Origin of the sequence: Bradyrhizobium valentinum, assembly GCF_001440405.1 — a bacterium.
In the GTDB taxonomy this organism is placed as follows: Bacteria; Pseudomonadota; Alphaproteobacteria; order Rhizobiales; family Xanthobacteraceae; genus Bradyrhizobium; species Bradyrhizobium valentinum.
The window spans coordinates 91904-148377 of record NZ_LLXX01000090.1 but is presented as its reverse complement, the minus strand read 5'-3'; the positions used below and the strand labels follow the sequence as shown (position 1 = coordinate 148377).

Annotated in this window: 53 protein-coding genes, 2 tRNA genes and 2 pseudogenes (1 of these 57 cut by a window edge); 14 read left to right on the top strand and 43 right to left on the bottom strand. The window is 63.2% G+C overall.

Annotated features, from left to right (window positions below; all coding sequences use genetic code 11):
• Window positions 1–365, top strand: partial view of an antibiotic biosynthesis monooxygenase family protein gene (locus tag CP49_RS14190; RefSeq protein ID WP_057850848.1) — the 3' portion only. It extends 268 nt beyond the left edge of the window; the window shows 365 of its 633 coding nt (coding positions 269–633); its start codon lies beyond the left edge, outside the window; the stop codon is at window positions 363–365.
• Between the two features lie 3 nt (window positions 366–368).
• Here the strand turns inward: CP49_RS14190 and CP49_RS14185 are convergent, their stop codons facing one another.
• From CP49_RS14185 to gvpJ, 10 genes are all read right to left on the bottom strand, one after another.
• Complete coding sequence (locus tag CP49_RS14185; RefSeq protein ID WP_057850847.1) at window positions 369–2018, bottom strand: acyl-CoA synthetase; 1650 nt, start codon at window positions 2016–2018, stop codon at window positions 369–371.
• A 28-nt stretch (window positions 2019–2046) separates the two neighbouring features.
• On the bottom strand, window positions 2047–3945 hold the full coding sequence (locus tag CP49_RS14180) for a TRAP transporter large permease (protein ID WP_057850846.1): 1899 nt from the start codon (window positions 3943–3945) through the stop codon (window positions 2047–2049).
• Between the two features lie 16 nt (window positions 3946–3961).
• Window positions 3962–4981 carry a TRAP transporter substrate-binding protein gene (locus CP49_RS14175; protein WP_057850845.1) on the bottom strand — a complete coding sequence of 340 codons (1020 nt, stop codon included), beginning with the start codon at window positions 4979–4981 and terminating at the stop codon, window positions 3962–3964.
• Window positions 4982–5330: 349 nt separating this feature from the next.
• A complete protein-coding gene (locus tag CP49_RS14170; protein ID WP_245310682.1) occupies window positions 5331–5636 on the bottom strand; it encodes a gas vesicle protein K in 306 nt (101 codons plus the stop codon).
• On the bottom strand, window positions 5633–5830 hold the full coding sequence (locus tag CP49_RS14165) for a gas vesicle protein (protein WP_156438400.1): 198 nt from the start codon (window positions 5828–5830) through the stop codon (window positions 5633–5635). Before CP49_RS14165 ends, CP49_RS14170 begins: the two co-directional genes overlap by 4 nt.
• On the bottom strand, window positions 5827–6609 hold the full coding sequence (locus CP49_RS14160; protein WP_057850844.1) for a GvpL/GvpF family gas vesicle protein: 783 nt from the start codon (window positions 6607–6609) through the stop codon (window positions 5827–5829). The genes CP49_RS14165 and CP49_RS14160 overlap by 4 nt, the downstream gene beginning before the upstream one ends.
• A complete protein-coding gene (locus CP49_RS14155; RefSeq protein WP_057850843.1) occupies window positions 6606–6929 on the bottom strand; it encodes a gas vesicle protein in 324 nt (107 codons plus the stop codon). Before CP49_RS14155 ends, CP49_RS14160 begins: the two co-directional genes overlap by 4 nt.
• Window positions 6926–7171 (bottom strand): gas vesicle protein GvpG, encoded by a 246-nt coding sequence (locus tag CP49_RS14150; RefSeq protein WP_028346090.1) that lies wholly within the window; start codon window positions 7169–7171, stop codon window positions 6926–6928. Before CP49_RS14150 ends, CP49_RS14155 begins: the two co-directional genes overlap by 4 nt.
• A gap of 12 nt (window positions 7172–7183) precedes the next feature.
• Window positions 7184–7918 carry a GvpL/GvpF family gas vesicle protein gene (locus CP49_RS14145; RefSeq protein ID WP_057850842.1) on the bottom strand — a complete coding sequence of 245 codons (735 nt, stop codon included), beginning with the start codon at window positions 7916–7918 and terminating at the stop codon, window positions 7184–7186.
• Window positions 7919–7938: 20 nt separating this feature from the next.
• On the bottom strand, window positions 7939–8205 hold the full coding sequence (gvpJ, locus tag CP49_RS49230) for a gas vesicle protein GvpJ (protein WP_420807611.1): 267 nt from the start codon (window positions 8203–8205) through the stop codon (window positions 7939–7941).
• A 439-nt stretch (window positions 8206–8644) separates the two neighbouring features.
• Here gvpJ and CP49_RS14135 point away from each other — a divergent pair, with 439 nt between their 5' ends.
• On the top strand, window positions 8645–9847 hold the full coding sequence (locus CP49_RS14135) for a M24 family metallopeptidase (protein ID WP_057850841.1): 1203 nt from the start codon (window positions 8645–8647) through the stop codon (window positions 9845–9847).
• Window positions 9848–9856: 9 nt separating this feature from the next.
• Here the strand turns inward: CP49_RS14135 and CP49_RS14130 are convergent, their stop codons facing one another.
• Complete coding sequence (locus CP49_RS14130; protein WP_057850840.1) at window positions 9857–10663, bottom strand: enoyl-CoA hydratase/isomerase family protein; 807 nt, start codon at window positions 10661–10663, stop codon at window positions 9857–9859.
• Between the two features lie 133 nt (window positions 10664–10796).
• Between CP49_RS14130 and nthA the strand changes: the two genes are divergently transcribed.
• The 3 genes from nthA to CP49_RS14115 are packed head-to-tail and all read left to right on the top strand — an operon-like array spanning window position 10797 to window position 12480.
• A complete protein-coding gene (gene nthA / locus CP49_RS14125) occupies window positions 10797–11438 on the top strand; it encodes a nitrile hydratase subunit alpha (RefSeq protein WP_057850839.1) in 642 nt (213 codons plus the stop codon).
• Window positions 11438–12100, top strand: a complete 663-nt coding sequence (gene nthB, locus CP49_RS14120; RefSeq protein WP_057850838.1) for a nitrile hydratase subunit beta — start codon at window positions 11438–11440, stop codon at window positions 12098–12100. The genes nthA and nthB overlap by 1 nt, the downstream gene beginning before the upstream one ends.
• Window positions 12097–12480, top strand: coding sequence for a nitrile hydratase accessory protein (locus CP49_RS14115; protein ID WP_057850837.1), 384 nt, complete (start codon window positions 12097–12099; stop codon window positions 12478–12480). Before nthB ends, CP49_RS14115 begins: the two co-directional genes overlap by 4 nt.
• Before the next feature lie 150 nt (window positions 12481–12630).
• Here the strand turns inward: CP49_RS14115 and queC are convergent, their stop codons facing one another.
• A complete protein-coding gene (gene queC / locus CP49_RS14110) occupies window positions 12631–13344 on the bottom strand; it encodes a 7-cyano-7-deazaguanine synthase QueC (RefSeq protein WP_057850836.1) in 714 nt (237 codons plus the stop codon).
• A gap of 129 nt (window positions 13345–13473) precedes the next feature.
• On the opposite strand from queC, the gene mazG reads away from it, so the two are divergent.
• On the top strand, window positions 13474–14355 hold the full coding sequence (gene mazG, locus CP49_RS14105; RefSeq protein WP_057850835.1) for a nucleoside triphosphate pyrophosphohydrolase: 882 nt from the start codon (window positions 13474–13476) through the stop codon (window positions 14353–14355).
• A 74-nt stretch (window positions 14356–14429) separates the two neighbouring features.
• Here mazG and hflX read toward each other — a convergent pair.
• The 7 genes and pseudogenes from hflX to dusB all read right to left on the bottom strand — a co-directional run bounded on the left by hflX (window position 14430) and on the right by dusB (window position 23907).
• Window positions 14430–15808, bottom strand: a pseudogene (gene hflX / locus CP49_RS14100) (GTPase HflX).
• An 11-nt stretch (window positions 15809–15819) separates the two neighbouring features.
• A complete protein-coding gene (gene hfq / locus CP49_RS14095; protein WP_006020546.1) occupies window positions 15820–16068 on the bottom strand; it encodes an RNA chaperone Hfq in 249 nt (82 codons plus the stop codon).
• Window positions 16069–16377: 309 nt separating this feature from the next.
• Window positions 16378–17748, bottom strand: a complete 1371-nt coding sequence (gene ntrX / locus CP49_RS14090) for a nitrogen assimilation response regulator NtrX (protein ID WP_057850833.1) — start codon at window positions 17746–17748, stop codon at window positions 16378–16380.
• The gene (locus tag CP49_RS14085; protein ID WP_057850832.1) at window positions 17738–20113 is read right to left on the bottom strand and encodes a sensor histidine kinase NtrY-like; all 2376 of its coding nucleotides are present in this window, start codon (window positions 20111–20113) and stop codon (window positions 17738–17740) included. Before CP49_RS14085 ends, ntrX begins: the two co-directional genes overlap by 11 nt.
• 168 nt (window positions 20114–20281) lie before the next feature.
• Window positions 20282–21724 carry a nitrogen regulation protein NR(I) gene (gene ntrC / locus CP49_RS14080; protein WP_057850831.1) on the bottom strand — a complete coding sequence of 481 codons (1443 nt, stop codon included), beginning with the start codon at window positions 21722–21724 and terminating at the stop codon, window positions 20282–20284.
• Window positions 21725–21733: 9 nt separating this feature from the next.
• Complete coding sequence (locus CP49_RS14075; protein ID WP_057850830.1) at window positions 21734–22909, bottom strand: two-component system sensor histidine kinase NtrB; 1176 nt, start codon at window positions 22907–22909, stop codon at window positions 21734–21736.
• Window positions 22906–23907 (bottom strand): tRNA dihydrouridine synthase DusB, encoded by a 1002-nt coding sequence (dusB, locus tag CP49_RS14070; protein WP_082646015.1) that lies wholly within the window; start codon window positions 23905–23907, stop codon window positions 22906–22908. Before dusB ends, CP49_RS14075 begins: the two co-directional genes overlap by 4 nt.
• A gap of 282 nt (window positions 23908–24189) precedes the next feature.
• Between dusB and CP49_RS14065 the strand changes: the two genes are divergently transcribed.
• Together CP49_RS14065 and CP49_RS14060 are read left to right on the top strand one after the other, a co-directional pair.
• Window positions 24190–25386 carry a bifunctional 2-C-methyl-D-erythritol 4-phosphate cytidylyltransferase/2-C-methyl-D-erythritol 2,4-cyclodiphosphate synthase gene (locus CP49_RS14065; RefSeq protein ID WP_057850828.1) on the top strand — a complete coding sequence of 399 codons (1197 nt, stop codon included), beginning with the start codon at window positions 24190–24192 and terminating at the stop codon, window positions 25384–25386.
• Window position 25387: 1 nt separating this feature from the next.
• Window positions 25388–25990, top strand: coding sequence for a CinA family protein (locus CP49_RS14060; RefSeq protein ID WP_057850827.1), 603 nt, complete (start codon window positions 25388–25390; stop codon window positions 25988–25990).
• Window positions 25991–25998: 8 nt separating this feature from the next.
• Here CP49_RS14060 and CP49_RS14055 read toward each other — a convergent pair whose 3' ends face one another.
• The 5 genes from CP49_RS14055 to lipA all read right to left on the bottom strand — a co-directional run bounded on the left by CP49_RS14055 (window position 25999) and on the right by lipA (window position 30348).
• Entirely contained in the window at window positions 25999–27672 is a 1674-nt protein-coding gene (locus CP49_RS14055) for a thiamine pyrophosphate-binding protein (RefSeq protein ID WP_057850826.1), read from the bottom strand.
• A 101-nt stretch (window positions 27673–27773) separates the two neighbouring features.
• The gene (locus tag CP49_RS14050; protein ID WP_057850825.1) at window positions 27774–28694 is read right to left on the bottom strand and encodes an NAD(P)-dependent oxidoreductase; all 921 of its coding nucleotides are present in this window, start codon (window positions 28692–28694) and stop codon (window positions 27774–27776) included.
• Between the two features lie 65 nt (window positions 28695–28759).
• Window positions 28760–29239 carry a type II toxin-antitoxin system RatA family toxin gene (locus tag CP49_RS14045; RefSeq protein ID WP_057850824.1) on the bottom strand — a complete coding sequence of 160 codons (480 nt, stop codon included), beginning with the start codon at window positions 29237–29239 and terminating at the stop codon, window positions 28760–28762.
• Window positions 29239–29373: an AAA family ATPase gene (locus CP49_RS48625; RefSeq protein ID WP_276326510.1), complete on the bottom strand. Its 135-nt coding sequence runs from the start codon at window positions 29371–29373 to the stop codon at window positions 29239–29241. Before CP49_RS48625 ends, CP49_RS14045 begins: the two co-directional genes overlap by 1 nt.
• A 15-nt stretch (window positions 29374–29388) precedes the next feature.
• A complete protein-coding gene (gene lipA, locus CP49_RS14040) occupies window positions 29389–30348 on the bottom strand; it encodes a lipoyl synthase (protein WP_057850823.1) in 960 nt (319 codons plus the stop codon).
• A gap of 197 nt (window positions 30349–30545) precedes the next feature.
• Here lipA and CP49_RS14035 point away from each other — a divergent pair, with 197 nt between their 5' ends.
• On the top strand, window positions 30546–31151 hold the full coding sequence (locus CP49_RS14035; RefSeq protein WP_057850822.1) for a DNA-3-methyladenine glycosylase: 606 nt from the start codon (window positions 30546–30548) through the stop codon (window positions 31149–31151).
• Window positions 31152–31482: 331 nt separating this feature from the next.
• On the opposite strand, the gene CP49_RS14030 is transcribed toward CP49_RS14035, so the two are convergent.
• The gene (locus tag CP49_RS14030; RefSeq protein WP_057850821.1) at window positions 31483–31968 is read right to left on the bottom strand and encodes an SRPBCC family protein; all 486 of its coding nucleotides are present in this window, start codon (window positions 31966–31968) and stop codon (window positions 31483–31485) included.
• Entirely contained in the window at window positions 31965–32282 is a 318-nt protein-coding gene (locus CP49_RS14025) for an ArsR/SmtB family transcription factor (protein WP_057850820.1), read from the bottom strand. Before CP49_RS14025 ends, CP49_RS14030 begins: the two co-directional genes overlap by 4 nt.
• A 599-nt stretch (window positions 32283–32881) precedes the next feature.
• Between CP49_RS14025 and CP49_RS14020 the strand changes: the two genes are divergently transcribed.
• Window positions 32882–35188, top strand: coding sequence for a glycoside hydrolase family 113 (locus CP49_RS14020; RefSeq protein ID WP_057850819.1), 2307 nt, complete (start codon window positions 32882–32884; stop codon window positions 35186–35188).
• Between the two features lie 42 nt (window positions 35189–35230).
• On the opposite strand, the gene CP49_RS14015 is transcribed toward CP49_RS14020, so the two are convergent.
• From CP49_RS14015 to CP49_RS13990, 6 genes are all read right to left on the bottom strand, one after another.
• Complete coding sequence (locus CP49_RS14015) at window positions 35231–35617, bottom strand: VOC family protein (RefSeq protein ID WP_057850818.1); 387 nt, start codon at window positions 35615–35617, stop codon at window positions 35231–35233.
• A 144-nt stretch (window positions 35618–35761) separates the two neighbouring features.
• Window positions 35762–38629 carry a valine--tRNA ligase gene (locus tag CP49_RS14010; protein WP_057850817.1) on the bottom strand — a complete coding sequence of 956 codons (2868 nt, stop codon included), beginning with the start codon at window positions 38627–38629 and terminating at the stop codon, window positions 35762–35764.
• 284 nt (window positions 38630–38913) lie between these two features.
• A complete protein-coding gene (locus tag CP49_RS14005; protein ID WP_057850816.1) occupies window positions 38914–39624 on the bottom strand; it encodes a PopZ family protein in 711 nt (236 codons plus the stop codon).
• Between the two features lie 315 nt (window positions 39625–39939).
• Complete coding sequence (locus CP49_RS14000) at window positions 39940–41346, bottom strand: TolC family outer membrane protein (RefSeq protein WP_057850869.1); 1407 nt, start codon at window positions 41344–41346, stop codon at window positions 39940–39942.
• A 250-nt stretch (window positions 41347–41596) separates the two neighbouring features.
• Window positions 41597–42262, bottom strand: a complete 666-nt coding sequence (locus CP49_RS13995) for a protein-L-isoaspartate O-methyltransferase family protein (protein WP_057850815.1) — start codon at window positions 42260–42262, stop codon at window positions 41597–41599.
• Between the two features lie 136 nt (window positions 42263–42398).
• The gene (locus CP49_RS13990) at window positions 42399–42578 is read right to left on the bottom strand and encodes a hypothetical protein (protein WP_057850868.1); all 180 of its coding nucleotides are present in this window, start codon (window positions 42576–42578) and stop codon (window positions 42399–42401) included.
• A 271-nt stretch (window positions 42579–42849) separates the two neighbouring features.
• Between CP49_RS13990 and CP49_RS13985 the strand changes: the two genes are divergently transcribed.
• A tRNA-Asn gene (locus tag CP49_RS13985) sits at window positions 42850–42924 on the top strand.
• Between the two features lie 330 nt (window positions 42925–43254).
• Window positions 43255–43833, top strand: a complete 579-nt coding sequence (locus CP49_RS13975) for a hypothetical protein (RefSeq protein ID WP_057850813.1) — start codon at window positions 43255–43257, stop codon at window positions 43831–43833.
• A 178-nt stretch (window positions 43834–44011) separates the two neighbouring features.
• On the opposite strand, the gene CP49_RS13970 is transcribed toward CP49_RS13975, so the two are convergent.
• From CP49_RS13970 to CP49_RS13960, 3 genes are all read right to left on the bottom strand, one after another.
• Window positions 44012–44206 (bottom strand): hypothetical protein, encoded by a 195-nt coding sequence (locus CP49_RS13970; RefSeq protein WP_082646019.1) that lies wholly within the window; start codon window positions 44204–44206, stop codon window positions 44012–44014.
• A gap of 310 nt (window positions 44207–44516) precedes the next feature.
• Window positions 44517–45002, bottom strand: a complete 486-nt coding sequence (locus CP49_RS13965; RefSeq protein WP_057850867.1) for an anthrone oxygenase family protein — start codon at window positions 45000–45002, stop codon at window positions 44517–44519.
• 2 nt (window positions 45003–45004) lie between these two features.
• Window positions 45005–45826, bottom strand: a complete 822-nt coding sequence (locus tag CP49_RS13960; protein WP_057850811.1) for an NmrA family NAD(P)-binding protein — start codon at window positions 45824–45826, stop codon at window positions 45005–45007.
• A gap of 102 nt (window positions 45827–45928) precedes the next feature.
• Here CP49_RS13960 and CP49_RS13955 point away from each other — a divergent pair, with 102 nt between their 5' ends.
• Window positions 45929–46582: a TetR/AcrR family transcriptional regulator gene (locus tag CP49_RS13955; protein WP_057850810.1), complete on the top strand. Its 654-nt coding sequence runs from the start codon at window positions 45929–45931 to the stop codon at window positions 46580–46582.
• A gap of 28 nt (window positions 46583–46610) precedes the next feature.
• Here the strand turns inward: CP49_RS13955 and CP49_RS13950 are convergent, their stop codons facing one another.
• A complete protein-coding gene (locus CP49_RS13950; protein WP_057850809.1) occupies window positions 46611–46868 on the bottom strand; it encodes a hypothetical protein in 258 nt (85 codons plus the stop codon).
• Between the two features lie 71 nt (window positions 46869–46939).
• On the opposite strand from CP49_RS13950, the gene CP49_RS48940 reads away from it, so the two are divergent.
• On the top strand, window positions 46940–47302 hold the full coding sequence (locus CP49_RS48940; RefSeq protein ID WP_338060352.1) for a hypothetical protein: 363 nt from the start codon (window positions 46940–46942) through the stop codon (window positions 47300–47302).
• 58 nt (window positions 47303–47360) lie between these two features.
• On the opposite strand, the gene CP49_RS13940 is transcribed toward CP49_RS48940, so the two are convergent.
• The 7 genes and pseudogenes from CP49_RS13940 to CP49_RS47260 all read right to left on the bottom strand — a co-directional run.
• Window positions 47361–47434, bottom strand: a tRNA-Cys gene (locus tag CP49_RS13940).
• Between the two features lie 115 nt (window positions 47435–47549).
• Window positions 47550–48191 carry a hypothetical protein gene (locus CP49_RS13935; protein WP_156438392.1) on the bottom strand — a complete coding sequence of 214 codons (642 nt, stop codon included), beginning with the start codon at window positions 48189–48191 and terminating at the stop codon, window positions 47550–47552.
• A 382-nt stretch (window positions 48192–48573) separates the two neighbouring features.
• The gene (locus CP49_RS13930) at window positions 48574–49053 is read right to left on the bottom strand and encodes a hypothetical protein (RefSeq protein WP_197423107.1); all 480 of its coding nucleotides are present in this window, start codon (window positions 49051–49053) and stop codon (window positions 48574–48576) included.
• Between the two features lie 205 nt (window positions 49054–49258).
• Complete coding sequence (locus tag CP49_RS13925; RefSeq protein WP_057850806.1) at window positions 49259–49987, bottom strand: tRNA-uridine aminocarboxypropyltransferase; 729 nt, start codon at window positions 49985–49987, stop codon at window positions 49259–49261.
• Window positions 49988–50021: 34 nt separating this feature from the next.
• A complete protein-coding gene (locus CP49_RS13920) occupies window positions 50022–53126 on the bottom strand; it encodes an efflux RND transporter permease subunit (RefSeq protein WP_057850805.1) in 3105 nt (1034 codons plus the stop codon).
• The gene (locus CP49_RS13915; protein WP_057850804.1) at window positions 53127–56276 is read right to left on the bottom strand and encodes an efflux RND transporter permease subunit; all 3150 of its coding nucleotides are present in this window, start codon (window positions 56274–56276) and stop codon (window positions 53127–53129) included.
• Window positions 56277–56324: 48 nt separating this feature from the next.
• A pseudogene (locus CP49_RS47260) lies at window positions 56325–56474 on the bottom strand (efflux RND transporter periplasmic adaptor subunit); the annotation flags it as partial.

The following is a 56474-nucleotide window of genomic DNA, read 5'->3' as shown; positions in this document are numbered from 1 at the left end:
TCGCCCAGGTGATTCACGAAGCAAGGCGGGGGCAACCGATCTGGCAACCCGAGCGGCGCACGCCCTATAACGATCCGGCAAGGCGCGAGCCAACGTACGTTCTCGCCTCGGAATCGAATAATGCCACGCTACCGGCAGAAACCGCATGGCGCCGTGACGCTTTCACAAGCGTCTATCGTGGTGGGCATTTTGCACACCTGATCGATTTACCGGACGATCGAGCCGGCGTCGAATTCGGCTCGCACCTGTTTGCCGATCCGACAACCCAGTACTTTCGCATCTTCGAGGTCATGCGCGACTACGGAATGTACGAGCGGACCGAAGCACCGCAGTACTATCCGCCGGTCACGCTTCGCCCGCAATAACGGTCAGGCCGAAATCGCCTTTGCCGATTCCACCTGGTTGCGCAGCATGAATTTCTGGATCTTGCCGGTGGAGGTCTTCGGGATGGTGCCGAACACCACCGCCTTTGGCGTCTTGAAGCCGGACATGTGGCTGCGGCAGAAGGCGATGATCTCGGCCTCCGTCGCCTTGGCGCCTTCCTTCAACTCGACGAAGGCGCAGGGCACTTCGCCCCATTTGGAATCAGGCTTTGCCACCACAGCCGCGAACAGCACGGCCGGGTGCTTGTAGAGGACGTCCTCGACCTCGACGGAGGAGATGTTCTCGCCGCCTGATATGATGATGTCCTTGGAGCGGTCCTTGATGATGACGTAGCCGTGCTCGTCGAGCACGCCGAGATCGCCGGTGTGAAACCAGCCGCCGGCGAAGGCTTCCTGCGTCGCCTTCTCGTTCTTCAAATAGCCCTTCATCACGATATTGCCGCGGAACATCACCTCGCCGATGGTTTCTCCATCGCGCGGCACCTCCTGCATGGTCTCGGGATCGAGCACCGTGACGGCTTCCTCCAGCGGGTAGGGCACGCCCTGCCGGCGCTTGAGCTGTGCGCGCTGGTCGGCGGGCAGGTCGTCCCAACCCGGCTGCTCGGCGCAGACGGAGGCGGGGCCATAGACCTCAGTCAGGCCGTAGACATGCGTCAGCTTGATGCCGATGCTTTCGGCGCCCTCGAGCACGGCGACCGGCGGTGCGGCGCCTGCGATCAATCCGACGACAGGGCGCGCGGCTTTGCCTTTCGGCGCGCCGGGCGCGTTGATCAGCGTGTTGTAGACGATTGGCGCGCCGCACATGTGGGTGACGCCGTGTTTCGGGATCAGTTCGAAGATCTTGGCTGGATCGACCTTGCGCAGGCAGACATTGACGCCGGCGGAGGCTGCGACCGTCCACGGAAAGCACCAGCCGTTGCAGTGAAACATCGGCAGCGTCCACAGATAGACCGGATGCTGGCCGAGATTGCCGGCCAGAATATTGCTGACGGCATTGAGATAGGCGCCGCGGTGATGGGTCACGACGCCCTTGGGGTTGCCCGTGGTGCCCGAGGTATAGCTCAGCGCGATCGCGTCCCATTCATCGCCGGGCAATCGTGCCACGAAGCCGGGATCGCCCACTGCGACCGCCGCCTCATACTCGATTTCGCCGATCCGCTTGCCGCCCGCGAATGCAGCGTCGTCGACGTCGACGACAAAGGGCTTCGGCTCCTTCATCAGCGTCAGTGCTTCCGCGATTACACCAGAGAATTCGGGATCGACCAGGATGATTTTCGCGCGGCCATGGTCGAGCTGAAAGGCAATCGATGGCGCGTCGAGCCGGATATTCAGCGCGTTCAGGACCGCGCCCGCCATCGGCACGGCAAAATGCACCTCGTTCATGGCTGGGACATTCGGCAGCATCGCCGCGACCGTATCACCGTGACCAATGCCGCGGCCGGCGAGCCAGGACGCAAAGCGTCGGCACCGCGCATAGGTCTCGGCCCAGGTGAAGCTGCGGCCTTCATAGACCGTGCTGACATGATCGGGATAGACGGCGGCGCTGCGCGCGAGAAAGCTCAGGGGCGTCAGCGGCACGTAATTCGCCGGCGTCTTGTCCAATCCGATGGAATACTGGTTCTGGGCTGCGCTCATCGGCTTTGTCCCATTTGAAAAGTTTGACTTACAAGAACCCGATGGAAATCCACGGGAAGATCGCCACGATAATCAGGCCGACCATCAGCGCCAACAGGTAACCCCAGATCGGCCGGATACCCTCGGCCGGATCGACGCGCCCGATGGCGCAGGCCGCATAATAGCCCACTCCGAAGGGCGGCGCGAATAGCCCGATACCCATAGCGAGAATAACGATCATCGCGTAATGGACCTCGTGGACGCCGACCGCACGGGCGATCGGAAACAGAAGCGGCCCGAAAAGGACGATCGCCGGAATGCCCTCGAGCACGCTGCCCAGGATCACGAAGGCCACGATCGACACCGCGATGAACGTGGCCGAGCCACCGGGTAGGCCGGTCATGGCGGCCGCCAGCGTCCGCGAAAAGCCGGATTGCGTGAGTCCCCAGGCCATGCCGGTGGCGCAGCCGATGATCAGCAAGATCGCGCCCGATAGGCACGCGGTCTCGACCAACATGGGCATGATCCGCCGCCAGTCGAAATTGCGGTAGATCAAGAGGCCGTAAATCAGGTAGCCGACGATGAAGGCATAGACGATGCCGATGGTGGAAACCTCAGTGGCGGTCGCGATGCCCTCGACGACGGCGTAGCGGATCACGAACGGCAGCGCGATGGCGGGCAGGGCGATGGCGAACGCGCGGACGATCTCGCCGGCGCCTGCGCGCGTGACGTGCCGCAGATCCTCGTTGCGGTAGCGCCACCACACCAGCACTGAGAGCGTGAGCGCCAGCACCAGGCCCGGCAACAGGCCACCGGTGAACAGCGCCGCGATCGAGACGCCGGTGACCGAACCTATGGTGATGAGGACGAGGCTCGGCGGAATGGTTTCGGTCTGCGCGCCGGTCGCGGAGAGGAGGGCGACCAGATCGCCCGGCTTGGCGCCCCGCGCCTTCATCTCGGGAAACAGCACCGGCGCCACGGCAGCCATATCGGCGGCCTTCGAGCCGGAGATACCCGATACCAGATACATCGCGCCGACCAGCACGTAATGCAGCCCGCCGCGGACATGACCCAGCAGGCTCGCCAAAAACGCCACCATGGCGCGCGCCATGCCGGTCATCTCGATCAAGAGGCCGAGGAAGACGAACAGCGGCACCGACAGCAGGATGAGGTGGCTCATGCCCTCGTCCATGCGGCCGACCAGCACCATCAGCGGTGTGCCCGTGGTCAGCGCCAGATAGCCGTAGGTCGCAAGCCCGAAACCGAACGCGATCGGCACGCCGGCAAACACGCAGAAGCCGGCCACGCCGACAAAAAAGATGATCAGATTGAGATTGCCGAGCGGCTTGAGCGATCCGCTGAGCAGCCAGAATACCGCGATGACAAGCGCGACCGACAGGAGCGCGCCCAGCATGGTCCGTACATTGCCTGATCGGGCCAGCCGCAGGAACGCAAACAGCGCCATCAGGGCGATGCCGACCGGCAGCGCCGCGGCACGCCAGACATTGGTGATCTGCAGCGCCGGCGTGGTGATGTAGCTTTCCTCGTAGGCGTATTCGTAGGCTGGCCAGGCGATCAGGATGAGAAACGCCAGCGCGGCTGCCGTCGCCACCAGATCGAGGTAGGCACGCATGGCGGGCTTCGCGTTGGCGACCACCGCCGTCATCCGCATATGTTCGGCGCGGCGGAACGCGACCGCAGCGCCGAGCATGGCGAGCCACAGGAACAGGATCGACGCCAGCTCGTCCGACCAGATCAGCGGCCTGTGCAGCGCATAGCGCGCTACCACGCCGGCAAACAGGATGACGATTTCGGCGATGACTAGAAGCGCGGCCGGAATCTCGACCAGCATTCCCAGCGCATGTTCGATCGACGCCAGCAGCGGATAGCGGTGAGGGGACTGAGCCACCTCGCCGCCAGCGCCCTCACTCAATTCGGCATGAGCCATAACGGCCGCTCAGACGTTACGACAGCTTGCCGACGGACTTTTCGAGCAGCTCCCAGGGCTGGTCGCCGTATTTGCCTTTCCATTCCGCGTAGAAACCGGCGGAGCGCAGCTTGTCGCGGAATGGCGTCACATTGGGCTGGTTGAAGGTCAGGCCCTTGCCGGCCAGTTCCTGCTGCAGCCCGGCATTCAGCTTGGCCACGTCCTCGCGCTCCTTGACAGCCGCTGCGTTGATGTTCTTGGCGACAATGGTCCTGATATCCTCGGGCAGCTTTTCCCAGGCACGGCGGTTCGCCAGGAACCAGAAGCCGTCCCACATATGGTTGGTCAGCGAACAGAACTTCTGGACTTCGTACAGCTTCGCCGTCGAGATGATCGCCAGCGGATTTTCCTGGCCCTCGACGATCTTGGTCTGCAGCGCGGAGTAAACTTCGCTGAAATTGATCGAGGCGGGCGCGGCATCGAACGCCTTGAACATCGAGGTCCAGAGCGGCGAGACCGGTACGCGGATCTTGAAGCCCTTGAGGTCATCAGGACCGTTGATCGGCTTGGTCGACGACGTGGTCTGCCGGAAGCCGTTGTCCCAGATCTTGTCCATCACCACGAGGTTCGCCTTGGTGATCTCGCCCCGGATATGGGCACCCAGGCCCCCGTCCATGGCCTTCCAGACCGTGTCGTAATCCGGGAACGCAAAGCCGATGCCGCTGATCGATGCCGCCGGCACCAGCGTCGCCAAAATCAGGCCCGACAGCGTGAAAAATTCGACGCCACCCGAGCGAATTTGGCTCAACATGTCGGTATCGGAACCGAGCTGGTTGTTCGGAAAAATCTGCAGGTCGAACCGGCCGTTGGTCTCGGTCTTGATCGCCGCCGCCATTTCCTTGGCGCGGGCGTTCATGGGATGTCCGTCAGGAAGATTATTGGCGTACTTGTAGGTAAATTCCGCGGTCTGGGCCCGCGCCACCAACGGCGCGCCGATGCCGCCCAAAACCGCTGACGCAGCGGATGCCTTGAGAAGCGTGCGTCGTGAAAAACTCATTGGGTTCTCCCTTGAGGGTTGTTGTTCTTGCAATGCCCCGATGTCGCGAGTCATCAGCGTGCCGCGCTTATTGCAGCGTCCGCACGCGGCGGCAACACAGGCTTTGGCGGATCAGGATTGCTTGGGCCAAACGAACGCTCGTACAGCCGCGAAGCTGGCTTGCTAGAAGATCCGCCTAAATATCTGATTTAATTGTAGATATAGATATTCCATAATATACCTTATGCGAATCCCGAATACATCCGGCACTGGCGCCCCCGGCGTCGTTTCGGGTTCGATCTGAGTCATTCGTGCTCTATTTGAGTCTGCCTGGGCAACCAGAATGTGCTCGACGTTAGACTGAGGGAACTCAACGCGGAAGCAGCGGACCGAGAGGTCCCAGGTCGATATTCAGGTCCTCGGCGGCGAGCCCGAAGTGCTCCCGCAGGCACGATATGCGGTTGTCTAGAAGCATCAGCGTCATGCCGACGCGCTCCTCCTCCGCTTCGGTCAAGCCGCCCTCGTCGACACGACGAAGCGCCTGTCGCTCGACGAGCTGACGCAGCAACTCCACGATGGTGAGCACCAGGCGGGCCAGATCTCGTTCGACCGTGTCAGGCGCCATCGAAATGCGCTGGCGCGGCCCCGGCTCATGTCCAGCGACGCCGGCGCTCACTGGTCTCGCTCCGCTGCGCCAGATCGCGTGGTCCGGTCGAGCGACGTGATCAGAGCGCGAAGCGAGATCTGCACCATGTCGATGTCGGCGATCGCCAGCGTGATGTCTCCGGCCAGCACGATGCCACCCGCCAGGAGCCGGTCGAGCAGGTCGACTAGTGCGACCTCTTGGGCCGGGAACGCGGCGGGGCTCACGTGCCCTCCTCGCTGTCGGCGAACGAATAGGGCGGCCAGGGGCCCGTGATCTCGATCGTCACGTGCGGGTTTTCGGCGCCCAGCCGCTGTGCACGGGCGGCGAGTTCTTCGGCGCGCCCCGCATCCACCAGGTAGGCTGCGTTGAATACATTTTCGCCTGGAGCAGCGGACAGCTCGGCGCTCTGCGTTCGGTGTTGGCGGCGATCGACGGCAAGCCCGGCGAGAACGGCATCCATCTGCTCGGCCGCAGTGGTTGCGCGCCGCCACGCGTGCTGGCGCCGATCGCGCTGCTCGCGGCGGTTGCGCAGGTAGTCCCTGCCCGCGCGCGCCGATCCGGACCCGTCGGTTTTCTCAGCCACGGACATGCCGGCAGATGCGCCCGCGTGCTGCACGTAGATCTTCACCCCCACCTCCACGCGGCCCGCGAATCGATCCAGCGTCTCGCGGAAGCGCCGGTACTCCCGGCGTAGCAACTGCGCAACGCGGTCGTCGGTGCGGTGAACGGTCGCAAGTCGGAACGGCAGCGTTGGTGTGCACGCGGCAACCGCCGCCACGACCCTGTGGTGCGCGCGTGCGATTACCTCTAGCTCCGACAGCGTCTCCAGCCTGGCTCGCAGCGCGGTCTCATCGGCTTCGGCAGGTGCAAGCGGACTGACCACGGCGACCAGGTCTTGGTGGCGGACCAGGTGGATCGCGGCGCCGTCGACGCCGACGATACCGGCCGCCTGGGTTGGATTGAACGGGCGCGCGACCGCGTATGTATAGCTCGCCGTGCTCATCGCCGTGCCCCCAGAGTGGCGGTTTGCAGCGCCCTGATCTGCTTACGCAACCGCGCGTTCTCGGCCGCGAGCTGCCGCGGCCGAGGCTGGGAAAGCGCCGGATCGCGCTCCCACCAGTCGATCCCCATCGCCTTGGCCTTGTCCACCGACGCGACCAACAGCCGGAGCTTGATGGTTAGAAGCTCGATGTCGAGCAGGTTGATCTTGATGTCGCCGGCGATGATCAGTCCCTTGTCCAGAACCCGCTCCAGAATGTCAGCCAGGTTCGTCGAAGCACCCTGGCGTCCGTGCCACTCCATCATGCGATCAGATTCAATCATGCGATCATTCCTCGCTTTCGTCCCTCGTCCAGCCGGTCGAGGATCTCGTCCTCGCGTCGATCGAATTCCTCGGCATCGATCAACCCTTCATCCAGTTGCCGCGAAAGCTCGGCCAGCTCGCGCCGGATGGCTGCCGGGCCGCAATGCTGTTCGGCAGCGGCGTCGACGACCCGGTCGATGGTCCACAGCGCGAAGCGGGCCGGCGCGAGCGGCAGCAACAAGACATGCGACAGGAGTCCCACCGCCACGGCCCCTCACACGTCCGCTTCGTTGCCGACGAAGCTGTAAGGCGGCAAGGGCCCGTACAACTCGACGCTTGCGTAGCCGGGCAGCTCGCGGCGCAGCGGCGACAGGGCACCGTCGAAGTCCGCCCGGGCGCCGGACGCCACCAGGAACGATACGTTGACGAAGCAACCGTCGACCGGCGGGCCCCGACGTATCTGCGCGGCATGTGGTTGCAGGCGGGCGATGACCTGGCCTGCGTCACGCGCGCGCCGCTCCGCAACGGCGGCGGCCACGTGCTCGCCGAACGCCACCTTATCCTGGTGGCGGCCGCCGTCTGCGGCGCGAAGTGCGTGATTCCGCGCACGTAACTCGTCGTTCTGAAGCAAGAGGTCGCGGAGAAGGGCTTCCTCCGCATGAATGCCTTTGACGTTGAGCTCGACATGGCCATCGATCCGGGACAGCAATTCGCTATAGCGACGCGCCCCCGATCGAAGCTCCGTCTGCACGGCCTCGTCGTCGGGCGCGACCATCCCGAACCGCATCGGCAGCACGGTGCCGGCTGCGTAGATCCGTCCGATGACCGCATCGTGCTTCACCAGATCGCGCCGCTTCGCGCGCAAGTTCTCCGGCGCGTCGCTAACCACCGCGACGAGATCCTGCTCGCGCACGAGCCGGAGGGCGGGAGCGTGCTCCCCTATCCCCACCGCCCCTTCGAGCGGTAGTGGGTGGGAGGCACGCGTGAGACAGTAGACGTAGCTGCTCATCAGTCATCCTTTCCGTTGCGTCAGCCGATTTCCGTGCGCGCCCGGCCGGGTAGCTCGAGCGGCAGCGCGTCGCCGGGTAGCGAGCGGCCGATCCGGGGGCTGCTGCCGGTGAGTTCGAGGCGGCCACACATCTCGGCGAAGCGCAGGTAAGCATCGACGCCGGCCACGACGACCCGCGCATCGATGGTGACCACCTCGAGGCCGATCACCGACACACGCACGAACACGTCGATGACCAACCCGCGGTCCAGGATCAATTCAACGACTTTGTACAGCTCGCCCGACAATCTGCCCCCGTTTGCTTGAGGCGTTTGAGTCATTGCTATTCCAGTCATACGGTTTGCTCCTTCCGGAAAACACGATTTGTCCTTCCGGAAGCTGATACGCGCATAGCTTCGCATCAGTTTCAAAGCGAGGACGTAAGCCGCGCTGCCGCATGCGCTCGCCGCCAATTTTCACTGTCAGCGCAAAGGGTTTCCGTGGAAAATCGGCGGTTTGACTCGAATGGAACCAGAGTGGACTCGAATGCAGCGGTGAAACAGCCGGTGAACATCTCCGTTTTTTGCTGCCGAGACTCAGATCCAATCAGAAACGACAATCTGCATTGGAGCTCGCCAATTTCATCGCTGGTAGGAACCCCGCTTCCCACTCACAATGCGGCTCCAGACGAAACACAAAGCCCCGAGGCCGGTTGGTTTAAGCCGGCCGCAACGGGAGTTCCTCGTCATGCAAGAACGCGTCAGTCGCCCGACCGAATCTCGCGCCATTCCATTTGACACCGCCAAGCTCGATTCTCTTATGGAAGCGGCTGGTCTCGATATCCTGGTCGCGACGTCCAAGCACAATGTCCAATACCTGCTCGACGCGGAGCGCGCGATCTTCTTCGACTACATGGACGCGCTCGGCGTCAGCCGGTACTTGCCGGTCGTGATCTATCCGAAAGGCGCGCCTGACAAGGCGGCCTATATCGGGCACCGGCTGGAGACGCACCAGCGGGCCGTTGCACCGCTGTGGGTGCCGCAGGTCCGCACCGAGGGCAACGGCTCGGTGGATGCCGTTTCGCTGGCGGCAGGCCTGATCAAGAGCGCGGGCGTACCGATGAAGCGCATCGGCGTCGAAATGCCGTTTCTGCCGATGGATGCCGGCAGGGCCCTTTCGGACGCCCTGCCCGATAGCGAGATCAAGGATGCGCTGCTGGTGCTTGAGCGCCTGCGCGCCGTGAAATCGCCGGCGGAGCTGGCCAAGCTGAAAAAGGCCTCGGAATTGGTGATCGAATCCATGAACGAGGTGATCGCAAATCACGGCCCGGGCACCACCAAGCAGCAGCTTTTCGACGCACTGAGGATCGCAGAGGTCAAGCGCGGATTGACTTTCGAGTATTGCCTGCTGGCCTGCGGCGCCAGCCACAACCGGGCGCCTTCCGCCGACCGCTGGGAGACTGGCGACGTGCTGTCGCTGGATTCCGGGGGCAACTATCACGGCTATATCGGCGATCTGGCGCGGATGGCAGTGCTGGGCGAACCGGACAGCGAGCTCAAGAACCTGCTGGCGGAAATCGAAGCCATCCAGCGGGCCGCATTCGCTGCAGTTCGGCCAGGCGCGATGGGCGGCGAAATCTACGCCGCGGCCGAAAAGCTGCTGGCACAGTCCAGCCAGCGCGACTGCACCGAATTTCTGGCGCACGGCATGGGGCTGGTCAGCCATGAGGCCCCTCGCCTGACTGCCAAGGGTCCGATTCCCTACGACGACCCGGACGCGCGCCGACCATTGGAGCCCGGCATGGTGGTGTCAATCGAAACGACAATGAAACATCCCGCGCGCGGCTTCATCAAGCTGGAGGACACGGTTGCCGTGACACCAGCAGGCTACGAGATCTTCGGCGAAGGCAGCCGCGGTTGGAACATCGGCGGGATTGCACGGGTACGGTGAAGCCGGAAGCTACCGCCCCTTAAACCGCGGTTTTCGCCTCTCCAGAAACGCTGCGACGCCTTCCTTGTGATCCTCGGTCATGCTCGCCAGCGCGAACTGATCGACGTCCATGTGACTGGCGAGATCGTCGAGCGCGTGAGCCAGGCGGTTAACCGTCAGCTTGGTCATGGCAACCGACAGCGGCGGCTGCGCAGCGACCTTGGTGGCGAGCGCCATCGCGGCGTCGAAGGCCTTGCCGGGATCGGCCAGCTCTTCCACCAGACGCCATTCGTAGGCCTCGGAGGCCGAGATGCGCTGGTCGGCCAGGATCACGGCCTGCTTGGTGCGGGCCGGTCCCATCAAATGCAGCATCCGCGGCACGCTTTGCCAGCTCATGTTCATGCCAAGCCCGATCTCGGGCACGCGCATGTGGGCGTCTCTGGCCATCACCCGGAAATCCAGCGCGACCGCCAGCGCCACGCCGCCGCCGACGCAAAAGCCCTCGATGGCGCCGATCGTGATCTGTTCCATGTCCTGCCAGGCGCGCGTCAGGCGTGGTCCGAGCTTCAAATGCCGGCGCAGCGCGCCAAGGTCCATCGACTTGCGAGAGCGGCCTTCGGGATCCTTGAGGTCGAAGCCGGCGCTGAACGATTTGGCGCCGCCGGTCAGCACTACGACCGACGTCGCGGCGTCATCCTCGAAACTGCGGGCTGCGTCAGTAAGCTGACGCATTGCCTCCGGCGACAACGCATTGATGCCGTCGCCGCGGTCGAAGCGCACGACCGCGATGCGACCATCCGGACCTAGCCCTTTCTCGATCTTCACAAACTCGGCCAATGCTGTGCCTCCCTACCCGTCATTTTTCCGAACTCTAGCCGAGAAACGTGCACCCCTGCCCTGATCCCATCGGCAAAATGCTAGCAGAGTCCCTGCCTCGACATAGCCAGGATTTTGGGCCTATCCTGACGCCATGAGCGACCATGACCACCACGGCCATCATCACCACCACGATCACGACCATTCCGAGCTGTCGGAGACCGAGCTGCGCGTGCGCGCGCTGGAGTCGATCCTGACCGAGAAGGGCTACGTCGATCCAGCCGCCCTCGACGTGCTGATCGATCTCTATGAGAAGAAAATAGGCCCGCGCAACGGCGTTCGCGTTGTCGCGAAGGCATGGAGCGATCCGGCCTACCACGCCCGCCTTATGAAGGACGCCACTGCGGCGATCGCCGAGCTCGACTATTCCGGCCGCCAGGGCGAGCACATGGTGGTGGTCGAGAACACGCCCGACCAGCACAATATGGTCGTGTGCACGCTGTGCTCCTGCTACCCGCATCCCGTGCTGGGGTTGCCGCCGGTCTGGTACAAATCCGCGCCCTATCGCTCGCGCGCCGTCTCCGACCCGCGCGGCGTCCTGAAAGACTTCGGCGTGACGCTGCCGGACACCACCAAGATCCGCGTCTGGGATTCCACGGCCGAAATCCGCTACCTCGTGCTGCCGATGCGCCCTGCGGGTACCGAGGGCTGGAGCGAAGAACAGCTCGCCGAACTCGTCACCCGCGACAGCATGATCGGCACGGGCCTGCCGAAACAGCCGGACGAGATCGACTGATGGACGGCGCGCATGACATGGGCGGCGCCAAGGGCTTTGGCCCCGTTGTAGCAGAGCCGAACGAACCGGTGTTTCACGAAGACTGGGAGCGCCGCGCCTTTGCGCTGACGGTCGCGATGGCGCGCCCGGGCGGCTGGAACATCGATATGTCGCGGTTTGCGCGCGAGAACCGACCGCCCGAGGATTACCTCAGCAAGAGCTATTTCCAGATTTGGCTGGCCGGGCTGGAAACCTTGATGATTGAGCGCGGACTGGTGACGCGCGAGGAAATCGAGAGCGGCAAGGTGCTGTCCCCACCCAAGCCTGGCATCAAGGCGATTGCCCCGACTGAAGTCACGCCGGCGATCCGGCGCGGCGGCCCGACCGAGCGCGAGGCAAAAGCGCCCGCGATGTTTGCGATCGGCGAAGCCGTGCGGATGAAGGACATCCACCCGGTAACGCATACACGGCTACCGCAATATGTCCGTGGCCATCTCGGCACCATCGAGCACAATCACGGCTGCCACGTCTTTCCCGACACCAACTCGCTCGGCAAAGGCGAAGACCCGCAATGGCTCTATACGGTGCGGTTCGACGGGCCGGAATTATGGGGCAAGGACGCCGACCCGACGCTCAGCGTCTCCGTCGACGCCTGGGAATCCTATCTGGAGCGCGCGTCATGAGTTTGACTCCACAGCAGGCCGTGCAAGCAGCGGTCGCCGTCCCCGGCGTGCCCCGCGACGAGGACGGCCCGGTGTTTCGCGAGCCATGGGAGGCGCGCGTGTTCGCCATGGCGCTGGCGCTGCACGAGGCCGGCATCTTTACGTGGAAGGAATGGGCGGAGACGCTGGGCGCGCAAATCAAGCGCGCGCAGGCCGAAGGCGACCCCGACACCGGCGAGACCTATTATCGGCACTGGCTCGCCACGCTGGAAACACTCGTCGCCGCCAAGGGCGTCGCGACGTCGGATCTCCTGCATCGCTACCGCGATGCCTGGGACCATGCCGCCGACCGCACGCCGCACGGCGCGCCGATCGAGTTGAGGTCGGAAGATTTCGGCTAGGATGGTTCGTCGTCCCTGCGGACGCAGGGACCCATAACCACCGGCGTCGATTGATTGAAGCAAAGCCGGCTACGAATTTTTCGAACAACTTGGGCCGCGGCGTATGGGTCCCTGCGTTCGCAGGGACGACGTGAAGAGAGCTTTTTTGATTCAGGCTCGCTCCGCATATTCCCGCCAACCCTTCGCCCGCAATGCGCAGGCCGGGCATTCGCCGCAGCCATAGCCCCAATCGTGCTGCGCGCCGCGCTCGCCGAGATAACAGGTGTGGGAATGCTCGCGGATCAGATCGACCAGCCCTGCCCCGCCGAGCTCATGGGCGAGCTTCCAGGTCGATGCCTTGTCGAGCCACATCAGCGGCGTATGCAGCTCAAAGTTCTTCGCCATACCGAGATTGAGCGCGGACTGCAGGGCCTTGATGGTCTCGTTGCGGCAATCCGGATAGCCGGAATAGTCCGTCTCGCACATACCGCCGATGATGTGGCGGATGCCGCGCCGGTACGCCAGCGCCGCCGCGAAGGTGAGAAACACCAGGTTGCGGCCGGGCACGAAGGTATTGGGCAGACCGTCCTCGCCCATGGCAATGGCGACATCGCGCGTCAGCGCGGTGTCGGAAATCTCTGACAGCGTCGGAATCTCCAGCGTATGGCTTTCGCCGAGCTTTGCCGCCCAATCGGGCCGCAGCGATTTGATGCCCGAGAGCAGCCGGTCGCGGCATTCAAGCTCGATGGCGTGGCGCTGGCCGTAGCTGAAGCCGAGCATTTCCACGCGCGCAAAGCGCCGCAAGGCCCAGGCCAGGCAGGTGGTGGAATCCTGTCCGCCGGAGAACAGCACCAGCGCGGTTTCGGACGATGATTGGTCGCTCATAGGGGGCCAATAGCATTCCCGGGCCTCAAGGCCAATCGGTGGAAATTATCGCGATTTCGGCGCGTTCCGCTGGGATCGGCCCGCCGCTTCCGGCATAAAGCTCTCGTCCTCCCTGGCGACGGAACTCCCATGACACCTTCCCGCGATATCTCACGGCTGCTCGAAATCATGGCGGCGCTGCGCACTCCTGTCACGGGTTGCCCGTGGGACCTCGAACAGAACTTTGCGACAATCGCGCCCTACACCATCGAGGAGGCCTATGAGGTAGCCGACGCAATCACACGCGGCGATTTCGATGACCTCCGCGAGGAACTGGGCGATCTCCTGCTGCAGGTCGTCTATCACGCCCGCATGGCGGAGGAGCAGAACGCGTTTGCCTTCGGTGACGTGGTCGAGGCGATCACAAGGAAGTTGATACGCCGTCATCCGCATGTGTTCGCCGACAAGGACGGCAATATCGCCGCCGCCGGCGTCAAGAGCGCCTGGGAGCGCATCAAGGCCGAGGAAAAGGCCGAGCGCGCGGCGCGGCGGCCACCGGAAGAGACGACCCACAAATCCCTGCTTGCAACCGTCAAGGCCGGCCAGCCCGCCTTGACGCGCGCGATGGAACTGCAGCGCAAGGCGTCAACCGTCGGCTTCGACTGGAACGACCCGCGTGCGGTGCTGAGCAAGATCCGCGAAGAGGCCGATGAAATCGAAGCGGCACTCGACGGCAACAATGCCGACGAACTCGCTGAAGAAACCGGCGACCTCCTGTTCGCGCTGGTTAACCTGGCCCGCCACGTCGGCGCCGATCCGGAAGCCGCCTTGCGCGGCACCAACGCCAAGTTCGAGCGGCGCTTCGCCTATATCGAGCGGGCGCTCTCGGCAAAAGGACGTTCACTCGAGGACGCGACACTGGAAGAGATGGACGCACTATGGAATGAGGCCAAGGGTGCAGGGCAACCCCAGTCGTCGTCCCGACCAAGCGAAGCGCGAGCCGGGACCCATACCGCGGAATCTCGCGATTAGGCACGCGGCCAATACCGCTCGCAAAATCACTGCCGGCGGCTCTGGGTCCCCGCTTTCGCGGGGGGCGGCACCTGCTATGGGGCGGAATGCGGCACGGCATCGAACCTGGACACCACGATGTCGCGCTTGGTCTCGTCGACACGCACGGTCATGTCGAAGCGCCCGTCATGCAACTCCTTGTTGAGCACCTCGGCATTGCGATGCAGCCAACTGATGCCGGCGCCATCGGAAGCATCGACCGACAGATCGAGCGTGGTACGCGTTGCCGCCAGCCGATCTTCGATGGCGGTCAGTAGCTCGTTGACCCCCTCCCCGGTTTCGGCCGAGACCAGGAAGCACGGCCGATCCGCCGGACGGCGAGACGCGATGTTGCGCAGGTTCTCCCGCTCCTCGAGATCGAAGCGATCGATCTTGTTCCAGACTTCGAGGATGCGCGCCCCAGAGTCGGGATCGATGCCGAGCTGACGCAGCACGGCATCGACGTCACGCTCCTGCGCCTCCGCGTCCTCATGCGAGATGTCGCGGACGTGGAGAATGATATCGGCCTCCAGCACTTCTTCCAGCGTCGCGCGAAACGCAGCGACGAGTTGCGTCGGCAGGTTGGAAATGAATCCGACGGTGTCCGACAGCATCGCCTTGCCGCCATGCGGCAGGCTCAGCGCACGCAGGGTCGGGTCGAGCGTCGCGAACAGCATGTCGGCCGCCTGCACGTCGGCGCGCGTGAGCCGGTTGAACAGCGTCGACTTGCCGGCGTTGGTGTAGCCGACCAGCGCGACCACGCGATACGGCACCCGCTGCCGGCCGGCGCGATGCAGTCGCCGCGTTGCCTGCACCTTCTTCAGTTCGTTTTCCAGCCGCGTGATGCGATCGCCGATCAGGCGACGGTCGGCTTCGATCTGGGTCTCGCCGGGGCCGCCCATGAATCCGAAACCGCCGCGCTGGCGCTCCAGATGGGTCCACGACCGAACCAGCCGGCTGCGTTGATAGTTCAGATGTGCGAGCTCGACCTGCAGCGCGCCTTCCTTGGTCTTGGCGCGGCGGCCGAAGATTTCCAGGATCAGCCCGGTGCGGTCGAGCACCTTGGTGTTCCAGGCCTTCTCGAGATTGCGTTGCTGGATCGGCGACAGCGCACAATCCATCACCACCAGTTCGATATCATGACCTGCAATGAGCCCCGTGATCTCCTCGACCTTGCCCTTGCCGAGATAGGTAGCGGGCCTGATCTGGCTGATGGGCGCAATCAACGCGTCTGATATCGTGAGGTCGATGGCCCGCGCCAAGCCTGTTGCTTCCTCGAGCCGGGCCTCGGAATCGCGCACGACATCATTCGCCTGCGCATCGGCATCGCCGCGGCGCATTCGCAAATTGGGCCGATGACGATCACCCGCCCGGTTTGTTTAGCCCCCGCCGACCGCGGACGGTCGGCGCTCCCTTCACGGTCGCGGGGTTCCAATCAGTTCACTCTCAAGCCGGAGCATCCTCGCCGCCTTCGAACAACTGAATGGGGGCTCCCGGCATGATGGTCGAGATCGCATGCTTGTAAACAAGCTGTGAATGACCGTCGCGCCGGAGCAACAAGCAGAAGTTGTCAAACCAGGTGACAATTCCCTGCAGCTTTACTCCGTTGACCAGAAAGATCGTTAGTGGCGTTTTTGTTTTACGAACGTGATTTAGGAAGGTGTCTTGTAGGTTTTGTGCGCGGTCTGCCGCCATTGTTTTTGTCCCGCCGTCTCGTGCTTCTTTTTGTTAAGCCGGTTGTTGCTCTCTCACGGAGCCTGCCCCGACTCGCCGGCTTCCCCTGAGATCCCCCTCCGGTCGGCTCGGCCGTACGATTTACGATTAGAGGGTACGCGCGGTTTTTAGGCAAGCCGGTTCGGGCCTGGCCTAGCCGGAACCCAGTGGCCATTCTCCGTAAAAGCGCCGAAAGAGATAAATATTCCAAAGCAAGTGCATGGATCGGCTCAAAGGAAGCGAGTGACCAGCGGATTTCGGCAAGTATCGAACAATCGATTCACGTAGGCGTCAGCCAACCCCGAGCGCCTTGAGCTTGCGGTGTAGCGCCGAACGCTCCATGCCGACGAATTCGGCGGTGCGCGAAATGTTGCCCGAGAACCGGCTGATCTGTGCGATCAGGTAGTCACGCTCGAACACTTCCCGCGCCTCGCGCAGCGGCAGCCCCATGATATGCTCGCCATTGTTGCTGGTCGGCATCGCCGGCACCATCGAGCCCACGTCCTGCGGCAGCATGTCGGCGGTGATGATCGCTTCAGGACCGCCGCCGGCGAGAATCATGACGCGCTCGACATTGTTGCGGAGCTGGCGGACGTTGCCGGGCCAGACATGCGACTGCAACACGGCCATCGCATCCTGGCCGATCTGCCGCTTCGGCAAGCCCGTCGCCGCCGATATCTGATCCATGAAATAGTCGATCAGTTCGGGGATGTCCTCGCGGCGTTCCGACAACGGCGGTACCCGGATCGGTACCACCGACAGCCGGTGGTAGAGATCCTCACGGAACCGCCCTTCCGAAATCTCTTCCTCCAGGTTGCGCGCGGTCGAGGAGATGATGCGGACATCGACGTGAATCTTGGCGGTGCCGCCCGAACGCTGAAAGGTCTGATCGACCAGCACACGCAGGATCTTGTTCTGGGTCTCGCGCGGCATGTCGGCGATTTCATCGATAAACAGCGTGCCGCCGTGCGCCTCTTCCAGCGCGCCCGGCTTGCGCGGCTGTTCGCCGTTGGTCTGTTCGATACCGAACAATTCGACTTCCATCCGCTCCGGCGTGATCGCCGCGGCGTTGATGACGACGAACGGGCCTTCTGCACGGCTCGATGCATTGTGCAGCATACGCGCGGCCAGTTCCTTGCCTGAACCGGAGGGGCCGACGATCAGGATGCGGCTGTTGGCCTTGGCCGCGCGGTCGATGGTCTGGCGCAACTGGTTCATGCAGGCGGAACGCCCGGTGAGAATGCTGGCGGTAGGAGCCAGTTGCTTGAGTTCCTTCACCTCGCGCTTGAGCCGCGAGGTCTCGAGCGCCCGCGTCGCCACCAGGATCAGCCGGTCGGACTTGAACGGCTTTTCGATGAAGTCATAGGCGCCGCGCTTGATCGCAGCCACCGCGGTTTCGATGTTGCCGTGGCCGGATATCATCACCACGGGAACGTCGGCGTGATCCTTCTTGATCTGCTCCAGTAATTGCAGGCCGTCGAGCTTGGAGCCCTGCAACCAGATGTCGAGAAACACCAGATGTGGGCGGCGGTTGGAGATCTCGGCCAGCGCCGAATCGCTGTCGCGCGCGGTACGGGTATTGAAACCTTCGTCCTCCAGGATGCCCGCAACGAGGTCGCGAATATCGGCTTCGTCGTCGACAATCAGAATGTCACTGGCCATGGGTTACACCTGTCTTGTCTGTTGCCCGTTGCGGCTTCGGTTCTTGTTTCATCTTGGTCGCGGGTGCCGCCTCATTGGTTTCGCCTGACGACGCTTTTGTTTCGTCAACCTGTGGTTTTGCGTCCGAATTCGGCTGTTTCACTTCCACCTTCGGCGCGTGACCTGATACGGCGAACCGCAGCCGCATCCAGGCGCCGCGCTGCCCGGGCCGAAAATCGGAAGCATCCTTGAGTTCGATGCGGCCGCCATGGTCTTCCAGCACGCGGCCGACGATGGCGAGCCCGAGCCCGGTGCCCTTCTGGCGCGTCGTCACGTAGGGCTCCAGCAACCGCGAACGGCTCACCTTCGGCAGGCCGATACCGTTGTCGATCACGTCGATCACGATGTCGTCGTTTTCGCGCGCGGCAATGACGTCGATGCGTCCCTTGCCGAGTTCTTCCGGCGGCACCTGCTCGATCGCCTCCGTCGCGTTCTTGATGATGTTGGTCAGCGCCTGCGAAATTAGCCGGCGGTCGAACTGGGCGCGCATCGGATCCTGCTTGATATCGGCCTCGATATCGAGATCGGGATGCCCGACCTTCATCAGGAAGACCGCCTGCCGCACAGTGTCGGCGACGTCCTCGCCTTCCATGACGGGCTTGGGCATCCGCGCAAAGCGTGAAAACTCGTCAACCATCCGCCTGATGTCGTCGACCTGTCGCACGATGGTGTCGGTACATTGTTCGAAGATGTTCTTGTCTTCGGTGATGACCTTGCCGAATTTGCGGCGGATACGTTCGGCCGAAAGCTGAATCGGCGTCAGCGGGTTCTTGATTTCGTGGGCGATGCGGCGCGCAACGTCGCCCCACGCCGAGGTGCGCTGCGCGGAGACGAGCTCCGTAATGTCGTCGAGCGTGATGATGTAGCTGTCGCGTGACTGGCTGGTCTGCTCGGCGCTGACGCGGACCGACAGATTGCGCTCATGGCCGTCGCGCGTAATCGTGATCTGGCCCTGCACCAGGCGCTGCGTGCCCTCACGCGCGGTCTTCATCATGTCGTCGAGTTCGGGCAGCACGTCCGAAAGAGGATGGTCCAGCGTCTCGGATTCGGCATGGCCGATGAGTTTCTCGGCCGAGCGGTTCAGGATGCCGACGCTACCCGACGCGTCGACGCCGATGATGCCGGCGCTGGCCGAAGACAACACCGCCTCGATGAAACGGCGGCGGCTGTCGATCAGGTCCGACGCGCTGACCAGCTCGTCGCGCTGGGTGCGCAATTCGGCCGTCATCTTGTTGAAGGTCTCGCCGAGATGCGCGAGGTCGCCTTCGGATTTGTGGACCGGCACCTGGACATGCAAATCGCCGGTCGAAACGATATTGGCCGCGCTCATCAAATTTCGGATCGGCGCCACCAGCCAGTTGGCGAAATTCAACCCGATCAGCACGGACGCCATCAGAATAGTGAGCGCGATCACTGCAAACATCAGCGCGAAGGCGACCTGAATGCCGAGCCGGCGGGCTTCGATCTGCGCGTATTCAGCGACGCTGGCCTGGGTCTGCTTGAGCTGGCTGACCACCCGCGGGTCGAGCAGCCGGGCAACGTAAAGAAAAGTGTCAGCGAAGCCGCGCAGGCGAATCACCGCTGCGACGTAGTTTTCTTCCGGGAATACCGCGATCTCCGGTTTGGTTTCGCCGACATTGCTGAGGAACTCCTGCGGCGGCGTCGCGAATTGCTGCTGGATGCCGGTTTGCGCCGTCACCAGAACCTTGCGATCCTTGTCGATCAACATCGCGCCCGGCAAATTGCGCAAGGCCGCGTTGTTCGTCAGCAACTCGAAAAACGACTGCCGGTCCTGGTCGAAAAGTGGCCGCGCATTGGAAAGATCGTTGGCCATCCCCAGAATGTCGCCATTGATGAGATAGGCGTGCTCATTGACATAGGCATGGGCAATGTTCAGCGAGTTCTCGATCGCCGCTCGCGTCGGCCCGGAAAACAGCCTGTCGAGGCCACGATCAAGGGTGACATTGGCGACAATGGCAACCACAACCGCCGGCAACACCGCAATGACGGAGAACAGGCTGACGATCTGGACGTGCAGCCGTGCCGCGGCCCGGCCACGCCGCCGCGCCTGAATCACCTGCCAGACTTCGCGGATGATGATCGCGACCAGCAGCAGGATGGTCGCCGCATTGATCAGCAGGAACGAATAGACCACGTGGCGGGTCGGCTCGATCGGCGTCAGACCGCTCAGGACCACGAAGGTCAGAAACGCCGACAGCAGCGCGATCGCGACGGCAACCGGCGCCACCCACTTCCGCAGGATCCCCCCTCCGGATTCGGCATGCGATGGATCGAACGATGGTGCCGAGGTCTCTGCGGTGGTCATTCCGGCAATCGGTGAATTGAAAGGGCTTTGTGCCCGCCTGTCGCGGACTGATGCATTCATATCACAATGTTGCCGAATTGCGACAATTCCGCGGCCATCCGACCGCTAAAGCGATCGATCCCCAGCCGCATCACCCGTTTTCATTGCGGAAGGAGGCAGGTGCAATCCCTAGCCGCCGCTCCGGTAAACCTGAATGTCGAGATCCCTGATCTTCTTTCGCAGCGTATTGCGGTTAAGGCCGAGCAGGTCGGCCGCGCGGATCTGGTTGCCCCGTGTGGCCGCCAGCGCCGCGGTGAGCAGCGGCACCTCGATCTCCTTGAGGATGCGGTGGTAGAGGCCCGGCGGCGGTACGCCGTTCGGGAAGCCGGAGAAGTGCGAGGACAGGTAGGCTTCGACCGCGCCCCCGAGATTCTCCACGCCAATCGGGACGTTGCCGCCCGAGGTGACCGCCGGCGGCGCCAGCTCGCCATCGATGACTGAAGCCGTAATGACGTCCTGCGGATAAAGCGCGGCCAGCCGGCGCGCAAGGTTTTCAAGCTCACGCACGTTGCCGGGCCAGCGGTGCTGTTTGAGGCGTTCCAGCGCCAGCGCGTCGAGTTTCTTCGGCGGCAGGCCGTCTTTTTCGGCGAGCGAAAAGAAATGCCTGATGAGATCGGGCAGATCCTCGATCCGCTCCCGCAACGGCGGCAGGCGCAGCGGAACCACGTTCAGGCGGAAGAACAAATCCTCCCGGAACAGGCCCTGCTGGATCAGGATGCGCAAATCCTTGTTGCTTGCCGCCACGATCCGAACGTCGGTCTTGATCGGGGTGCGCCCGCCGACCGTGGTGTATTCGCCCTGCTGCAGCACGCGCAGCAACCGCGTCTGCGCCTCCATCGGCATGTCGCCGATTTCGTCGAGAAACAGCGTGCCGCCTTCGGCCTGTTCGAACCGGCCGGAAGCGCGGGTATTGGCGCCGGTGAACGCGCCGCGCTCATGGCCGAACAATTCGGACTCGATGAGGTCACGCGGAATCGCCGCCATGTTGACGGCGACGAACGGTCCGTTTCGGCGCTTGCCGTAGTCATGAAGCGCGCGGGCAACCAGTTCTTTGCCGGTGCCGGACTCGCCGGAGATCATCACCGTGAGGTCGGTCTGCATCAGCCGCGCCAGCACCCGGTAGATCTCCTGCATCGCCGGCGAGCGGCCAACCAGGGGGATCGAATCGAATTCGGAGTCATCGGCCGCGCTCGTCACCCGCTCTTTCGGCTCGGCAAGTGCGCGGCCGACGATGGTGATGAGCTCCTTCAGGTCGAACGGTTTCGGCAGATATTCATAGGCGCCGCGTTCCGACGCCCGGATCGCCGTCATGAAGGTGTTCTGTGCGCTCATGACGATGACGGGAAGGCTCGGTCGCATCTTCTTGATGCGCGGCAAGAGGTCGAACGCGTTCTCGTCGGGCATCACCACGTCGGTGATAACGAGATCGCCCTCGCCCTGGCTGACCCAGCGCCACAGCGTCGCGGCGTTCCCGGTCAGGCGAACTTCATATCCGGCGCGCGAAAGCGCCTGGTTCAGAACCGTGCGGATGGCGGTGTCGTCATCGGCAACGAGTATGCTACCTGCGGGCATCGTTACTCCTCATCTTGCGTCCTGTGAGGCAGGCGGCAGCGTACCCGGAACGCCGTCGCGGTTGCTTTGGTCGAACTGTTTGGTGGGATTGAACATCGGCATCAGCACGCGGAAGGTGGTCTTCCGCGGCTGCGATTCGCATTCGATGATGCCGCCGTGATCGCCGACGATTTTTGCCACCAGCGCCAGCCCTAGCCCGCTGCCGGTTTGCTTGGTCGTCACGAAGGGATCGAACAGGTTCGGCAGCAGGTCTTCCGGAACACCGGATCCGTTGTCCTTGACGCAGAATTCGAGCGGCAGCGACACCCGCGACTTCTTGCCCGGCACCGACAGGCGAACGCCCGGGCGGAAAGCGGTGGTGAGCTGGATTTCTGCGTCGCTACCGAGATCGGCGACCGCTTCGGCAGCGTTCTTCACGAGGTTGAGGAAAACCTGAATGAGCTGGTCCTGATTGGCCAGCACCGGCGGCAGGGACGGATCGTAGTCCTCGATGAAGCGGATGTTGCGGGCGAAGCCGGATTGCGCCAGCCGCTTCACGTGATCGAGTACGGAATGGATGTTGACCGCCCCGCGGGCCACCGGGCGGTCGTCGCCGAACACTTCCATGCGGTCGACCAGGGTGACGATGCGATCGGCCTCGTCGCAGATCAGCCGCGTCAGCATGCGGTCTTCGGACGAGGCCGCCTGCTCCAGCAATTGCGCCGCGCCGCGGATGCCGGACAAAGGGTTCTTGATCTCATGCGCCAGCATCGCGGCCAGCGCGATCACCGAGCGTGCCGCGCTCCGGTGCGTCAATTGCCGGTCCATCTTGTCGGCGATGGTGCGCTCCTGCAGCATCACGACGATATGGCCGGGCCGCTCAGTGAGCGGCGCGACGTGCAGGTCGACCTGGCGGTCGCCGCCGATGCGCGGCGTGCCGAGATCGACCTTGTATTCGTTGACCGGCGACGCGCTGGCTCGCACCTGGTCGATCAGCGCCAGCAGCGGACTGCCGAACGGCACCAGCTCTTTCAGGGACTGCCGGCGCAGGAATTGCGTCGAAATCTCAAAGAAGGATTCGGCGGCGATGTTGGCGTCGACGATGCGGCCGTCGGGCGCCACCAGCAGCACCGGGTTGGGCAGCGCATTAAGGATGGCCTCGCTCTCGGAGGGCACGGCGCGGCGTTGTTCTGCGGCTGAACTCATGCAGCAGCACTCCATGCGAAATCGTCGAACGCGTCCTGGAGCGATCGATGCACGCGATGCGGATCCTCCGACGTTAGAATCTTTTGCCGCCAGCCCCTCAGCGTCTCCGCCGGCGCGCGGCTGCACTGCGCTGCAATCTCCAGGGCCCAGCCGAGATGCTTGCGAGCGTGTTTGAGTCCGATGCGCAGCCCGTAATGGCTGCAAACCTCGTCGTAGAGCGCGCGCACATGCGCGAGTTGTTCGGCGAGCGACGGAGTGGTCTCCGCCTGTCCGGTTTCAAGCCGGCGGCCGATCTGTCCCGGCAACCAGGGCTGGCCCTGCGCGCCGCGCCCGATCATCACGGCGTCCGCCCCCGATACTTCCAGTGCGCGGACCGCCTTCTCGAATGAGGTGATGTCGCCATTGACGACGAGCGGCACGGAGACCGCGTCCCGGACCGCGCGCACGGCGGCCCAATCGGCAATGCCCTTGTAGAACTGGCAACGCGTACGCCCGTGCACGGTGATCATCTGCACGCCGGCCTGTTCTGCGCGGCGCGCCAGTTCGGGCGCGTTGAGCGAGCGATCGTCCCAGCCGAGCCGCATCTTCAGCGTCACCGGCACTTTCACTGCCGCGATCGTGGCTTCGATCAGCCTGAGCGCATGATCGAGATCGCGCATCAGTGCTGAGCCGGACTGGCCGCCAGTGACGTGACGCGCCGGACAGCCCATATTGATATCAATGATGTCGGCGCCGGCCGCTTCCGCAACCCTTGCGCCCTCTGCCATCCAGTGCGCCTCGCAGCCCGCGAGTTGAACGACGTGCGGCCCGACACCGGCTGTCTCGCAGCGCAGAAGCGACATCGGCCTGCCATGCACGAGTTCGTCGCTAGCGGTCATCTCTGAAACGACCAGTCCGGCGCCGAGGGTGGCGGCAAGACGTCGAAAGGGGGCATCAGTGACGCCGGACATCGGCGCCAGAAGAACCCGGTTAGCGACGGCAATCTCGCCTATTTTCAACGGCTTAGAGCGTGAACTTTCCGGGCCGGTCACGGCGTTCTCATGGTTGGGGCGGCGGCTTCATTGCCGTCGACGCCTATTGTGAGCACAAATCTTGGGCAGTCAAGCTTCTTGCCTACACTTTAGACAGATCTATCATTTGTGCAAGTGCACTGCAACAAAAACCGCTTTTCCCACAGCGCATGGGAAACGCTCTGTTTTTCCGCATACGGCATGGTAAGGGCTGTGCGCCAGCGCGCCGATGCTCCTCCTCAACCCCGATTCGTTCGTATTTGAGTCCAGATGCCCAGACCTGAGCGTACCGCAGCCATCCTTGTCGCAGCCGGACGCGGGCTTCGCGCCGGTGCCGGGGGGCCCAAGCAATATCGCGAGATCGGCGGGCAGACCGTGATCTTCCGCGCCATGGAGGCGTTCTGCCGGCATCCGGACGTGTTTGCCGTGCAACCGGTGGTCAATCCCGACGACGCCGCCATCTTCAATGAGGCTGTCGCGGGACTGCGCCACCAGCCGCCCACCAATGGCGGCGTGACGCGTCAGGCTTCGGTGCATGCCGGGCTCGAGGCGCTGGCCGCGGAGAAGCCCGATATCGTTCTGATCCACGACGCCGCACGGCCCTTCGTGACGTCTGCGGTGATTTCGCGCGCGATCGATGCTGCCGGGCGCACCGGCGCGGCGGTCCCTGCGATCCCGGTCACAGACACAATCAAGCAGGTCGGCGATACCGGCAACGTCGAGGCAACACCCGAACGCGCACGGCTGCGAATCGCGCAGACGCCGCAAGCGTTCCGCTTCGATGTCATTCTCGATGCCCATCGCCGCGCCGCGCGCGACGGGCGCAGCGATTTCACCGACGATGCGGCGCTCGCTGAATGGGCGGGATTGACGGTTGCAACCTTTGAAGGCGATCCTGCAAACATGAAACTGACCACGCCGGAAGATTTTGCCCGCGAGGAAGCCCGTCTTGCCGCTCAGCTCGGCGACATCAGGACCGGCACCGGCTACGACGTGCACGCCTTCGGCGATGGCGATCATCTGATGCTCTGCGGCGTCCGGGTGCCGCACGTCAGAGGCTTTCTCGCCCATTCCGACGGCGACGTCGGCCTGCATGCCCTGGTCGACGCCATCCTCGGCGCGCTGGCGGACGGCGATATCGGTTCGCATTTTCCGCCAAGCGATCCGCAGTGGAAGGGCGCCGCGTCAGACAAGTTCCTCAAATATGCCGTCGATCGCGTTGCTGCGCGCGGCGGCCGGATCGCCAACCTCGAAGTCACGATGATCTGCGAGCGTCCGAAGATCGGCCCGCTGCGCGATACCATGCGCGCACGTATCGCCGAGATTACCGGCCTCAACATCTCGCGCGTGGCCGTCAAGGCGACGACCAGCGAACGGCTCGGCTTTACCGGCCGCGAGGAAGGCATCGCGGCAACTGCGAGTGCCACCATCCGTCTCCCCTGGAACGATAAAGGTTGGGGCGAGTAACATGAGCGGCAGCGACGCCCGCGCCCTCTCCCGCTCGCTGCTCGATTTGTGCCGGATGCGTAAGCTGACGATTGCAACGGCGGAGTCCTGCACGGGCGGCCTGGTCGCCGGCGCCCTCACCGACATTCCCGGCTCGTCGGATGTGATCGACCGTGGCTTCGTCTCCTATTCCAACGAAGCCAAGCGCGCGATGCTCGGCGTCAAGGCCTCAACACTCCAGACCTTTGGTGCGGTCAGTAAGGAAACCGCGACTGCGATGGCAATCGGCGCCCTGGAAAAAGCCGGCGTCGATCTCGCAGTATCCATTACCGGAATTGCAGGTCCGGGCGGTGCCACGCCGGGCAAGCCGGTCGGCCTCGTCCATTTCGCGGTCGCCTCGCGCGACGGAAAGATCGTGCACCGCGAATTCCGGTTTGGAGCCATTGGCCGCACCACCGTGCGCCAGCGCTCCGTCGTGGAGGCGCTGCGGATGCTGCTCGAGTTGGCGCGCGGTCCACAGCCGCCGGTCAAACCGCCCCGCCAGACCATGAGCCGGCTTCGTCCGCGGGTGGCTCGAACGCCGCGGCGTAGCGCCGTCAAACGACGCCGGCCGGCGCGGACTTAAGGTCGGGATCAGGCTTGCGCGGCCAGAGCCTTGGCGCGGGTTTCGCTCAGCGAAGATACCGGCGTCAGCGCTTCCGGGCTGATCGAAAGCTCGATGATAGCGGGAAGGCCGCTTGCCACGGCTTCATCGAAGGCGCGCGCGAAGTCTTCCGTCCGCTCCACATGGGCGCCGAAACCACCGCAGGCGCGGGCCAGTGCGGCAAAGTCCGGGTTGGCGAGATCGGTACCGGAGACGCGGCCCGGATAAGTCCGCTCCTGGTGCATGCGGATCGTTCCGTACATGCCGTTGTTGCAGACGATAACAATCAGCGGCAGCCGGTTTTCGACCGCCGTCATGAACTCCAGTCCGGTCATCTGGAAGCAGCCGTCGCCAGCGAACGCGATCACGGTGCGTTCGGGATGCTGCAGCTTGGCGGCGACGGCCGCCGGCAAGCCATATCCCATCGAGCCCGACGTTGGCGCGAGCTCCGTACGAAATTGCCGATAGCGCCAGAAACGGTGCACCCAGACGGCATAATTGCCGGCGCCGTTGCAGATGAGGGTGTCAGGCGGCAGGCGATCGCTCAAACCGCGCACGATCTGCGAGAGCTGCACGTCGCCGGGCGAGCGCGTCGGCTCGGCAAAGGCGAGATAGTCGGCATGTGCCGCCTTGACATAGTCGGCACGCGATCGATGCTTCGGCTCCAGCCGCTTGATCGCGGCCGCGAACGCGGCGCTGCTCGCGACCACGCCCAGCGTCGGGGAATAGACGCGGCCGATCTCTTCGGGATCTGGATAGACGTGAACCAGCGGCTGCCTTGGCTTCGGAATATCGAACAGCGTGTAGCCGGATGTGGTGGCCTCCCCCAGCCGCGCGCCAAGCGCGATCACTAGATCGCTGCTGCGGATCCGGTCGGCGATTTTTGCGTCGAGGCCGATGCCGACATGGCCGCCATAGCAGGGATGCAGATTATCGAAATAGTCCTGGCAGCGGAACGAAACGCCGACAGGCACTTCATGCGCTGACGCAAACGCCTCGAGATCGCGGCGCGCCTGATCGCTCCATCCGCCGCCCCCGACGATCAGGAACGGCTTCTTCGCCTCCGAAAGCAGCGCATGGAATTGCCGTAAAGCGCCGTCATCGGGCGCGATAGGAAGCGGGTTGTAGGGCGGCGCATCCGGCACTTCGGTGGTGTCGGTGAGCATGTCCTCAGGCAGCGCCAGCACGACCGGACCGGGACGCCCCGAGGTCGCGGTGAAGAAGGCGCGCGAGATGAACTCCGGAATTCGCCGCGCATCATCGATCTGGGCGACCCATTTCGCCATCGGTCCGAACATCAGCCGATAGTCGATTTCCTGAAACGCTTCGCGTTCCATCATGTCGCGCCCGACCTGGCCCAGCAAAAGGATCATGGGCGTCGAGTCCTGGAAGGCGACATGAACGCCGGCGGACGCATTGGTGGCGCCGGGCCCTCGCGTGGCGAACGCGATTCCCGGGCGGCCCGTCAGCTTGCCATAGGCATCCGCCATCATGGCGGCCCCGCCTTCATGCCGGGCATTGATGAACCGCACGCGCTGGCTCTGGTATATGCCGTCGAGCGCCGCGAGAAAGCTCTCGCCGGGCACGCCGAACACGGTATCGGCGCCGTGCAAGGCGAGTTGCTCGATCAGAATATGTCCACCAGTTCGAAGATTTGCGTCCATCGTCTCGTCCCTCTGTTGCGGGATCACGGATTTGGACCCGGCTTAATGAATGGCGTCAGCACCAGCAACCGGCTTTCGTGCGAGATCAGATATGCGGCCGGTCATGTTCCTTGTTGTTGGTCTTTCTGCCCTACTCGCGCCTCAACGCCGGTCACGGCCTCATAGGCCTTGATGACGGCGGTGCAGGATTCACCATCGTGCCCCAGCAGCGCCGCCTGCCGGTAGGTTTGATGCACCGCTTCCGCCATGAAACCCGGCAGGCCGGCCTCCTCCAGCCAGCGCGCGTAATAGCGGACGTCCTTGCGGGCGTTCGCCAGTGACATCAGCGGGGTGAAGTCGCCATCGAGCGTGGCCTGGCCATAGAGATCGAGCATGCCGCTCTTTCCGCCCGCCGCCGAAATGATGCGGATCAGTTGGGACAGATCGAGCCCATCCTTTGCGGCGAGCGCAAAGCCCTCGCACCACGCCGCCACATTGGCGAAAGCGATGTAGTTGTGAATGAGCTTGAGGCGGATGGCGTGTCCCAGCGGGCCGATATGGAAGATGTTTTCGGCATAGAGCTCGAAATAGGGCCTGAGGTCCTCGAGCAGGTCGCGCTCGCCGCCGAACAGCACGTTGACCTTGCCGATATCAGCGTGTTTCGGGGTCCGCGTCATCGGCGCCTCGGCGTAGCGCCCGCCGGCCGCACGCACCATGCGGTCGAGCTTTGCGACCATCTGCGGACTGCCCGTGGTGTGGTCCACGATGACAAACCCCGGCGCCGCACCGGCGAGCAGCCCATTGGTACCAGTGAGCAGCGCCTCGACGTCCTCGGCCTCATTCACGCAAATCATGACAATACGGCAATCGCGAATTTGCTGCAGATTGCCCGCGGCCGTCGCTCCAAACGATTGGGCAATCGCGACCGCAGCGGGGTTGAGATCAAAGGCGGTCACGGCCACGCCCTTCGCGACGAGGTTCTTGACCAAACCGCGTCCCATTCCTCCGAGCCCGATGAAGCCAACGCGTTCGAATGTCGTCATCTCAACTTCCGTGATTGTTCGAGAATTTCCTGGATTGGTCCAATGCCTTGCCGATCACACTGGCGTCAGCGGGTCCCGAGCGGCCCCGCTCCCGCCTTGCCATAGACCGCGTCCGCCCGCTTTTCAAAGGCGGCAGCAAAACGCTGGAACGCGGCATCGAACATCGTTCCCATCAGCATCGCCAGCATCCGGCTCTTGAATTCATAGGACAGGAAGAACCCGACGTCGCAGTCGGTTTCGGCCTTCGGCTCGAACGTCCAGCGGTTTTCGAGGTTGCTGAACGGGCCCTTCAGATATTCGACCGCGATCTTCAGGTTCGGCCGATCCAGCGTCACCCGGCTGGTGAAGGATTCCCGCACCAGCTTGAACGACACGGTCATGTCGGCGACGATGATTTCGGTGCCGTCGCCCCTCGACGTGCGCTGACGTATCCTTAACGATTGGCACAGCGGCACGAATTCCGGATATCGCTCGACGTCGGCGACCAGATCGAACATTTGCACCGCGGTGTGATGAACCCGGCGCTTGCTGGAAAAGCGCGGCATCAGCGGTTACTCCAGCCGGGTTTCCAGTACAGCGCATCCAGCGAAACGAAGGGAATGCCCGTAACCTCCGACAGCCGCCGCGCAAATGTCGACTTGCCGGACCCGGAGGATCCCATGACGAGGACGCGTTGCATTGGTTCAATCCGAGGCTAGCGGGCCCGCGCTGTGCGCGCCGCTTGCAGCTTGGCAAAATCCTCGCCCGCATGGTGCGACGAGCGGGTCAGCGGGCTTGCCGACACCATCAGAAAACCCTTGGTGTAGGCGACCTTCTCGTAGCCTGCGAATTCGTCCGGGGTCACGTAGCGCATGACGGCGTGATGCTTGCGGGTCGGCTGCAGATATTGCCCGATGGTCAGGAAGTCCACCTCGGCCGAGCGCAGATCGTCCATCACCTGCAACACCTCATGCCGCTCCTCGCCGAGGCCTACCATGATGCCTGACTTGGTGAAGATGGTCGGATCGATTTCCTTGACCCGCTGCAGCAGCCGGATCGAATGGAAATAACGCGCACCAGGGCGAACGCTGAGATAGCGCGCCGGCACGGTCTCCAGATTGTGGTTGAACACATCGGGTTTCGCAGCCACGACCACTTCCAGGGCGCCTTCCTTGCGCAGGAAGTCCGGGGTGAGGATTTCGATGGTCGTGGTTGGGCAACGCTCGCGGATCGCGCGAATTGTCCGCGCAAAATGCTCCGCACCGCCGTCGGCGAGATCGTCGCGGTCGACCGAGGTCACCACGACATGGGTGAGCCCGAGCTTGAAGGTCGCCTCTGCGACATGTTCCGGCTCAGCGGCTTCGAGCGCGCCGGGCATGCCGGTCTTGACGTTGCAGAACGCGCAGGCGCGCGTGCAGGTGTCTCCCATGATCATGAAGGTGGCGTGCTTCTTGTCCCAGCACTCGCCGATGTTCGGGCAGCCGGCCTCCTCGCACACCGTGACGAGGCCGTTCTCCTTGACGATCTTTCTGGTGTCCGCATAGCCGCGGGTGTTCGGCGCGCGCACCCTGATCCAGTCCGGCTTCGGCGGCGACAGCGCATCCGGCCGGTTCACCTTTTCGGGGTGACGCGGGCGCACCTGGTTGACGGAAACGGTATCGACGAGCACGACCATGTTAAGTCCGAATATTGCGAGAATACCTAGCTAGTCTGTGTTGCTTGTGGCTGCAACCCGATTGCGGGAGACTGCAATCCGATTGCGGAAGGTCCGCAATCCAGTTGCGGGAGGCCGCAACTTAGCTCGCTGAGCGTAGCAGAAACGTGCAAGATATTGGCAGTTTTCACCTGTTCCGCCGTGATTCCCACCTGAAAATGGCTCAAAATTCCAAGCCGGCCGATGCCGTCACCCCTCGCCTCGGCAAGCCGCTGAAGCGCTCGTTTTTTAACCGCAGCGTGCACGAGGTCGCGCCCGACCTGATCGGGGCGACGCTCTTGGTCGATGGCGTCGGCGGTATCATCACCGAGGTCGAGGCGTATCACCATCTGGACCCGGCCGCGCATTCGTTCCGCGGGCCGACGCCGCGCAACCGCGTGATGTTCGGCCCGCCGGGATTCGCCTATGTCTATCGCTCCTACGGCATCCACTGGTGCGTGAATTTCGTTTCCGAGGCAGAAGGGTCGGCCAGCGCAGTATTGATCCGCGCGTTGCAGCCGACCCACGGTCTGCCCGCGATGCGCCGCCGCCGCGGCCTGCAGGACGAGCGCGCGCTGTGCTCCGGCCCGGGTAAGCTCACGGAAGCGCTCGGCATCACGATCAAACACAACGAGCTGCCGCTCGACGTCCCTCCGTTCGCGTTGCATGCGCGGCTCGGCAATGCCGACATCGCTGCGGGCGTGCGGATTGGCATCACGAAAGCGGTCGATCTGCCCTGGCGCTACGGGTTGAAGGGGTCGAGGTTTTTGAGCAAGCCGTTTTGACAATTGGAGCACGAGATCGTCGTTGCGAGCGAAGTCCGTAGGATGGGTGGAGCGAAGCGATACCCATCGCCCCACGTATCGGCATTGATGGGTATCGCTTCGCTCCACCCATCCTACGATAGATGCGCCGTCGCGATCTCGCGGCACAGCGCGCCCGAGGTTTGCATCTAGTCTTACCCTCATGGAGATCAGAGGGCGCAGGGAATGCCGGGTGGCGAAGCAATCCACCTCTCGGCAAGCGGAGAAATGGATTGCTTGCTTCGCTCGCAATGACAATTACGGGTGACAGTGCAGTCCAGCACTGTCATCGTAAAATTGCGCGGGATGACCGTCAGGATGGGCGGCTTAACAGATCAGCGAAGCGCTGCAGGTACAGCGGCCAACCCTGATCACCCGCAACCCCATCGCGCACGCTTTGCCAACCCTCGCCGTGGCGTTCCAGGTGTCGGTGCTCGATCTCAACGCGTGTCCGGTGCGCCGTCTCGGCGGTAAATCGCACTTCCCACTCGCTGGTCTTATTCGGATCGGTCTCGATCTGCCATTGCGGGCTAATGTTCCAGCTCAGGAGCAGTCGATTGGGCGGCTCGTAAGCTAGCACTCGCGCCCATCGGCACTCGCTGCCGTCAATGCCGCGGTCGTACAGATGGCCACCAACTCGAGGCTCGAATACCGTCTCGGCGATCGGCACGCTCAGCAGGTTGTGCTCGGCGGGTTTGAAGCGGCCAAAGTCCTCGGTGAAGACCTTGAACGCGTGCCCGATGGGCGCCTCCACCACGATACAGTGCTTGACAGATGCGATTGCTGCTTGAGTGCTCATTTCGGCTCCTCCGGTGGTTGCTCGATGGCTGTCTTGTAGGCTGCCATCGTCTTGCTCCAGAACACGTCGAGTTCCGCACGGAGGGCTGCCAACCCGGCGGGATCGACGCGGTAGATCCGCTGTTTGCCGGCCGGCGCGTCGACCACGAGCCCAGCGTCCTTCAAGACCCTCAGGTGCTGCGAGACTGCGGGGCGGCTGACCGGCAGGGCACGCGCCAGTCCACTGACCGAGCTCGGATGATCGACCAGCCGCTCGAATATCGTGCGCCTGGTCGCGTCAGCGAGCGCCGTCCACCCACTCTTCGCGTAAGCCATCGCTAACGCGTAAGGCCAGACTTACGCGTTGTCAAATCACATTTCAACGCGAGCCAACCCATTCACGCGCGCCGCAAGCACCGGCTATTTCCGGCCGGGCGCTTCGGATGCGTGGCTATTGATGAAGAGCATCTCGCCGGGGTTGGGCTCCGTATTGCTCGATGCGTGCGGCTTCGATCCGCTCGCAATGACGGAACTGGCGACTGACGCCCATCTTCAGCAAGTAGCCCATACGAACACAGCAGTATGCGGGATTAACCGGACTCGGATCTCGCTTCGCTCATCGAGCCTACGCATGCTTGCCGTCGCGTTACGCGCGTGAAGAGCTCGAAGTTCCCTGTGCAAGCCTTTCGGTTTGAGTCGAACTAGTAACGATGCAGTAACGACGAGCATCGCTCCTTCAACAATCGCAACATCGACTCAATCCCGTCACCACACGCCCACGTTGAACGCGTAAGTGTGGCCTGCTGTTTCGCTTTGCGAAAAGTGAAGTGCTCATAGGTTGTATTGCGTCGAACACGTGGAACACGCCGAGTAATGCGCAAACCACGGAGTCACCAAGCAGCAACAGAAACTTCAAGTGAAAAAGGAGCTGTACGATGGCGGGCGTGTTTCCTGTTCAGGGATTTGGCTTCCTCTCCAACTACAATGGCGCATTCGTCGCCAGTTCCGCGTTTGCCGCCATGCAGGCGATCGCGAGCACCAATGCAAACTCGATCGAGCTCGCTCCGCGGCTCTTTATGCAGACCAGGACATCCAATGATGTCGTCGCCGATCCCAACAAGACCGAGAGCGACGCCAACATTCTGCAGGCCATGGCAAATGCCGGGGCGCTCGGCCTTTCGGTCACGCTGAAGCCCATGGTCTCGGCCCTCGATGGCTCGCTTGCATACGTCCTCAATCCGAACGATCCCGCCGCTTTCTTTGCTTCCTACAAGAACCAAATGGTTCATATGGCTGATATCGCCGAACAAGCAGGCGTCAGCATGCTTGTGATCGGAAATGAGCTGGGCAAGCTCTCCGGCCCTGAATACCGAAGTTATTGGGTCGACCTCATCGATTCCATACGCGCCGTGTTCCAAGGCGAGATCACCTATGCGGCCGCAACCGACGAAGCCATCAATGTCAGCTTCTGGGACAAGGTTGATGTCATCGGAATCAACGCCTATCCGCCGCTGACGACGAAAACGGACCCGACCGTCGAGGAGATGGTCAATGCATGGAACAGCATGTCAACCGACGACTACTGGGCGAAGGTGATGAACCACATGTCGCCGGTCGATTTCTTCCATTCACTTGCCTTGCAGTACGACAAGCAGGTGTTCTTCACAGAGACCGGCTACCGCAGTGTCGACGGAACCAATATCAGCCCGGGCGGCTGGGCCGACAGCACGACGCAAGATGTCCAGGAGCAACACGATGCCTTCAACGCCTTCTTTCAGGTGTGGGGATCGGAAGGCGGAAGCTGGTTCAGGGGCGCGTCGATCTGGAATTGGGATACGAACAACAAGTATTCGCCGATCGGCTATTCGCCCGAAGGCAAGCCTGCGCAGGGGTTGATTACTGAGTGGTACGGAGGTCAGCACCAGCCGCCCGGTCAGACGCTGACGGGTTCTCCGTCTGCCGATTTGATGGATGTCGGCGGCGGCAATGACGTGCTGTCGGGCGGGCTGGGCAACGACACGATCAAGGCAGGCCGTGGCGACGACACCATTACCGGCGGCCCCGATACAATTCCGAAACTCACGGAGACGTCAGTGACGGTGACAGGCTACAGCCCCGTCGTCGACGGAGTTGGCGCCCAGATGCAGCTTCTGATCAACGGGCAGCAGGTCGGCAGCACGGTCGAATTCCACAATGCCACCGACGCATCGGGATTCCAGACCTTCACCTTCACATTCCCCAATCCAGGCAGCATATCGAGTCTCGATCTCGCCTTTATCAACGACTTCACCAGCACCAATGGCGACCGCAACCTCTACATCAAGGACATCACGGTCAACGGCGAGCATCTGTCGGTTTCCGATGCGGTCAACACGAGCTCGCCGGGCACTTGGAACCTCTATCACAACAGGTCCATCCACTATGACATGACCGGTCATCAGGACCTGTTCTTCGGATCGTCGACCGACAACGACAATCTTGAAGGAGGCGCCGGCACGGACCTGATTAACGGCGGCGCCGGCGCGGACGTGATCAACGGCGGAGCGGACAACGATACCCTCAACGGCGGCGCCGGCGCGGATGTGATCCATGGCGGTGCGAACGACGACACGCTCAATAGCGGCGCCGGCATCGCGACCGCGACCGATCAGCTTTATGGCGACGACGGCAACGACATCATCAAGGCCAGCACCGGCGACACCGGCGCCCTGCTCGATGGCGCCGCCGGCAGGGATCAGCTTTATGGCTCCTGGGTAGCAAATGTCATGAACGGCGGCGACGGCAATGATAATCTCTCCGGCAGCGGCGGGCTGGACGTCATACACGGCGACGCCGGCGATGACCAGCTCAAGGGCGGCCCCGCGGCGACCAGGATGTATGGCGACGATGGCAACGACAGCCTGCAGGGCGGTACGGGCAACGAGTTCCTGTACGGTGGCATCGGCAACGACCGGCTGATCGGTAGCGGCGGAAACGATTATCTGGCCGGCGGGTCCGGCAATGATACATTCGTTTTCGCTGCCGGTAGCGGCAAGGACACGGTCGCCGACTTTCAGAACACCGATGGTGTCCAGGACCGCGTTCAAATCGACAAAGCAGTGTTTGCCGACTTCAGCGCGCTCCAGTCGCACATGGCCGAGGTTGGCACGAGCGTCATGATTACGGTCGACGCCAACAACACGATCGAGATTCAGAACACGACATTGAGTCAGCTCCACGCCAGCGATTTTCTGTTCGTCTGAGGCTGACGAGGCAAGCGCCTGATCCCGACAACCATCGCGCTGCTACTCCGCCCGATGGCAGACCGCCTCGACCTTGTTGCCGTCGGGATCGCGCAGGAACGCGCCGTAATAGGCGGTGTGATAGTGCCGCAGACCGGGTGGGCCATCACCGGTGCCGCCGGCGGCGATACCGGCGCGCCAGAACGCATCCACCTCGCTTCGCGACTTCGCCTTGAAGCACCAGTGCCGGCCGGTGGCCTCATCCGGCTTTGGGCCGCTATAGATGGCGATGTAGACGCGATCCGGATGCTCAGCATCAGCCCGTTCGCCATAGCCGAGCCAGCGGTCGCTGCGGCCGACCTTGACCACGCCTAAGGCCTGCATGATTGCGTCGTAGAATCGTTCGGCGGCGGCGAAGTCGGAAACCGTGATGGAGATGTGGTCCAGCATAGGTAGCCCCGCGCCCGTGATCCGTCGTCCTGAGGTGCGAGCGCAGCGAGCCTCGAAGGATGAGCGGCCAGAGCTGTGGCCGTCGTCCTTCGAGACGCGCGCAAGCGCGCTCCTCAGGATGACGGAGATAGAGGTGCGCCGCTTTTACGACGCCATCTTCAAGCGCTCCAGCGCTTCCTGCAGTTTCGCCTTTCGCGTCACCGCCGCCTCGCGCTTTTCCTTTTCTTCCTCGACGATGTCTTCGGGCGCATTCGCCACGAATTTCTCGTTGCCGAGTTTGGCGTCGACGCGCTTGATGTCGGCGTCGGCCTTGACGATTTCCTTGTCGAGCCGGGCCTTTTCGGCCGAAAGGTCGATGACGCCCTTCAGCGGCAGGGCCACCACTTCGCCGCGCACCAGCAACTGCACCGCGCCTTCCGGCGGGCGGTCGGCGAAATTGATCTCCGCCAGCCGCGCCAACCGCCTGACGATGTCGTTCCAGCGCTGGGCGCGCTCTTTGGTCTCCGCAGTCGCACCCGACAGCACCAGCGGGATCAATGTGGCCGGCGGGATGTTCATTTCCGAACGGACCGAACGGATGGCGGTGACGAGATCGACCACCCAGCCGATTTCGGCTTCAGCCGCAGGATCGGCGAAATCGTCGGCGTCGAGCGCAGCCATGGCCGGCGCGACCAGTGGATCGCCGGGCCCTGCCAGTGACATCGCAGCGATCTGCTCCGCCGTGACCGAACTCGCCTTGCGTGGCCATTCGACCAGCACCAGCAGGCCGTCGCGCTTCGCCGTCACCGCCCAAAGCTCTTCGGTGATGAACGGCATGAACGGGTGCAGCAGCTTGAGGATCTCATCGCGCGCCCAGGCGATCATGGCGCGGGTCTCGGCCTTGGCTGCGCCCTCCTCGCCCATCAACACAGGTTTTGCGAGTTCGAGATACCAGTCGCAATAGACATTCCAGACGAAGCGGTAGATCGCATTGGCCGCATCGTTGAAGCGATAACCATCGATCGCGTCGGTAACCTCGCGTGTGGCACGCGATGTCTCATGCGCGATCCAGCGGTTGAGAGTCTGCTTCGCCTCCGCCGGCTCGAAGCCTGCGGGCTTCTCGCAGCCGTTCATCTCGGCAAAGCGGCATGCATTCCACAGCTTGGTCGCAAAATTCCGATTGGTCTCGACGAGTTGCGGCGACAGCTTGATGTCGTGGCTGTGGGCTGCGCCCCGCGCCAGCGCAAAGCGCAGCGCGTCCGCGCCAAAATCGTCGATGACGCCGAGCGGGTCGATGACGTTGCCTTTCGACTTCGACATCTTCGCGCCCTTCTCGTCGCGAACCAGACGGTGGATGTAAACGGTCGAGAACGGCGCATCCTTCATGAAGTGCAAGCCCATCATCATCATCCGGGCAACCCAGAAGAAGATGATGTCCCAGCCGGTAACGAGAACGTTGGTCGGGTAATAGTGCTTCACTTCCGGCGTTTCATCGGGCCAGCCGAGCGTCGAGAACGGCCACAGCCCTGACGAGAACCATGTATCGAGCACGTCTTCATCGCGCGTGATGAATCCCTCGCGCTTGGCAGGATCCTGCGCCATCTCGCGCCCCTGCTCTTCCGTGATGACTTCCTGCTCGACGTAATAGCCGAGCGCGTTGCCGACGGCTTCCTCTTCGGTCTCGGCAACGAACACCTTGCCGTCAGGCCCGTACCACGCCGGGATCTGATGACCCCACCAGAGCTGACGCGAGATGCACCAGGGCTGGATGTTCTCCATCCATTCGAAATAGGTCTTTTCCCAGTTCTTCGGCACGAAGGTGGTCGCGCCCGAGCGCACGGCTGATATCGCCGGCTGCGCCATGGTTTTGGCGTCGACATACCACTGGTCGGTCAGATAGGGCTCGATGACGACGTTGGAACGATCGCCATGCGGCACCATGTGCACGTTCGGCTCGATCTTTTCGATGAAGCCAAAGTCCTCCAGCCGTGCAGCGATCTTCTTGCGCGCAACAAAGCGGTCGAGCCCGTTCAACTCCTCGGCAAGCTGCAGCGCGCCTTCGGGCAGACCGCGCAAATAATCCTCGTTGTCGACAAGGGAAAGGCACGCCTCCTTGTCGAACACGTTGATCTGCGGCAGGCCGTGGCGCTTGCCGACTTCGAAGTCATTGAAATCGTGCGCCGGCGTAATCTTGACCGCGCCAGACCCCCTTTCGGGATCGGCGTGTTCGTCGCCGATGATGGGGATGCGGCGGCCAACCAGCGGGAGAATGACATGCTGGCCGATCAGATGATTCAGCCGCTCGTTCTCCGGATGGACCGCGACCGCGGTGTCGCCGAGCATGGTTTCCGGACGCACGGTCGCAACCACGATGAAGCTGGAGGGATCTTCAGGACTGAAATTCTTGCCATCGATCGGACAGCGCACATACCAGAGGCTGCCCTTGACCTCGACCTGCTGCACTTCGAGATCGGAGATCGCAGTGAGCAGTTTCGGGTCCCAGTTCACCAGGCGCTTGTCCTTGTAGATTAGGCCCTGGCGGTGCAGCTCGACGAACACTTTCACGACGGCGCGCGACAGGCCCTCATCCATCGTAAAGCGCTCGCGCGACCAGTCGCAGGAGGCGCCGAGCCGCTTCAACTGATTGACGATGACGCCGCCGCTCTCGGCTTTCCACTGCCAGACACGTTCGAGGAATTTGGCGCGGCCCAGATCGCGGCGGCCCGGCTCCTGCCGTTCCATCAATTGCCGCTCGACCACCATCTGGGTGGCGATGCCGGCATGGTCGGTGCCGGGCTGCCACAGCACGTCGCGGCCGCGCATGCGCTCGAAGCGGCAGAGGATGTCCTGCAGCGTGTTGTTCAGCGCGTGGCCCATGTGTAGCGAGCCCGTCACGTTCGGTGGCGGGATCACGATCGTGAACGGCGCGGCGTCCTTGCGCTCGGGACGGCCGGCCTTGAACGCGCCGCTCTCCTCCCAGATCCGGGACATGCGGCTTTCGATATCGGCGGGCTGGTAGTTTTTCTCGATCATGGCACTGCAATTGGGGATGTAGAGGGCGTTCTGAGCAAATCCGTCGCCGGTCCGCTCAAAGAATACGTATCAAAACAGCGAGGTAGCGCCCGGTTCTGATGTGATCGGCACCGGACGGCCCCTAGAAAGCCGCCGCAGCGCCTCAAGTCAACCTGACAAGTCAATCCGGGGGCAGCAGGGAGCCGCGGTAACGCCGGTTTGAAGCTACGAATGGGGTCCGCGATCGATGCCCGCCGAGGCGGCCTTGATGCAGCCTCGACGCAGCCTTGGGATTAGCCTTGGCACTAGCGCCCGCCGCGCGAAACCCGTTCGATTTCGGCCTTGACGATCCGCTCCACCAATCCCGGCAGATTGTCGTCGAGCCAGGATTTCAGCATGGGCCGGAGCATTTCCTTGACCAGATCCTCCAGCGTCCGCGCGTTGTTGCTCAGCACGGTATTGGCGAGCGAATTGAAGGCAGATTCCACGGCGGAGACGGTCGAATGCGACAAAATTGGTCGCGCTGGCGCGCTCTCGAACGGCGGCGGCTCATAGGCCGGCTGGCGTCGTGACGCCTTGGCTTCGGTGAATTCGATGTCGTCCTGCGGTTCGACCTTGCTGAATGTTGCTGCGGTGGGAGGTGGTGTCGGCTCCGGCAATGCCATCTCGTCGGTGAGTTCGAACACGTCGGGTTCGGGCTGCGGCGCCGGCCTGATGTCCGCCTCGGGCGTCGCCGCATCGAGGCTCGCCAGCATCGCGTCGATGTCGTCCTGGTTGTTGCTGGCGGCCGGTTCAGGTGCAGGCGGCGGCGGGGCCGGCTTCGGTGCGGGAGCCGGCTTCGGCGCCGGGGCAATCGCCGACGGCGGGATATCCTTCATCACCGGTTTCGCGGCGGCGGGCTGGCTCGCCGGCTTCTCGGCAGCCGCAGGCTTCGCCTCGTCGTCGGCAATGATGCGACGGATCGACGCCAGAATCTCCTCCATCGAGGGCTCTTGGACCTTTGCAGGTTGCGTCATTTCCGACTCCACATCGAAACCATTTTACACCAAAGCCACGAAGGAATTGCCGGTTCCGGATATGCAGGCCGGGATTTTCATCGCACAAGCCTGACTTGTCCCCAGATCAAGCCCGTCCGCTGCATCGCGCGGAGGTCCTGTTTCCCCTCAAACGCAACCCGCCACGCGTCTGTGAGATGCAAAGACGCGGCGCGAATCGCTCAGCTCGCCCCAGAAACGGTACGTCATGGCCACAATTGATTGCAAGCAAAGCGCCCGGCGCTTTAGGCGCCGGGCGACGATTTCATCTCGTCTGTGCGGAAATCTACTCGGAGATCAGCGGCCGTCGGGTGTGCGAACGCCGGCCCAGCTATCGCGCACCTGATGATAGTGCACGCTCGGGTCGTAGACCGTGGTCGGCAGGTTAAGCACCTGCGGCGACAGACGTCCGACTGTGTTCAGCACGGAGTATGACGCCACCACGCGGTCATGCTGCGCGGTGACGAGCGCGACGCGTGCGTTGACCAGCGCCTGTTGCGCGTTCAGCACGTCGAGCGTGGTGCGCTGTCCGGCCTTGGCTTCCTCGCGCACGCCGTTCAGCGCGATTTCCGAGGCCTGCACCTGCGCTTGCGCGGAGGCGACCTGCGCCTTGCCGGCGACGAGCTGCCCCCATGCCGTGACCACGTTGGCGCGGGTCTGGTCGCGGGTCTGGTCGAGAACGAGGCGCTGCTGCGCCGCCGTTTCCTTGGACTGCCTGATCAGCGAGTATTCGCTGCCGCCCTGATAAATCGGCACCGAAAGCTGCGTGATCGCGGACGCGCCGAACGACCTGAATTGGATCAGGCTCTGCTCATAGGACTGCTGCACCGAGGCCTGAAGCGTGACCGTCGGCAACAGCGCGCCTTCGGCCACCTTGACCTGGAGGTAGCTGACGTCGATGCCGAACATCGCCGCGGTGACGTTCGGATTTTGCGTCAGGCCGAGCTCGACGGCAGCCGGGAGCGTCGTTGGCAGGAAGCGATCGACCGGCGAGCCCGGCGCGAGCGCTTGCGGCTCGTTGCCGATGATGCGGCGGAAGTTCGAGCGCGTCGTGGTCAGGTTAGCTTCCGCGGTCAAGAGCTGCGTCTTGCCGGCGGCGAGCTGCGCCTCCGACTGCGCAACGTCGGTGCGCGTGACTTCGCCGACATTGAAGCGGTCGCGCGTCTGTTTCAGCGTCTGCTCGAGCACGCGAACGTTGCTCTTCTGCACCTCGACGATCGCGGAATCGCGCAGATAGTCCATGTAGATGGTCGCGGCACTGAGCAAGACGGTTTGCTCAAGTGCCCGCAGGGCCTCGCGCGCGCCGGAAACCTGACTCTCCGCTGCCCTGGTTCTGTTCGCGGTCTGCTGGCCGTTGAACAGCGTCTGCGTGACAGTGCCGCCGACGCTGCGCGGTGCATTGGCGCCGACAATAGGGGTTTTGACGAGGACGTCGGGGGTACCGCCCTGCGTGCTCAGCGTATCCGTATACTGGACGCCCGCGCTTGCCGTGATCGCGACCCTGGGGCGGTAGCCCGACAGCGCCTGCGGCACGTTCTCGTCGGTGACGCGCACCTGCGCGCGCTGCGCATTGAGTTGCGGATTGTTCTGATAGGCGCGCACCAGCGCTGCCTCTATCGTGTCGGCCAAGACGGGCGTCGAGCCCATGCACCCCAATAGAAGGGCCGCGGCCGCAGCCCCGGCAAATGCCTTCACCCCACGCATCCCAAGCAATCCAATCATTTTTATGGTCGCCCGGCCCATGACCATGATCGCACACGATCATTAACCGAACGTCGCTTCACTCGAAGTGAGTCCCGGCTCACCTTATTCTGCGCGTCGGCTGGACGAAACTACCCTGCAAGCGAACGGCGTCGAAACTCTTTACGTGGGGCAATCCGGCCACACTTCTGATTTCGAAGGGGATTTAGCCGGCCCGGGAGGGCGATTATTGGGCCTGGAAACGGCTGAAAGGCTAGAAAACGAAGGCGGGAACGAGTTCCATGCCGGGCAACACCGGGGCAGCGGCATCGAACAGCGACCGGTGACCGAAGTCGCCATGCCGGCAGGTCACGATGGTAGCCCGCGCAGGCCGCGACATCGCAAAAACGCCCACCAAACGGCCGCCGCTTCGCAATTGCCCGTAAAGCCGCTCCGGCACGATCTCGGTTGCACCGTTCATAATGATGACGTCGTAGGGCGCGTTTGCCGGGTCTCCATCGGCCGGCGCAGCGGTCCCGACAGTGACGTTTCCACAGCCAAGACGGGCCAGAATCCCCTGCGCCTTCGCCGCCAGCGCCGAATCGCTCTCCGTCGCAGTCACCTGGGAGGCGAATCGAGCGATCACGGCAGCGGCGTATCCGGTGGCGCAGCCGACGACCAGGACGCGGTCGGCCTCCTTGATCTCAGCCGCCTGCAGCATCTTCGCCAGCACCGCCGGCTGGATCATGAATCGTTTGGCCGAGCCGCCTTCGCTGACATCGAGATCGAGGTCCAGATAGGCCAGCGCCTGCTTATTATCGGGAACGAAGGCCTCGCGCGGCACCGCCAGCATGGCATCGAGGATTCGGATATCGGTTACGTCGCTCGGACGCACCTGACCATCGACCATTTTCTGGCGCGCGGCCGCAAAACCGGACATAGCTTAAGACCCTGAAAGCATGCGGCATGACCGCCGGAAGAGCTGAAACCGGAGTCATCTTTGGTACAAGCGCCGGCAAAACGCAACACGCGGACGTCTGTCGCCGAGCCGGCGCCTTGGGTAGCGGAAAAGCCGCCTACTCGATCGGGACCGCGAGCCGCGCGATCAACCGCGCGACCTCATCCAGATGTTCGGTATCGTGCTCTTCAATGGCTTGCGCGAGCCGAAGCAGGCATTCGTCGTCGCTCATGGCGGGAATGTCGCTCGGAACGATCGAAGGTACCGCGCGCATCAGGTCGTTCGCGATGGCTGGCATCGAATCAACTCCCGTGAAACCCAGCGTAACGGAGCCTTCGGGCCGATTGAGTCGAATTAGCGGCCCGATCCTTGACGCCTGGGGATGACGGAATTGCACCTGCCAGGTTCCCGTCAGCGTTTGCCCGAGGGGCGAAAATGACGACAAACCGTTGTGCCACAGGCGCTTTCCTCCCTCGCCTCAAGTAACGGCGCAGCCGGTGATTTGGTCCTTTGCAAGCCCGGAAGGCTTTGTTATACGCTCCCCGCTCGCGAACCTTTGTTTCGCCTATTCCTCGGTAGCTCAGCGGTAGAGCATTCGACTGTTAATCGAATGGTCGCTGGTTCGAATCCAGCCCGGGGAGCCAGCGGCCTATTTTTCCTTATCCGCCGCCGTCCGCCTCCATCCCAAATACCCGAGAAACCCTTTAATTCGCAGGGGTTCGGGGCCGGATAGCCAACAGGGCCAAAGTCCGGCGCAGGCGGCGTTTGCGACCTGCCGTCTCGGTCACGTAGCGGAACCATAATCCAGATCAAGATCGGCGCTTGACAGCCGCCCAAGGAATTCGAGCAATAAGTTGCTCAACCCGCTTTCTGGGCTGGACGCTTCGCGGCGGGGGTCGCCGCGCTTGTGTGCGGTCGGCCACCGCGACGCCAACCCCGCCGCGTGCTGTTCGGTGATCTGGAGCATGTCACCAATGAAACGCTGTCTCGCTGTTTTCGCAATCGCCGCCAGCCTGTTCGCACCAGTTGCGCACGCCAACGATGCTTTGGAAGCCAAGGTGCGGGCCTACGTTCCGGTCGTCTCCCTCGCCAAAGTATGTGACATCAGGATCAATGACGCCACCTCGGATGACCACCGCGCCATGCTTGCGGCGGTGAAATCCGACCCGAACGCCAACAAACTCGCCTACCGCCTCCATTATGAAACGCAGACGGCCTACATCAAGGCCCGCGACGGAGGTCAACGGGCCACCTTCTGCAAGGACTTCATCGCAGCCAACAGCCAATACGCCAAGGCGCGCTTCACCGCCGTGGTCGAGGACCACATGAGCGATGTCAGCACTAGCGTGCAGAGAGCGATTGCCCACAACGTCTGCGGTGCGCCCCCCGTCAAGCTGTCCAAGGCCGACTGGAAACCGTACGCGCTCATCAAAAAGATGCTTCAGAACGAGCATAAGGTGGCCAAGGAAAAGGCCGAGACGAACGGCTGGAACGTCACCGAGGAAACGACGGCGGTCACGGAACAGTTCTGCGCGGTGGTAAAAACCCGATGAGCATCACCGCCGCCAGTGGCTGACACTACCGCCCGTCGTCCTGCCACGGCATCGTCGGCAGTGACGGCGTCGCTCGCCGCATGGCGCGTGGTCGCTGGACCGTCATAGGCTTCGGCGGCGGTGGCTTCGCCGGCTTCGGCTCCGGCGGCTTGCCAAAACGATACGCTCGGCGATCGGCTCAGGCTGTATGTTGAAGAGAACTTCCATGATTCTTGAATAAGAGATCAAGCTTCACAGGTTCGCCGGTATCTCGCCAGAACAGTCTTTTACCGAGGCTGGCCGCTATCGCGAGACGGTGGTGGCCGCCGATTAGAGTATGGTCATTCGTTGCTTTGGCGATGATCTCGCCGGCTTCGTCCACGATGATTTTCATGTGCCGCCTCCAATCCAACGCGCCGGTCAGCGCCGCCGCGATGGTGAGCAATGCATCTAACCTCGTGCGGGCTCCGGGCGTTCCAACCCATGACGATCACGGCTTCCGTATTCGACATTCGCCCACATCGCGCACGGCCATGTGTACGGGATCGTGCGTAATTTACGCCGGAAGGCACGATGGCAAATACCCTCAAAGGGCGCAGTCGCGCGGTCCCCGCATTAACTCACGCCCTCGGGAGGACCCTGACGACCATTAGGGACCGCCGTGCCTCGACGGTCCGCGCCACCTGTCGACATTCGCGGCCACCCTACCTTGCCGCAATCGCAGCGATGAACAGCGCGCAAGCCACCGTGGATGCGATCGTGCGCACGTGGTTCCACCACGTCCAGTCCGTCAAATAGCGCGCCCAGAGCGATGCGGCCTCCTGGCTTGCGGGGTCGGCCGCGGCAAGCGCGTTGTTCAAGGGCACGTTGAAGATCATCGTGACGATGAACATGCCGAGCACATAGAGCACGCCGCCGGCTGCCATTGCGATCGCGCCGGGCTCGCTCCAGCGAAACAGCGCAATCGCCGCCAACGCTGCGCTCGTCGCCGTCGTTCCCAGGAAGATCGGCATGAACAGCGACTGCACGATCGTGACGTTGATCGCATTCATCGCCGCAATGCCGGAAGCCTGTCCGATGCGGCCAAGCGCCGTCATGACGAAGGTCGAAAACGCGAAGTAAAGACCGGCGAGCAGGCCGCAGCCGATGGCGGAAAACCACAGCAGTCCGGTGATCAACATCTGTAGCATGATCATGCCCTCCAGACACCGGTCGCGGCGGTTCGGCGGGCGTAATCGGAAAAGTCCCGGGCGGGACGGCCGAGCGCCTGTTCGACGCCGTGCGCGACATCAGAATTGCGCCCGTCGAGCACCACGGTGAACAACTCCAGCATGAGTTCGATAACCTCAGTGGGCGCATGGGGCTGCATGCCGGCCGCAAAATCCTCCGGCGCGACCTGCCGGTAGCGGACCGGCCGGCCCACGGCGGCGGCGATCTTGGCGACTGCTTGCGCGAAGGTCAGCGCGCGCGGCCCCGTCACCTCATAGACCTTGCTGGCATGGCGCTGATCCGTGAGCGCCGCGACCGCCACCTCGGCGATGTCGTCGACGTCGATGAACGGTTCGGGCACGGCGCCCGCCGGCAGCGCGACTTCGCCGGCCAGCACGCCATCGAGCAGATAACCTTCGGAGAAATTCTGGTCGAACCAGCTTGCGCGCACGATGGTCCAGGGAACGCCGGATTGCTGCAGCGCCGCCTCCGCCCGTTGCGCACCCGGCTCGCCGCGGCCCGACAGCAGCACGACCCGCTCCAGCCCGTTCTCGCGCGCCAGCCTGCCCACCTCGGCGATCGCATCGCTGGCGCCCTCGACGGCAAGATCCGGCTGGTAGGTGACATAGGCCATCGAGACGCCGGCAAACGCCGCGGGCCATGTCTCGGGCCGGGTCCAGTCGAACGGCACCGGCGTCGAACGCGACACCGGCCGCGTCGGGGTGCCGCTCGCCCTTAGCAGCGCATTGACACGCGCACCGGTCTTGCCGGCGCCGCCAATAATCAGGATCGGGAGTTCTGACATGGGTAAATCCTTTCGGGGCACAATACGAGAATATCTCGTATTTGCTAAACCCGATAAACTCTCGTATTAGTAACGTCAAGTCGCTTTTATGTGAGAGGACCGATGGCGAGCAGGAAAGCCGGACCGAGAACGGCCGAAGCAACGGCGCCCGCGTTGGCGCGCCTCGTGCCGACCCAGCAGCGCAGCCGCGACCGGTTCGAGAAAATTCTCGAATGCGCGGCAGAACTGATGGCCGAAAAAGGCAGCGAAGCCTTCCGCATGAGCGACGTCGTCGAACGCAGCGGCGTGCCGTTCGGCTCGCTCTATCAATACTTTCCCGACAAGACCGCGATCATCGGCACGCTCGCGGAACGTTACAACGCGATCGGCCGCGACTGCGTCCGGCGCGACCTCGCCTCGGTCAGGAGTGCCAGGGATCTCTACCCGGCTCTGTGCCGCATTACCGACAGCTATTACCGGATGTTCATCGACGAGCCCGTGATGCGCGACATCTGGCAGGCGACCCAGGCCGACCGGGCGCTGCAGAAACTCGACGAGGAGGACGGCGCCTATCTGGCCGGCCTGCTCGGCGACGCGTTGCGGCGAATTGCGCCCGATGCGCCCGCGGCCGCCCTCGCCTCGTTCTCACAACTGATCATGACGCTGATCGCCGCCGCCGTGCGCCATGCCATCGCGCAGGAGCCGAAGGAAGCCGCGCGCTTCCTGACGCTCTTCAAGCGGATGCTGCCGAAGAATCTGGCGGCGGTGGATAGCTGAGGACGTAGGCGGATGCTGCAACGCCGCTTTATCGTTCGAACACTGCCGCGCAGCCCGGGCTCAGGCTCGCCTTCTGCCGGCGCAGGCATGCGGTAATCGCCCGGGCGTTCGGGATCTCGCCGGCGCAGAGCCGGTAGACGTCAGGGGTGCAGGCCCTGCGCTGTTCGGGCGTGCCTTGCTGGGCACTGGCTGAGCCGGTCGCCATCAGCGTGAGCAGGAAACCGAGCGTCGAAGCCCGGCGGGAACGATAAAGAAGTGCCGCACTTCGCGCGAACCTTGCCTTCATGACCGCGTCTCCTGGATCATGCGCCGCCTTGACAAGGCAGGCGCCATCCAGCCGAATACGCGAAGTAATTTTTGCAGAATGTGATTTTTCTCACGCTGGCACGCAGGTGCGCGGCGCTAGCGTTTGCTCGCGGAACTCAACACTTTAGTAACCAGCTTTGCCGCGGTCGCCGCATCGTTAAAATTCGAGCGATCCGCTCAATCTGGAAACAAAATACTTTTGACACCATCGCCTCCGGAACCCCGGAGAGCGCGATGAGTGAAGTCGAATACGATTTGCTGCTGGAAGCCGTGCATACGGCCATTGCGCCAGCACCGGAGGATAATTTCGTGATCCAGACCCAGCCTTTTTATCCCTCGCCACGCGCCGCCAACGACAACGGGGCCTCTTGGCCGCTGGTTCCGTTTCCCGAGGGCTGGTACGCCGCCGGCTGATCGCGGCCGGCTTGCTGCGGCCTCTCATATAGTCAGTGTAAGTCATTGATTATATGAATGGAGGCCACGACCAGAATTGAACTGGTGTACACGGTTTTGCAGACCGTTGCGTAACCACTCCGCCACGTGGCCCCATCGGGCGCACTCATATACGCCCTGCTCCCGATAGGCAACCAAGCAGCGCCCGTCCCGCGCCGCACTGGTTAGCAAACTGAAACAGCCCGAATCTTCCGCCCGGCCCGGCGCCTCAGTCCCCGGACCTATCGCCGTGACGATTATTCCGAAGGCCGAGCTTGGCGGTCCTTGCGCGGATACCTCCGACCGTCCGCTTCATTTCCATCGCGATGGCCCTCGGCGGCTTGCCGCTGCCGATCAACGATCGCAGCAGGGCATCGTCTTCTGCCGTCCATTCGGCGCCGCTCAGCTGAAAGCGGTCCTCACAGTTCGCTTCCTTGGCTGGCGGTGCAAACCTCGCCCACCCCAGCGTCTCATGGAAAATGACAACGAATGCGATCCAGAGAACGACGGCCCGCCCCTCGGACAGCGCGGCGGATTTGAAATGCCCGGTGCTAAACGTAGCCGGCAATGATGCGTTCAGAGCGGGCCAGATGTCGCCGGCGATCGAATTGACGAAATACACGTACAACGACACGAAAGGGCCGGCGGCCATCGCACCGATGGCAGCAATCAGCCACAGCGGCAGTTTTCGCCGGATCCTTTTGCTAGCCAGATGGGTCGTGAGGCAGGTCAACCACCAGGGAACAATGGCGAGCGAGAGGACATAGGCGGCCGCGCCGGCGCCTCCCATGATGGCCGCATACGGTCCGAGAACGGCCGACAGCATCGCCAGCACGATCGGAACGCCGCAGAAGAAACCGAGATCGATCAAAGCCTGTTTCGACAGGCGCAAATGCGCAACAAATTCCATCCCGTTGCTCCGCTGCCATCCGACGCGTCAGTCATAGTGCGAGCGGCGCAATGGAGCAACGTGCCGGAACATCCGACCGGCCGTCTGGCGCGTTCCGTCATCGGCATCCCGGTGACGGCCGTGCGGGTTAGTCTTACTGCGTCATAACCGTCAAACCTCATCCTGAGGAGCCCGCGCAGCGGGCGTCTCGAAGGATGTAGGCCACAGTCGGGCCTCATAGTTCGAGACGCGCTTCGCGCTCCTCACCATGAGGAACTGGTGACGCAGTAAGATTAGAATGCTCTGCTGCTGGCCGCGACGACGAACGGCGCGGCCACCAGCAGGACCGGCCATAGCCGGAACATCAGGCGGGGAGACTACTACCTGCGGCAATTTTCTTTTTGAGCGTCTCGCAGACGGTGCGAACTTCGGATGTCATCAGCGAACAATCCTCGATCTGGAGGAAGTAGCGCTTGCCTTCCTCCCGATAGTTGGCCGCCAATTCCTTGATTTCGCCGACCATGGCGTGAACGCCGGCAACCATTGCCTCACATTTTTTGGCGGCCTCGGACAGTTCGGCACCGAGCGCCTCGATCTCTTTCACCGCCGCGTCGTATTCGCGGACCACGGCTTCGGCGGAGAGTTTGCCGACCTGATTGACGCCTTCCTTGTGCTCGACGTAGTCGGGCATCGGACCGTTCGGCAACGGGCGATCACTGCCGTTGGTTACGGCGCGGATGCCGGGCCCTCGCCGGGCGCTGTGGATGAGGTTGCCTATTTCTCCTTCGATATCGTCAGCGCCGAGTAATGGAGAGCGCGTGAGAATTTCTGTGCTTAAAGTCATCGACTAAGCTCCAAATTGTTACGCGGAGAATAGGGAATTTATCCACCGTCAAGGGGGATGTCATCACTGTCCACAGCCCGCTATGTCTTGAATCCGACATTGGAACCGGCGCGTTAGCGGCTCAGTCATGACGGCTAGCGGCGCGACTCTGCGCAATTCGAGATGTATCAGCCTCATCGATGCAGCTTTTGTTTGAAAGCTGGAGTTAGCCGCGCTTGCGACGGCGATAATCCCGCTTCTTCGGCTTCGGCGCGAGTTCCGGCATTTCCGCCTGCACTTCCCGATAGCGTGCCAGCATGCGGTCAAAGCTTGCGTTGAGCGCCTCCGCGATCTCAGGCCGCTTCTCCAGCGCGGCCAGCAGCAGGCCGGCGGCCTCGATCGTCGACAGGCCGTCGCCGCGCGGCTCCTTGCGGAGCTTGCCGTAACGCGATGGTCGCTTTGGACCCAGAATGACCCGCTGGCACTTCAGCATCCAGGCGTTGCGCCACCACAGCGCCTTGGCCTGGCTCCAGGTTCCGTCAAGCAGCACGATGCCTTCGATGTCGGAGAGGATGGCGCGCTGGTGCGGCTCGATTTCGCCCTTGCGGTTGATTGCCACGATCTCAGCATCGGTCTCGAGATCGCTAACCTTGGCCGAACCGAGATAAAGCACCGCCCAGCGCGAGGGATCGTGGACCGTCCGTCCCAGCGCCTTGGAGAGGCTTGGCCAGGACAGGCCAATTTTGACGACCGCGTCCTTGAAATGCATCGCGGTCAGCCGCGCGGTGCCCAGCGCCCTGTCCTGCTCCTGCGGGTGCTGCAGGATCAACAGCGCGATCTTGCTTTCGATCGGCGTAATGCTGTCGCAGATGCAGAGCGGCAGCGGCTTGCCGCAATGCGGGCAGTCCGCGACCGCCTCAATGGCGCCGGCCTGGGGGTTGGATTGTTCTGACATCCGCCCGCTATACGCTTCGTGGCCAGTAATTCAACTATTCGGCGGGCGCAGCGACCGCGGCCGGCCGGGATCGCTGCCGCAGCCGGTCGATCAGGAGGTAGATCACCGGCGTCGTGTAGAGCGTCAGGATCTGCGAAACAAACAGTCCGCCGATGATGGTGATGCCGAGCGGCCGGCGCAGCTCGGTGCCGGGGCCTGTGGCAATGACCAGCGGAATGCCGGCAAACAGGGCCGCCATCGTCGTCATCAGGATCGGCCGGAAGCGGGCGCGGCACGCCTCGAAGATCGCGTCCGCCGACGACATGCCGCGGTGACGCTCGGCATCGAGCGCGAAATCGACCATCATGATGCCGTTCTTCTTGACGATGCCGATCAACAGAATGATGCCGACAAAGGCGATCACCGTCAGCGGCGTGTTGGTCAGCTGCAACGCCAGCAGCGCGCCGAGGCCTGCCGACGGCAGGGTCGAGATGATCGTGATCGGGTGCGCAAGGCTCTCGTAGAGCACGCCGAGCACGATGTACATCGCCACCAGCGCGCCGAGGATCAGGAGCGGCTGCCGCCCGCTGGTCTTGTTGAAATCGGCGGCATTGCCGTCGAAACTGCCGCGGATGCCTTCCGGCATGTGCAGTTCCTCGACCGCGCGCTGGATGTTCGAGGTAGCGACCTCCAGCGGCACGTTGGGCAGAAGATTGAACGAGACCGTCGTCGACGGAAACGATTGCGAATGAAATACCGCCAGCGGCGACAGACCACGCTGAAAGCGCACCACGGCCGATAGCGGCACCTGGGCGTCATTGGCGCCGGCCACGAAGATGCGCTCCAGATTGGAAGGGTCGCTCTGGAATTTCGGATCGATCTCGAGCACCACCATGTACTGGTTGCGCTGGGTATAGATGATCGATATCTGCCGCTGCGCGAACGCATTGTTCAGGGCATTGTCGATATCCTGGACGCGAACGCCGAGGCTCGAGGCGGTCTTGCGGTCGATGACCAACGACAATTGCAGCCCGCCGGGGTCGCGGTCACTCGATATGTCGGTGATGCCCTCCACCGTCTCCATGCGCTTGGCGACCAACGGCGCCCATTTCTGGAGCAGGTCGAGGTTGGTGCTCGACAACGTATATTGATAATCGGAATCGCTCTGCCGGCCGCCGGTACGGATGTCCTGCGCGGCGAACATGAACAGGCGGATGCCGGCGACCCGGTAGAGATTCCGCCGCAGGCGATCGATCACCTGCTCGGTCGACATGCCTGCCCGGTCCTCCGGCGGCTTCAGGCTGATGAACATGGTGCCGCGGTTGGAGCCGCCACCGCCCGGACCGGCGCTGCCTCCGAGCGAAGAGCCGACACCGGCGACCGCCGGATCGGCCATCACGATGTCGGCCAGTTGCTGCTGCAATCCAAGCATCGCCTGGAACGAGGTGTCGGGCGAAGCGCGCGTGGCGCCGATCACGAGTCCACTATCGTCAGTCGGGAAATAGCCTTTCGGGATCTTGATATAGAGCACCACTGTCAGCGCGATCGTCGCAAAGAACACGACCAGCGTCAGAAACGGGAACCCCAGCACGGCCCGCAGCGTCCAGGTGTAGAAAGAAACGATGCGCGACAGCGTGCCCTCGACCAGACGGTCGAACCAGGTCGCCCGGTCCGAGGTCGCTTCCTTGATATAATGCGCGCAGATCATCGGCGTGATCGTGAGCGAGACCACGGTCGACACCACGATGGCAAAAGTCAGCGTCAGCGAGAACTCGCGGAGCAGCCGGCCGACGATTCCGTCCATGAAGATCAACGGCGTAAAGGCCGCGATCAGCGACAGGCTGATCGACAGCACGGTAAAGCCGATCTGCTTGGCGCCCTCCAGCGCGGCCGGATAAGGCGCCATGCCTTGCTCGAGGTTGCGGTACATGTTCTCGATCATGACGATGGCGTCGTCGACCACGAAGCCGACGGAGATCGCCAGCGCCATCAGCGACAGATTGTCGATCGAGAATCCGGCGAGCCACATACCGGCACAGGTACCGGCCAGCGCCAGCGGCACCGAGACGCCGGCCGCGATGGTCGGCGTCAGCCGCCGCAGGAAGGCGAACACCACAACCATCACCAGGAAGGCGGTCGCCAGCAGCGTGAACTGCATGTCGAGCACGCTGGCGCGGATGGTGCCGGTGCGGTCGACCAGGGTCGAAATTTCCACCCCGCCGGGCAGCCACTCCTTCAATTCCGGCAACAGCGCCTTCACCCGATCGACGGTGTCGATCACGTTGGCATCGCCCTGCTTGGTGATCTGGATCAGGACCGCCGGCTGCTTGTTGAACCAGGCGATCGATCGGCTATTGCGGACGGAATCCTCGACCTCCGCGACGTCGGCGAGGCGGACGAAATTGCCAGCCGAGCTCTTAATGATGATGTCGCGAAACTCGGCCGCGGTGCGCATCTGCTTGTTGGTCGAAATCGTCTCGCTCTGGCGGCCGCCGTTGAAGATCCCGACCGGCCCTAGCGGATTGGCGTTGATGATGGCAAGCCGCACGTCGTCGGTGGCGATATCGGCATTCGACAGCGCCACTGGATTCAGCGCAATCCGCACCGCCGGCTGGTCGGCGCCGGTGACGTTGACTTCGCCGACGCCCGGCACCTGCGAAATGCGTTGCGCGATCACGGTATCGGCGACGTCGTACATCGCGCTGGTCGTCAGCGTCTTCGAGGTCAGCGCCAGAACGAACACTGGCGCAGCCGCCGGGTTGGCTTTGCGGAAGCGCGGCAGCGACGGCAGGTCGCTCGGCAGGTCCGCCAGCGACGCGTTGATCGCGGCCTGCACATCGCGCGCGGCGCGGTCGATGTCGCGGCCGATGGAGAACTGAAGCTGGATGCTGGTGGTGCCGAGCGAGCTGGTTGAGGTAATCCGGTCGAGGCCCGCGATCTGGCCGAGCCGGCGTTCGAGCGGCGCGGCGACGGTCGACGCCATGACGGAAGGATCCGCACCGGGACGCGTGGCGGATACCCGGATCATCGGGAAGTCGACATTGGGCACCGCCGACACCGGCAGAAAGACATAGGCGACCATGCCGACCAGAAAGAGCCCGATCGCCAGCAGCGTGGTGCCAACCGGCCGGCGGATGAAGGGCTCCGAGATCGATGCCATCTATTGCATCCCCTCGGTCGCTCCGGCGACCGTCGGCCCGGGAGGTCCTGGGTCCGGCACGGCCTTCTCGATTTTGCGATTGATCCGATCAAGCGCCAGATAGATGACCGGCGTCGTGTAGAGCGTTAGCAACTGGCTCAGCAGCAAGCCGCCGATGATGGAAATGCCGAGCGGGAAGCGCAATTCGGCGCCGGTGCCGCTTTCGATCGCCAGCGGCAGCGCGCCGAACAGCGCGGCCAGCGTCGTCATCATGATCGGGCGGAAGCGCAACAGGCAAGCCTGCACGATCGCGTCCGAGGGCGACATGCCCTGATGCCGCTCCGCCTCCAGCGCGAAGTCGATCATCATGATCGCGTTCTTCTTGACGATGCCCATCAACAGAATGATGCCGATCAGGCCGATCACCGACAGGTCCTGACCGAACAGCATTAGCGCCAGAATGGCGCCGACGCCCGCGGACGGCAGCGTCGAGAGAATGGTGATCGGGTGAATGTAGCTCTCATAGAGCACGCCGAGCACGATGTAGATGGTGACGATGGCCGCCAGAATCAGCCATGGCTGGCCGGCCAGCGATTTCGAGAACTCGGCCGCGTCGCCCGCGTAGACGCCGACGATGCTGCCGGGCATGCCGATCCTGGCCTCGATCTTCTTGACCGCCTCGACGGCATCGCCCAGCGCTTCACCGGGCGCGAGGTTGAAACTGAGCGACACCGCCGGAAACTGCGCTAGATGCGAAATCGCGAGCGGCGCTGTGGTGCGGGTCAGCGTCGCCACCGCCGACAGCGGCACCTGGGCACCGGGCGCGCCGGCGGTAGTACTCGCGGCCCCCGGGAGATAGAGTTTCGACAGGATCGACGGATCGCGCTGGTACATCGGCATCGCCTCCAGCACCACGCGATACTGGTTGGCCTGGCCGTAGATGGTCGAAATCTGGCGCTGCGCGAAGGCATCGTTGAGGGTGTCGTTGACCGCCTGGAGGCTGACGCCGAGCTGGCCCGCGCGCTGGCGATTGATGTCGAGCGCGGCGCGCAAGCCGCCCTCTTGCGCTTCTGACGAGACGTCGCGGAACAGAGGATCCCGGCGCATTTCGGCGATGAGCTTCTGCGACCATAGCGAGACCTGCGCCGCATCGGTGCCGGTCAGCGTATACTGGTACTGCGAGCGGCTCGACTGGGTCGATATCTGCACGTCCTGCACCGGCTGGAAATAGATGGTCATGCCGGGGATCGACGCGGTGCGTTGCTTCAGCCGGTCGACCACGACGGAAATATCATCCTGCCGCTCGCCACGCGGCCGCAGCGTCATCACCAGGCGCCCGACATTGGTGGTCGGATTGACGGATCCGGCCCCGATCACGGAGACCACGCCGACGACGTCAGGATCGGCCTGGATGGCGGCCGCCGCCATCGCCTGCCGGCTTTGCATCTCAGCAAAGGAAACATCGGGCCCGGCCTCGGTCACCGCCGTGATCGATGCGGTGTCCTGCAGCGGCAAAAAGCCCTTCGGCGCGATCACATACAAGAAGAGCGTCGCGGCAATGGTCGCGAACGTTACCACCAGCGTCGCGCGCTGGTGCCGCAGCACCCACAGCAGCGTGCGATGGTAGAGAGCGACCATGCGGTCGATAAAGCGGCTGACGGCGGCAAGCCCCGGAACCGTCATCTCCTCGCCGACATGCTTCAAGAGCCGCGAGCACATCATCGGCGTCAGCGTCAGCGATACGATCGCCGAAGTCACGACCGCAATGGTCAGCGTCAGCGCGAATTCGCGGAACATGCGTCCGACCAGCCCGGACATGAACAGAAGCGGGATGAAGACCGCGATCAGCGAAACCGTTAGCGAGATCACGGTGAAGCCGATTTCGCTGGCGCCCTTCAGCGACGCCTCCATCACGGATTCGCCGTTCTCCATGTGGCGAACGATGTTCTCGATCATCACGATGGCGTCGTCGACCACGAAACCGGTACCGATCGTCAGCGCCATCAGCGACAGATTGTCGAGGCTGAAGCCGCAAAAGTACATGATGCCGAAGCTTGTGATCAGCGACAGCGGCAGCGCCACGCCGGCGATCAGGGTGGCGCGAAGCGACCGCAGGAACAGCAGCACCACCAGCGTTACCAGCACCACGCTTAGAATCAGCGTGAACTGCACGTCCCGCACCGAGGCGCGAATTGTGACAGTCCGGTCCGAGACGATGTTCAGATTGACGCCGGCCGGGATCGCGCGCTGGACCTTGGGAATTTCCTCACGGATCTGCCGGACCACGTCGATCACGTTGGCGCCGGGTTGCCGCTGGATGTCGATGATCACGGCCGGCGTGCCCTGATACCATCCGCCGGTGCGATCGTTCTCCAGCCCGTCGACGATGATCGCAACGTCGCCAATGGTGACGGGCGAGCCGTTGCGATAGGCGATGATGATCGGCTTGTAGGCCTCGGCCACTGCGATCTGGTCGTTGGCGGCAATGGTGTAGGCCTGTTGCGCGCCGTCGAGCGATCCCTTCGGCCCCGAGACGTTGGCGCCCGCGATGGCGTTGCGCAGGTCCTCCATCGAAATGCCATAGGCGGCGAGCCGCGCCAGGTCGGCTTGCACTCGCACCGCGGGCTTGAGTCCACCCAGTATCGCAACGCGCCCGACGCCGGAAATCTGGCTGAGCCGCTGTCCCAGGATCGTATCGGCGATATCGCTCATCGCGCGCAGCGAAATCGTCTCCGACGTCAGCGCCAGCGTCAGGACCGGCGCATCGGCCGGATTGACCTTGGCGTAGGTCGGTGGATACGGCAGGTTTCTTGGCAGGATACCGGCGGCGGCGTTGATCGCGGCCTGGACGTCCTGAGTGGCGCCGTCGATGTCGCGGTTGAGGTCGAACTGCAACGAAATTTGGCTGACGCCGAACGAAGAGGTCGACTGCATCGACGACAGCGATGGAATCTGCCCGAGCTGGCGCTCCAGCGGCGCCGTGATCAGGGACGCGACCACGTCGGGGCTTGCGCCCGGCAGTTGCGTCGTCACCTGCACGGTCGGAAAATCGACCTGCGGCAGCGCCGATACCGGCAGCGCCCAATAGCCGAGCGCGCCACCGATCATCAGCGCGATCCCGAGTAGCGAGGTCGCGATCGGCCGGCGGATGAACGGTTCGGAGACGCTCATGGTTGCGTCCTCACTTGCGAATTCATTTTCAGGCGTGCGGCGCGTCGATCATGGCTGCGACTTCGCAGCGCCGCCCGACGGCTCGGCTGGTGCCGGGCCGGTTTGTCCCTTCTGATCGCCCTCGCCGCGCTCGCGCTTGCCGCGGCGCTCGCCGTCCTTGCCCTGCCCCTCGTCCTTGGCCTGACCGCCCTTGGAATC

Excerpts from the sequence above, each read along its gene's own strand:
- CP49_RS14185 (WP_057850847.1), bottom strand. The coding sequence starts at position 2,018 with ATGAGCGCAGCCCAGAACCAGTATTCCATCGGATTGGACAAGACGCCG.
- CP49_RS14180 (WP_057850846.1), bottom strand. The coding sequence starts at position 3,945 with ATGGCTCATGCCGAATTGAGTGAGGGCGCTGGCGGCGAGGTGGCTCAG.
- CP49_RS14175 (WP_057850845.1), bottom strand. The coding sequence starts at position 4,981 with ATGAGTTTTTCACGACGCACGCTTCTCAAGGCATCCGCTGCGTCAGCG.
- CP49_RS14160 (WP_057850844.1), bottom strand. The coding sequence starts at position 6,609 with ATGAGCACGGCGAGCTATACATACGCGGTCGCGCGCCCGTTCAATCCA.
- CP49_RS14155 (WP_057850843.1), bottom strand. The coding sequence starts at position 6,929 with ATGATTGAATCTGATCGCATGATGGAGTGGCACGGACGCCAGGGTGCT.
- CP49_RS14145 (WP_057850842.1), bottom strand. The coding sequence starts at position 7,918 with ATGAGCAGCTACGTCTACTGTCTCACGCGTGCCTCCCACCCACTACCG.
- CP49_RS14135 (WP_057850841.1), top strand. The coding sequence starts at position 8,645 with ATGCAAGAACGCGTCAGTCGCCCGACCGAATCTCGCGCCATTCCATTT.
- nthA (WP_057850839.1), top strand. The coding sequence starts at position 10,797 with ATGAGCGACCATGACCACCACGGCCATCATCACCACCACGATCACGAC.
- nthB (WP_057850838.1), top strand. The coding sequence starts at position 11,438 with ATGGACGGCGCGCATGACATGGGCGGCGCCAAGGGCTTTGGCCCCGTT.
- CP49_RS14115 (WP_057850837.1), top strand. The coding sequence starts at position 12,097 with ATGAGTTTGACTCCACAGCAGGCCGTGCAAGCAGCGGTCGCCGTCCCC.
- queC (WP_057850836.1), bottom strand. The coding sequence starts at position 13,344 with ATGAGCGACCAATCATCGTCCGAAACCGCGCTGGTGCTGTTCTCCGGC.
- mazG (WP_057850835.1), top strand. The coding sequence starts at position 13,474 with ATGACACCTTCCCGCGATATCTCACGGCTGCTCGAAATCATGGCGGCG.
- hfq (WP_006020546.1), bottom strand. The coding sequence starts at position 16,068 with ATGGCGGCAGACCGCGCACAAAACCTACAAGACACCTTCCTAAATCAC.
- ntrX (WP_057850833.1), bottom strand. The coding sequence starts at position 17,748 with ATGGCCAGTGACATTCTGATTGTCGACGACGAAGCCGATATTCGCGAC.
- CP49_RS14085 (WP_057850832.1), bottom strand. The coding sequence starts at position 20,113 with ATGACCACCGCAGAGACCTCGGCACCATCGTTCGATCCATCGCATGCC.
- ntrC (WP_057850831.1), bottom strand. The coding sequence starts at position 21,724 with ATGCCCGCAGGTAGCATACTCGTTGCCGATGACGACACCGCCATCCGC.
- CP49_RS14075 (WP_057850830.1), bottom strand. The coding sequence starts at position 22,909 with ATGAGTTCAGCCGCAGAACAACGCCGCGCCGTGCCCTCCGAGAGCGAG.
- CP49_RS14065 (WP_057850828.1), top strand. The coding sequence starts at position 24,190 with ATGCCCAGACCTGAGCGTACCGCAGCCATCCTTGTCGCAGCCGGACGC.
- CP49_RS14060 (WP_057850827.1), top strand. The coding sequence starts at position 25,388 with ATGAGCGGCAGCGACGCCCGCGCCCTCTCCCGCTCGCTGCTCGATTTG.
- CP49_RS14055 (WP_057850826.1), bottom strand. The coding sequence starts at position 27,672 with ATGGACGCAAATCTTCGAACTGGTGGACATATTCTGATCGAGCAACTC.
- CP49_RS14050 (WP_057850825.1), bottom strand. The coding sequence starts at position 28,694 with ATGACGACATTCGAACGCGTTGGCTTCATCGGGCTCGGAGGAATGGGA.
- CP49_RS14045 (WP_057850824.1), bottom strand. The coding sequence starts at position 29,239 with ATGCCGCGCTTTTCCAGCAAGCGCCGGGTTCATCACACCGCGGTGCAA.
- CP49_RS48625 (WP_276326510.1), bottom strand. The coding sequence starts at position 29,373 with ATGCAACGCGTCCTCGTCATGGGATCCTCCGGGTCCGGCAAGTCGACA.
- lipA (WP_057850823.1), bottom strand. The coding sequence starts at position 30,348 with ATGGTCGTGCTCGTCGATACCGTTTCCGTCAACCAGGTGCGCCCGCGT.
- CP49_RS14035 (WP_057850822.1), top strand. The coding sequence starts at position 30,546 with ATGGCTCAAAATTCCAAGCCGGCCGATGCCGTCACCCCTCGCCTCGGC.
- CP49_RS14030 (WP_057850821.1), bottom strand. The coding sequence starts at position 31,968 with ATGAGCACTCAAGCAGCAATCGCATCTGTCAAGCACTGTATCGTGGTG.
- CP49_RS14025 (WP_057850820.1), bottom strand. The coding sequence starts at position 32,282 with ATGGCTTACGCGAAGAGTGGGTGGACGGCGCTCGCTGACGCGACCAGG.
- CP49_RS14020 (WP_057850819.1), top strand. The coding sequence starts at position 32,882 with ATGGCGGGCGTGTTTCCTGTTCAGGGATTTGGCTTCCTCTCCAACTAC.
- CP49_RS14015 (WP_057850818.1), bottom strand. The coding sequence starts at position 35,617 with ATGCTGGACCACATCTCCATCACGGTTTCCGACTTCGCCGCCGCCGAA.
- CP49_RS14010 (WP_057850817.1), bottom strand. The coding sequence starts at position 38,629 with ATGATCGAGAAAAACTACCAGCCCGCCGATATCGAAAGCCGCATGTCC.
- CP49_RS14005 (WP_057850816.1), bottom strand. The coding sequence starts at position 39,624 with ATGACGCAACCTGCAAAGGTCCAAGAGCCCTCGATGGAGGAGATTCTG.
- CP49_RS14000 (WP_057850869.1), bottom strand. The coding sequence starts at position 41,346 with ATGCGTGGGGTGAAGGCATTTGCCGGGGCTGCGGCCGCGGCCCTTCTA.
- CP49_RS13995 (WP_057850815.1), bottom strand. The coding sequence starts at position 42,262 with ATGTCCGGTTTTGCGGCCGCGCGCCAGAAAATGGTCGATGGTCAGGTG.
- CP49_RS13990 (WP_057850868.1), bottom strand. The coding sequence starts at position 42,578 with ATGCCAGCCATCGCGAACGACCTGATGCGCGCGGTACCTTCGATCGTT.
- CP49_RS13975 (WP_057850813.1), top strand. The coding sequence starts at position 43,255 with ATGAAACGCTGTCTCGCTGTTTTCGCAATCGCCGCCAGCCTGTTCGCA.
- CP49_RS13970 (WP_082646019.1), bottom strand. The coding sequence starts at position 44,206 with ATGAAAATCATCGTGGACGAAGCCGGCGAGATCATCGCCAAAGCAACG.
- CP49_RS13965 (WP_057850867.1), bottom strand. The coding sequence starts at position 45,002 with ATGCTACAGATGTTGATCACCGGACTGCTGTGGTTTTCCGCCATCGGC.
- CP49_RS13960 (WP_057850811.1), bottom strand. The coding sequence starts at position 45,826 with ATGTCAGAACTCCCGATCCTGATTATTGGCGGCGCCGGCAAGACCGGT.
- CP49_RS13955 (WP_057850810.1), top strand. The coding sequence starts at position 45,929 with ATGGCGAGCAGGAAAGCCGGACCGAGAACGGCCGAAGCAACGGCGCCC.
- CP49_RS13950 (WP_057850809.1), bottom strand. The coding sequence starts at position 46,868 with ATGAAGGCAAGGTTCGCGCGAAGTGCGGCACTTCTTTATCGTTCCCGC.
- CP49_RS13930 (WP_197423107.1), bottom strand. The coding sequence starts at position 49,053 with ATGACTTTAAGCACAGAAATTCTCACGCGCTCTCCATTACTCGGCGCT.
- CP49_RS13925 (WP_057850806.1), bottom strand. The coding sequence starts at position 49,987 with ATGTCAGAACAATCCAACCCCCAGGCCGGCGCCATTGAGGCGGTCGCG.
- CP49_RS13920 (WP_057850805.1), bottom strand. The coding sequence starts at position 53,126 with ATGGCATCGATCTCGGAGCCCTTCATCCGCCGGCCGGTTGGCACCACG.
- CP49_RS13915 (WP_057850804.1), bottom strand. The coding sequence starts at position 56,276 with ATGAGCGTCTCCGAACCGTTCATCCGCCGGCCGATCGCGACCTCGCTA.